This is a genomic window from Pseudomonas sp. 478 (assembly GCF_003254125.1).
Taxonomy (GTDB): domain Bacteria; phylum Pseudomonadota; class Gammaproteobacteria; order Pseudomonadales; family Pseudomonadaceae; genus Aquipseudomonas.
Map to the genome: position 1 here is coordinate 576,717 of NZ_QKZG01000003.1, position 57,671 is coordinate 634,387.

Sequence of the window (57,671 nt, forward strand, 5' to 3'; positions counted from 1 at the left end):
GGAAGGTATAGCGCACCAGCACCCAGGCCAGCAGCGTGCCGATGATGCCGTTGATGATCGCGGCATAGAGCGCGGTGCCGAAGCTGAGCTTCAACGCCGCCAGCACCCGTGGCGCCGAGATAATTGCCCAGAACTGGTCCCAGGTGAGTTGAGCGGCATGCACGAACATCGCCGCCAGTGGAATGAGCACAATCAGGCTGAGGTACACCAAGGTGTAGCCCAGCGTCAGCCCGAAGCCGGGTATGACGGGGGAGATACGACGCGACATAAAAGTCCTTGGTTGATAACGCGCTAAGCCCCGACGGTGAAATCGGGGCCTGTTGAAACGCTAAACCTGTGGGAGCGGGCTTGCTCGCGAAGGCGGTGTGCCAGGCGACATCGAAGTTGACTGTGCCGCCGTCTTCGCGAGCAAGCCCGCTCCCACATGGATTGCACATTGGCAGATCTATTTACAGGTTATTGCGCCTGATAAATCTGGTCGAACACACCACCGTCGTTGAAGAATTTCGGTTGAGCGGTTTTCCAGCCGCCGAAGTCCTTGTCGATGGTCACCAGGTCCAGTGTCGGGAACTGTTTGGCGTACTTGGCGGCAACATCCTTGTCACGTGGACGATAGAAGTTCTTTGCCGCGATTTCCTGGCCAACCGGGCTGTACAGGTGCTTGAGGTACGCTTCGGCGATCTCGGTGTTGCCCTTTTTCTCGGCGTTCTTGTCGACCACGGCGACCGGAGGTTCGGCGAGGATCGACAGCGAAGGCACGACAATGTCGAACTTGTCAGCGCCACCGTCTTCTTTCAGGGCCAGGAAGGCTTCGTTTTCCCAGGCCAGCAACACGTCGCCCTGACCATTGTTGACGAAGGTAATGGTCGAACCGCGAGCACCGGTATCTAGCACAGGAACGTGTTTGAACAGGGTTTGCACGTATTCCTTGGCTTTCGCTTCGTTACCGCCATTGGCTTTCAGGCCATAAGCCCACGCGGCGAGGAAGTTCCAGCGGGCGCCGCCGGAAGTTTTCGGGTTTGGGGTGATGACTTCCACGCCGTTCTTGGTCAAGTCGCCCCAGTCCTTGATGCCTTTAGGGTTGCCCTTGCGCACCAGGAACACGATGGTCGAGGTGTAAGGCGTGCTCGCTTGCGGCAGACGCTTCTGCCAATCCGCTGGCAGGGTCTTGCCGAGTTTGGCGATTTCGTCGATGTCACCGGCCAGGGCCAGGGTCACCACGTCGGCACGCAGACCGTCGATCACTGCCCGACCTTGCTTGCCCGAACCACCGTGGGACTGCTGGATTTTCACGCTGTCGCCGGCGTGTTCTTTCTGCCAGAACTTGACGAATTCGGCGTTGTAGTCCTGATACAGCTCGCGAGTCGGGTCGTACGATACGTTAAGCAGCTCGTAATCCTTGGCAACCGCGGAACCCGCAAAAAGGGCACTGGCCAGGGCGGCCAAAGCGAAATGACGAATCGACGACATGGTGAAAGCTCCTGGAATTCTGATTGTGTTGGCTTTTTATGGTCTGGAATCGGGGTTGCCTGTCAAAGATCGCAGCCTTCGGCAGCTCCTACACAAAGCCCCCCAGGAGCTGCCGCAGGCTGCGATCTTTTGATCTTTGATTCAGCTCGGTTTGTTGCTTGGGTTCTGCAACCGGAATTTCTCTTTGCGTTCGATCTGGACCACCTGAGCGTTGTGCACGGTGATTTCTACTGCGCCAAAACGCAGATCGCGCAAGGCGCTCTGGATCTCACGCAAAATGGTTGCTTCGTCCTGGCCGTCAACGCTACGTAGGGATGCGCTCATGGTGCTGCTCCTTCAACTAGAGGTTGCCTGGCAGTGGCGGGACTGCTTGCGGCGTGAGGCCAATAGTAGATAAGCGCAGATATTCTTAAAAAGACTATTTAAGAATTTTAATATAACCAAAATAACACCCGAAGACTGATCGTTCCCACGCTCTGCGTGGGAATGCATCCTGTGATGCTCTGCGTCAGGCTTGAGAAGGAACGCGGAGCGTCCCGGGCGGCATTACCACGCAGAGCGTGGGAACGATCAGTGCTGCAGAATCTGTGGAGTCCGGTACCAATCCAGCTGCCCGGCCGGCACCGGCCGTCCAAACCAGTACCCCTGCCCCAGATCGCAGCCGTGTTCGAGCAGGAAACCCGCCTGCTCGACCTGCTCGATCCCCTCGGCATGAACCTGCATCCCCATGCTCTGGGCCAGCGCAATGATCACCCGCACAATCGCCGCGTCATCCTCATCCCACGGCAACCCCGCCACGAAGCCCTGATCGATCTTGAGTTTCTGTACCGGCATTCGCTTGAGGCGCAGCAACGACGAATAACCTGTACCGAAGTCATCGATGGCCAGCCGAACGCCTAATTCACGCAACCGGTGCATCTGCTCCAGCGCGACTTCAGGGTCATCCATCACAGCGCTCTCAGTGACTTCCAGCTCCAGACAGGCAGGGTCCAGCCCGGTTTCGTGCAGCACCTTCGCCACCTGCCCAAACAGCTCACGGCGGGCGAACAGCCGAGAAGAAACATTCACCGCGACAAACGACACCACGACCCCGGCCTGCTGCCACTGGCACATCTGCTCACACGCCTGACGCATCACCCAGGCATCAATTTCGGCGATCAGACCAGTGCGCTCGGCAATGGGAATGAATTCTGCCGGCGACACCAACCCTCGCTGCGGATGCTCCCAGCGCACCAATGCCTCGACGCCGATCAGGCGGCTGGTCTTGAGGTTGTGAACCGGCTGGTAATAAACCCGCAACTCCTGCTGTTCCAGCGCACGGCGTAATTCGAATGCCGTCTCGACCCGTTGCTGGGCATGGGCGGTCAACTCTTCGGTATAGAGGGCGTAGCCGTTGCGGCCGGCACTCTTGGCCTTGAACAGCGCCGAGTCGGAGTTGCGCAACAGCTGCTCGGCGCTCAAGGCGTCGCCGGGGAACAGGCTGATGCCGACGCTGATATTGACGAACAACTGATGCCCGTCGATCTGGAACGGCTCTTTGAGGCCATCGATGATCCGCTGAGCCAGCGCCGCCGCGTGCACCATTTGCGGACAGCTTTCAGCCAGCACGGCGAACTCGTCACCGCCAAGGCGCGCCAGGGTGATTCCCGGACCGACCATCGCACTCAAACGCTCGGCCACGCCCTTGAGCAGCTGGTCCCCAATGCTATGCCCGAGGCTGTCGTTGATCATCTTGAAGTGATCAAGATCGATCATCAGTAACGCGCAGCCGCGCTTGTGGGTCTGCGCCGAAGCCAGGGCCTGCTCGGTGCGGTCGGTGAACAACAAGCGGTTGGGGAGGTCGGTCAGCGGATCGTAGTGAGCCAGGTGCGTCAGCTCATGTTCGGAGTTCTTGATGGCGCTTATGTCGGAAAACACTGCCACGTAATGGCTGCGCCGCCCCCTCTCGTCGTCAATGATGCGGATGGTCTGCCATTGCGGGTAAATCTCGCCGCTTTTGCGACGATTCCAGATTTCCCCGCTCCACTCGCCGGTGCTGTTGAGTGTCGCGAACATCGCCTGGTAGAAAGCCGGCGGGTGATGACCGGACTTGAACAGACTGGGCCGCTGGCCGAGCACCTCCTCGCTCTGATAGCCGGTGATTTGCATGAAGGCCCGGTTCACATGAACGATCAGGCCCTGGTTATCAGTGACCAGCACCCCTTCACGGGTGCAATCGAATACCGCCGCCGCCTGACGCAAGCGCTCACGGTCTTCAGCACGCTCACGCAACTTGGCGCCGATCCCCAGGCAACGGAACAATCGCGCCCGGGCAAAAAAAATCAAACCGGCACTGAACACCACCCAGGCATAACCGTTGATCAGTTGCCATCGCATTAGCTCGCCAGAGCTATCGAAGAAACTGTTCAATAAATGGCCACTGAACTGCAGCCAACCGACAGAAACCAGAAGATAAAGCAGCGCTGCACGCAGAGCATCGCGATAGGTAGCAGCCATTAGGTCGTCCATGTCCCTTAAAAGTGGATGGAATTATAGTTTAAAGAAACATCCGGCCACTCTTATCTGAAAGGGCGACTGGTTTTATCTGTGGGCTCAGTGATAATGCAACGGCTGTTTTTTCTTTATCGAGGGCCCAATAGCCTATGTGGTACGAAGGTTTTCTCGGCTTGTCGCCCTGGTCACTGGTGGCAGTCACCCTGCTGATGACCCACGTGACGATCATCGGCGTCACGGTCTATCTGCATCGTTATTCAGCCCATCGCTCGCTTGAGCTCAATGCTGGCCTGAAACATTTCTTCCGCTTCTGGCTGTGGCTGACCACGGCACAGAACACCCGCGAGTGGACCGCTATCCACCGCAAGCACCACGCCAAATGCGAAACCGTCGATGACCCGCACAGCCCGGTCATCAAGGGCCTGTCCACCGTTTTGCGCAAAGGCGCCGAGCTGTACCGTGCCGAGGCGGAAAACCCCGAGACCCTGCGCATCTACGGCAAGAACTGCCCCGAAGACTGGATCGAACGCAACCTGTACAGCCGTTTTCCGCTGCTGGGCGTGGCGATCATGGGCGTCATCGACCTGCTGCTGTTCGGCACCATCGGCATCACCATCTGGGCGATCCAGATGATGTGGATCCCGGTCTGGGCCGCCGGCGTGGTCAATGGCCTGGGCCATGCCGTCGGCTACCGCAACTTCGAATGCCGCGATGCGGCGACCAATCTGGTGCCGTGGGGCATCCTGATCGGCGGCGAAGAACTGCATAACAACCATCACACCTACCCTAATTCGGCAAAACTGTCGGTGAAGAAGTGGGAATTCGATCTCGGCTGGGCCTGGATCCAGGTCTTCAGCTTCTTGCGTCTGGCCAAGGTTCAGCGGGTCGCGCCCATCGCCCATCGGGTCGAAGGCAAAGGCAACCTGGACATGGACACCGCCATGGCGATCCTCAACAACCGCTTCCAGATCATGGCCCAGTACCGCAAATTGGTGATCGCACCGCTGGTCAAACAAGAGCTGGAAAAGGTCGATCACTCGGTCCGTCACCAGTTCCATCGCGCCAAGCGCCTGCTCTCGCGGGAAACCAGCCTGCTGGATGACAAACACCACATTCGCATCCAGACCATGCTCGAGCACAGTCAGGCGCTGAAGGTAATTTACGAGAAACGCTTGGCCTTGCAGCAGATCTGGGTCAAGACCAGTTCAAATGGTCACGACATGCTGGCCGCCATCAAGGATTGGGTACACGAAGCAGAAGCCAGCGGGATTCAATCCCTGCGCGACTTCGCCGATCAGTTGAAAACCTACTCCCTGCGCCCCGCCGCTGCAGTCTGACTGTGGCGAGGGAGCTAGCTCCCGCTCGACTGCGCAGCAGTCGCAAAACCTGACGACGCGTTCTTTCATTGAAAAACGCGTCGCCAGTACCGCCCGGCGGGAGCAAGCTCCCTCACCACATAAGGCGGGAACTAAGCTCCAAATCCCCTATCTCAAAGACACTTCGCCAGGCCGCTTTCGAACCTCGAGCGGCACACGCCCTTTGAGATTTTGTGTCGATGGTCAGTAAAAACCTACAAGACTCATCCCTCCCGCAGTGGCCTGAGGCCGCGCAAACCCTCCTGGCGCTGATGCATGCACAAGGCGAAGTGGCGCGCCTGAGCGAACGCGAACAACTGTTCAGCGCTCTGCTGGTGAGCGTCAATGCGGTGCTTTGGGCCTTCGACTGGGAATCCCGTCGGGTGCTCTATGTCAGCCCCGCGTATGAACGGATTTTCGGCCGCTCCGCAGGCTTGTTGCTGTCTGACTACAACCAATGGCGCGACAGCATTTACCCGGACGATCTGGACTATGCCGAACGCAGTCTGGCCGAAGTACTGGTCAAAGGCGCCGATGAAGACCGTGAATACCGAATCATTGCCGCCGACGGCCAGGTCCGCTGGCTCAGAGACAAGTGCTTCATCAACCGTCAGGCCGAGCCCGGGCAACCGGTGATCATCGTCGGCATTGCCGAAGACATTACTGACAAGAAGCAGATTGAAACCGAGCTGCAACGCCTGGCCACTACCGACGTGCTGACCCAGAGCAGCAACCGCCGACACTTCTTCGAATGCGCCCACCGTGAATTCGAACAGGCACGGCACCAACGCACGCCGCTGGCCTTTCTGCTGCTGGACATCGATGATTTCAAAGTCATCAACGATACCTACGGCCACCAGGAAGGCGACAACGTGCTGCAACGAATCGCCGAGTGCGGTCGCGCGACGTTGCGTCGAGGTGATGTGTTCGGACGAGTGGGCGGTGAGGAATTCGCAGCGGTGTTTCCCGGCTGTGCGCCAGACATGGCTATGCAAGTGGCCGAGCGCCTGCAACGGGAGATTCAGCGATTGAGTTTCAGCCATGGCGACCAGACGTTCGGCATCACCGTCAGCCAAGGCCTGACCAGCCTCACCGCCGAGGACGAAAGCATCGACAGCCTGTTTGCCCGCGCAGATGCGGCAATGTACAAAGCCAAACACCAGGGCAAGAACCGCATCGTCTCCGGCTGAGGCTGAATTCAGGCACAACGCAATTCCAATGTGGGAGCGGGCTTGCTCGCGAAGGCGGACTAACAGCCAACAATGATGTTGACTGTGCGGGCCTCTTCGCGAGCAAGTCGGATCGCCGCACCGCCGCTCCCACAGTTTTTGTGTGATGCCTATTTCTTGCGCAAACGCATCAATTCCGGCAACCCGATCTTGAGCAACCGCGCCGTCCGGCTCTTCGCCAGGTCCTCAATGCCCTCATGCTCGGTCAGTCGCGCCAGTTGCGCAGCCATGTTCATCACCAGCGCTTCACGGGAATAAACCCCGCCACCGAACTGATAGACCGCCGCAATCAGCTCTCGCAGCTCCAGCGGCAGGCGCCAGCGAGTGCGAAGCGCCGAACCATAAGCCGCGCCGAACTCAGCCAGCGCCTCGCCGACCTCCTCCCATTCATCCAGTTCGCCTCCGGCCTGCTTCCACTCCTGCAAACACCGCAACAGCGCAAGGTCGCCGAGGCGATGCAACATGCCGGCGCAATAACAGCGCTCCTGATCCAGATCCAGCAAACGCGCCAGGGTCCGGCCATACTCGGCAGTGCGCAGCGACAGCTCCCAATAGCGCTCGGCATAATCGGCCAGAAACGGATCGCTGAGTCGGGCACTGCGCTTGAGGGCCAGCCCCAGAATCAGGTTCATGCTTTGCCCGGTGCCGAGGCGGTGCAGCGCCTGTGACAGGGTTTGTACGGCGGCGCCATGGTGCTGGGCCGCGCTGTTGGCTGCAGCGATCAGCACAGCGGTGACTTGCGGATCGGTACGGATCTCGTCATGCAGCAGCGTCAGGTCGAGGCCATTGGGATTGAGGCTACGCTTGACCGCCAACTGTACGTCGGTCATCAGTGGTGCACCGTCGGTCAACTCACGTCGACGCTCCAGGTAAACCGCCAACGTCATGCCTGGCGACAGTGAAGGCGTTTCGCAAGACACCTCTTCACCGGCGTTCAACAGCAAGTCCTGCAGGCGCTGGGTCAAGCTTTCCATGTTAAGGGGTTTGGTCAGGTACGCCGCAGGCGCCAGCGGCAGAGCTTCGCGAACGCTGGCGCTGTCGTTACGGCTGCTCATCAGAATGAAGGGCAGCGGCGGGTTGCGTTTGCGCTGACGGACATTGCGCAAGACATTCAAACCATCGACGCCGGGCAGCTCCCAGTCGACGATCACCAGGTCGTAAGGATTTTCCGCCAACAGGTGCAACGCTTCCTGACCATCGGCACATAGATCCAGCCGTGCGTCGCAGCGCACATTCAACAAAACCTGCTTGAGCAGGTCGCGGGACCAGGGGTCGGCCTCGGCAATTAGCACACGCGGCGCAGCGGGTAACACCACAGCAGTCATTTACACACTCCAAAGTAGTGCTTGCACCTTAGTCAATGCTGGCCATTCGATACAGCGCATTTGCCATCGATGGGTCCCGGGGACACAAAAAAACCCGCCGAAGCGGGTTTTTTTGTCGATCAGTTCACACATTCATCAGAGCTTGGAGATCACAGCTCGGAGAAGCACTCTTCGATGATCGCCAGTCCTTTGTCCAGTTGCTCGTCCGGCGAAGTCAGCGGTACCAGGACGCGCAGAACGTTGCCGTAAGTGCCGCAGGACAGCAGGATCAGACCCTTGTCGCGAGCCTTGGCCACAACAGCGGCTACCGCTGGAGCGTTCGGCTTGTGGCTGTCGCCATCAACGAACAGCTCGACCGCGATCATCGCGCCCAGGGCACGGACTTCGCCGATCACCGGGTACTTGGCCTGAATGGCTTTCAGGCCAGTGACCAGACGCTCGCCGACAGCTTTGCAGCGGTCCAGCAGGTGCTCTTCTTCGAACACTTCCATCACGGCCAGGGCCGCGGCGCAAGCAATCGGGCTACCGGCGTAAGTGCCGCCCAGGCCGCCTGGAGCAATGGCGTCCATGTATTCGGCCTTGCCGCAAACACCGGCCAACGGGAAGCCGCCAGCGATGGATTTGGCGAAGGTGGTCAGGTCGGCAGCAACGCCCATCTGTTCCATGGCGAAGAAAGTGCCGGTACGACCAGCGCCGGTTTGTACTTCGTCAGCGATCAGCAGGATGCCGTGCTGGTCGCACAGCGCGCGCAGACGCTTCATGAACTCTTTAGGCGCGACGTAGAAACCGCCTTCGCCCTGAACCGGTTCGATGATGATTGCAGCGATGTCACGCGGCTCGGCGTCGTTCTTGAAGATGCGTTCGATGCTGGCGATCGAATCGTCGATGCTCACACCGTGCAGTTCGTTCGGGTACAGCGCGCGGAAGATGCCGCCTGGCATCAGGCCCATGCCGGCCGAGTAAGGCACGACTTTACCGGTCAGGCCCAGGGTCATCATGGTGCGGCCGTGGTAAGCGCCGGTGAACGCGATCACGCCGGCACGGCCAGTGGCGGCACGTGCGATCTTGATGGAGTTTTCCACGGCTTCGGAGCCGGTGGTCACCAGCAGGGTTTTCTTGGCGAAATCACCCGGCACCTTGGCGTTGATTTTTTCGCACACTTCTACGTACGGTTCGTAAGCCAGCACCTGGAAGCAGGTGTGGGTCAGCTTGTTCAGCTGCTCGGTCACGGCGGCGATGATTTTCGGGTGCACGTGGCCGGTGTTCAGCACGGCGATACCGCCGGCGAAGTCGATGAACTCGCGACCTTCAACGTCGGTCACGGTGGCGTTCTTCGCGGACTCGGCGAAGATCGGGTGAATCTGGCCAACACCGCGTGGTACAGCGGCTTCGCGGCGTTTCATCAGGGATGCGTTAGTCTTGCTCATAAAGTCCTCATTCACCGCTCATCGGGCGGCGTGGTTCAAGGAAAATGCGGCGGGGAGGCAACTACGGCAGCATGCGATGATCGACTGCCACAGCTTTCCCGACCACAGAGAAAATTCCGTTTGAAGCACGCAAAGGGACAGCGCTCTCGTGCCCTTTGCGTTTGAAGCAATGCCCTGCCGGGCTTATCCCTTCGAGCTTAGATGCCCAGGCAGAGGTATTTGATTTCCAGGTAATCTTCGATGCCGTACTTGGAGCCTTCACGGCCCAGGCCCGACGCCTTGATGCCGCCGAACGGCGCGACTTCGTTGGAGATCAACCCGGTATTGACGCCGACCATGCCGTATTCCAAGGCTTCAGCCACACGGAACACACGACCCAGGTCGCGAGCATAGAAGTACGAGGCCAGACCGAACTCGGTGTCGTTGGACATCGCGATCACGTCGGCTTCGTCTTTGAAGCGGAACAGTGGAGCCAATGGACCGAAGGTTTCTTCCTTGGCCACGGCTGCGTTTTTCGGCACGTTGGTCAGGATGGTCGGCTCGAAGAAGTTGCCTTCCATGACCTTGCCACCGGCCAGAACGGTTGCGCCTTTGCTGATCGCGTCAGCAATGTGCTCTTGAACCTTGGCCACGGCTTTTCCGTCGATCAGCGGGCCAGTGGTGGTGCCGTCATCCAGACCGTTACCGATCTTGAGTTTGGCCACGGCCACTTTCAGCTTCTCGGCGAACGCGTCGTAGACCGAATCCTGAATGTACAGACGGTTGGCGCAGACGCAGGTCTGGCCGTTGTTGCGGTACTTGGAAATGATCGCGCCTTCGACGGCCTTATCCAGGTCCGCGTCGTCGAACACGATGAACGGCGCGTTGCCGCCCAGTTCCAGGGACACTTTCTTGATGTCCTTTGCGCATTCAGCCATCAGCTGGCGACCGATTTCGGTCGAGCCGGTGAAGGACAGTTTGCGCACGATCGGGTTACTGGTCAGCTCGCTGCCGATGTCGCCGGCACTGCCAGTCACCACGCTGAACACACCGGCAGGAATGCCGGCACGCTGGGCCAGTTCAGCCAGCGCGAATGCGGAAAACGGAGTTTGCGAAGCAGGCTTGAGCACCATGGTGCAACCGGCGGCCAGGGCCGGGCCGGCTTTACGGGTGATCATCGCGGCCGGGAAATTCCACGGGGTGATTGCAGCGGTCACGCCGATTGGCTGCTTGATCACGATCAGGCGCTTGTCAGGCTGGTGACCCGGAATCACGTCACCGTAGATGCGCTTGGCTTCTTCGGCGAACCACTCGATAAAGGAAGCGGCGTAAACGATTTCGCCCTTGGCTTCGGCCAATGGCTTGCCTTGTTCGTGGGTCATCAGGCGAGCCAGGTCGTCCTGGTTCTCGATGATCAGTTCGAACCAGCGACGCAGCTTGTTGGCGCGGTCCTTGGCGGTCAGTGCACGCCAGGCCGGCAGCGCTTTGTCAGCGGCTTCGATTGCACGGCGGGTTTCGGCAGCGCCCATTTTCGGCACGGAGCCCAGAATTTCGCCCGTTGCCGGGTTGTTGACCTTAATCGTCTGACCATTGTCCGCATCAACCCAAGCTCCATCGATGAAGGCTTGCTGGCGGAACAACTGGGTGTCTTTAAGCTGCATGTCGGCTTTCCTTAACAGCACCGCGGCAAGCGCGGAGCGAATTATGATTGTAGAAAGGCGCCTTATAGGCTGCCGTCAGGGAAATCATTCACCGGGCTGAAGCACATAAATAGCGCACTGATTGAAACTCGTGCGGTTCAGCACCCAGACAAGAGCGTTTGAAATCTCAAACGAATCCTAGGATCAAAGGGGGTAAAGGACAATAGCCTGTTCGAAAAAAAGAACGAAAACGCCGCATTTGCCTAATTTTTCTGATCAACGTAGCAACCGCAGGTTACGCTTTGGAAAACCGCAGGCGATTCAGCAGCATGGACGCCCGCAGTGCATATGAGTATCATGGCGCCCGCATTGCACCAGTAGCTCAGCTGGATAGAGTACTGCCCTCCGAAGGCAGTGGTCGTGGGTTCGAATCCCGCCTGGTGCACCATACGTAGAAACGAGAAAGCCTCAGATCTTAGGGTCTGGGGCTTTTTTGTGTTCTGGATTCGGCAATTGCTGCGGATGCCTGAAACACCTACCTTATCCTGCGTTTTCTTCAATACGTTCAATATGGCGATCAACACCAGATGGCGTATGTACCTGTGCGACTTACAAAAACTAAGGAAGTGATATGGCCAAAATGTGGATGATCCGTGGCGAGTCTGGCCGGCTATACGACGATTTCCGTGAGCGTGGTGTCGCTGCCATTGGATGGTCGCAACTCGCGCCGCTGGCCAAACCTGGTATGACGCGCAAGGAAGTTACTCGCCTTTACCAAGACATTGAGCCCAACATCAAACCTGGCACTGCTATTTCAGGCGCCTCGCAGGTATGGCGCTTCATCAATGAAATTCAGCCCGGTGATTGGGTGGTGACCTACTCACCCGCTAACCGCACCTATTTAGTGGGAAAAATCACCGGCGATTTCAAACACAATCCTGATCTAGCTGACCTCGGAATGTCGTTGACCCGCCCGGCTCAATGGCAAGCTCAGGAAGTCGACCGTGACAGCCTGAGTACTGCCAGTAAGAACAGCCTCGGCTCCACACTCACGGTCTTTGTCGTCCCTGATTTTGCACTCCAAGAACTGAAAGCAATGGCTGCTGGGGACAAGCCGCCCGCATTACCACCAGCTGAAGAGGCATATCCTGACAGCGATCCTCTAGCAGGCATGGAAAGCTTGGCTCTCGAACGCATTAAGGACCTGATCAACGCTCTGCCCTGGGATGATGTGCAGCACTTGGTTGCAGGTATCTTGCGTGCGATGGGCTACAAAACTCAGGTCTCCCGGGCCGGCCCTGATCGCGGGAAAGACATCATTGCGTCTCCGGATGGATTCGGTTTTGAAAACCCGCGGATCATCGTTGAGGTCAAACACCGCAAAGAACAGATGGGCAGCCAACAAATCCGCAGTTTTCTCGGAGGTCGGTACAAGGATGATCGCGGGCTGTATGTCAGTACCGGTGGCTTCAGCAAGGATGCGTACTACGAAGCCGAACGAGCCAGTGTGCCGCTCACGCTTTGGACGCTGGACAACCTCGTACGCGCTTTGATTGAGCATTATGGTCAGACGGACTCTGAAACCAAGAGATTGATTCCACTGAAGCTTACTTACCTGCCACTCTAGTCGAGAGTGGACCATGACAGCGGAATGAAAGCAGATGTCATTCCCTCTGGTCCTGACGGGCGTTTGATCGGCAACCAAGGGTTTTTCGGCAACCATATTCAGGCTGCATTGATGATGGTTAGCCGGCAGAACGGGCAGTTGTAAACTAAAAGTTGACTACTGCCGCAGACGGGCATCCGATTGATTGACGAGAAAATTCTGACGACTCTCGGAATCGCTCATACAAAACTCAGCATGAATGTCGATTGCTACTTTTGTCGTCGGCTGACCATAGGGTCTGCCAGGTTGCAGGAGATCTGCCTGCACGAAACCCCTTCCGCCGTCGCTGCCAATTCAGCGACCGGGCTTGGTAACCCGGGAGTTAAGCGCAACAGCGCCCTCCGTTGTGAATTGCAGGTCTTTTTTTACGCCCGCAATTTTGAGTTATGGCGGCTGTGTGTGGGACGTCTTCGGGCGTGCCGGATTCCTTGACTCCCGGTTTACCAACCTGCGCACAGCTGCCACCCATTCGCTTGGTAACGAAAAAGTGGCAGTTCCTCGTCAAGGAGCTAGACCGTGCGCAATATAAATCCGTACGAAATTAGGCTTATCTCTCACCGCGATTCGAATCGCACCCCCACCTCACCTCCATCAATGGAGGTGGCGAATGACTGAATACTCAGAAGCAAAAACCATCGGCTTCACGCCCTACCTCTACTGTGCAGACGATCCGCTGTTTCATGTCAGCGCGGGGGTATCTACTAGAAATAGCATTGGTATAGGCATAGGCGTCCGAGCTGTTGTTCCTGGCCAAGTCGTTCGCCGAGGATGCAGCCTACGCAAAAGACACCGATCGCCACGCGCGGGTCGCGCATTATCTGACTGCGATAAGTAGGGGAGTGATTGATGATGTGGTGAAAGTGCTGACGCAACCACCGCAAACGACGGCGCAACAAACCGCAGAATAGCTGCAACTCACTCTTGAAATGCGCCTCGATTTTTCGGGGCCTCCAAAACTTCCAGATGTGAACGCGTGGCGTCAGAGCTTGGCACAAGTATCCAGATAATCTGTGACGGCCTCTTCAAATGCATTTCGAAGCTCTTGTACTGACTCGCCATGAAACCCAACGACATCTCTGATACCAGCGATATGGCCGACAAACAGGCCGTCTTCCTCGCTGTATTCAATTCGGGCGGCATAGCCTTTGTAATTCATTACGCTCATGGGGTGACTCCTGGCCCGCTGCCGTTTTACAGAGCATTCACAAAAAAATCGCCGCTGAGCGTCAGTGATCCCACTGCTCATGCCGAACCGGCAAACGGTTCAGTTCATCCTTAATCTGTCGCCAATGCGGCATAAACCTATCCATCAATGCTAGAAATCGCGCGTTGTGGGTTGGTTCTATCAGATGTGCCAGCTCATGCACCAAGATGTACTCCAAGCACTCCGGCGGTTTCTTCGCCAGCTCGGTATTCAGTCGCACATTGCCAGTCGTCGGATTGCAGCCACCCCAGCGAGTTTTCATTCGCTGCACCAAGATGCGCCGGGCGCTAACCCCCATCAGAGGCTGCCACTTACCCAAGAGCCCAGGCAGCTTCGCCCGGAGCTGCTCGCGGTACCAACATTCCAGCAACGTCTCTCGGCGCGCCTCGTCGCTACCGGGCCGTACTTGTAACACCAACGTGGAATGCTTCAGCTCAACCGCTGGCGTGGCATCCTCTTCGATGATTTTCAGTAAGTAGCGCCTGCCCCATACCTGATGGCTTTCACGGTTCAAGTACTCGCGCTCCGGCTCACGAGGCTGGGAGCACATTTGCCGCTGTTGCGCCTTGATCCAGCTCAGTTGGGAAATGGCGAATGCTCTCAGAGCATCTACCCCCATGTGCATGGGCGCGGAAATATGCACTCGACCTTCGGGTGGATACACGTAGAGATGTGCGTGCTTATTATTCTTTCTCTGGATCTCGACACGGATATCCCCGAGGTCAATGTGCTCGCTCATCAGTATTCCCGGTGGGCAACGATAATAGGAAACAGGCGTTCGACCTCTTCTTCACTATTCAACACCTTGTACATGGCCTGTTTGACCATCATTTCCCTGGCCTGGACACCACGCCAACCATCCGGACGTGATTGTTTCACCGCGTTGTCGATTTTCAGCGCTAAATCCAGAACGGCATCCCCGGCAAACTTGCCGTAGGGCATTGCCGGCTCGGACACCGTGTTTTTCGGTAGAAGGTTGTTATAGAGCGCCAGCTTGCCAGAGGTGTTCAATGTGTCCGGTGTATTCTCAGCCTTGCCGACTTGTACCCTGGCCGCCAGCTCGCCGATGCGTTTGAGATACTCCTCGTACTCAATGGCCTTGGCCTTACGAAGCTTGATGATTTCATCGAGCAAGGCCGACATTTTTGCGAAGAAGGCCGGGTCGGTCGGATTCTCTTTGATGATCTTGCTACGAACGTTGTTCTCGATAGTTTCGGCAATCGCATCACGATTACCTTTCATTGCGCCCAACCTCTCGACTATGGACTGCGCGATGCCGGTCTTAACGATCAGTTCCAGCAGACCGAGGTCGTCAAAGGGGGAAATCTTACGTGGCTCGCTAGCCTCGATATAGGTGTCGATCAAATGCCGCATGTCGGCCTCGAACGGCTTGATGTCGAGCGTCTCACCGCTGGCCTGGCGGATGATTTCGCGCAGTGCCAGGTATCGATCCCGCTTACGTTTAATCTCTTCGACTTGCGCCAAGCTGTAACCTGCCGCTTCCATCTCATCCGCCAGATTCGCATAGGCACGCAACAACACGACTACTGCTCTGTAAAGGGCGACTCGCTGCGGTTCGTGATTTTGTAGGTCTTCTGGTATCTCGACATTGCCGCAGAAGTAATGGATATACGCCAGCTCATCCTTTGGCGGAGCGACAGGCTCGCACAGCAACGCCAGAGCCTCCAGAGCATCGTCCAGGCGCTCCTTACCCTGTTTCAGTCGATCATGCAGCAGCACTTCAGGATCGGCTCCGCCAGCGCTGTGATCCAGCTCTGAGGTATAGACCGCAATGGCATTCTCGACACTCTTGAACAGATCCTTGTAATCGACGATGTAGCCAAATTCCTTGTCCTCGCCATCCAGACGATTGGTCCGGCAGATGGCCTGGAACAGACCGTGGTCATGCATTGACTTGTCGATATACAGATAACTGCAGGGTGGTGCGTCGAAACCGGTGAGCAATTTGTCCACCACAACCAACAGCTTCATGCTGGCAGGCTCCTTGATGAACAGCGCCTTGGCACGTTCTTCATAGGTTTCAGTTTTGGACATACCCGGCTTGGCCTGCACAGTCTCGAGCAGGTCGTTGTAAGTGTTGTAGATAAACTGCTTGTCGGTTTCGGTATTAGCGCCGGTCTCTTCCAGCGTTACATCCTTGGCCAGCGGGTTGTAGGAAGTAATTACGGCACACTTTCGCTTGAACATTGTGTTCTGAAATAACGAGAAGTACTTGCAGGCTTCGTAAATGCTGGAGGCCACAAGAATTGCGTTGCCACGTTCGCTGGACAGGCGCGGCTTATCGCAGAAGTCGAAAATGATGTCCGCTACCACACGCTCCATACGCGGCCTGGAACTGAGCACGTTCTGCATGGTGCCCCACTGCTGCTTCAGCTCGTCTTTCTGCCACTTGTTCAACGTCGTGGTTCTGTTCTCGAACCATTGGTCGATCTTTTCCGGTGAGCCCAACCTAGCATCGATGTCACGAGCTTCGTAGAGCAAGTCGAGCACCACGCCATCTTCTACCGCCTCACTGAACTTGTAGGTATGAATATAGCCACCGAATACTTCCAGACTGGTGGCCTTGTCCTGCTTCAGCAACGGTGTACCGGTAAAGCCGATGAACACCGCATTGGGCATAAGCGCCTTCATCACCTGGTTGAGCCGGCCGCCTTGAGTCCGGTGACACTCATCGACAAACACGAACAACTCGCCCACCGTCGGGCTAGGCTGGGCCTGTAGCTCCTTGATAAAGGCCTCGAACGCTTTGTCATCCTTGCCCTTAGTAGAAGCACCAAACTTATGCACCAGCGAACACAGCAGACGCGGCCTGGGCTGGCTGAGCTGACGCATCAGTTCCTGCCCACTGCCGGTGCGGCAGATAGTTTCTCCGGCGTCCCTGAACACCCGCTCAATTTGCTTATCCAGCTCGTCCCGGTCGGTGATGATCGCCACACGGGCGTTCGGGTTGTTCTCCAGAATCCACTTGGCCAGCAGTACCATCAGGATGCTCTTACCAGCGCCCTGGGTATGCCAGATAATGCCGCCTTGGCGCTTCTTAACATATTCCTGCGCTGCCTTAATGCCGAAGTACTGGTGCACACGCGGCAGCTTTTTTATACCGCCGTCAAAAAGCACGAAGTCGTGCATCAGCTCGATCAGTCGGGTCTTGTCGCAGATTTTCAGCAGGTACTTGTCCAGCTTGTAGCGGCTGTTTTCGGCCTCATCTTCCTTCCAGGTCAGAAAGTACTTTTCTTCGGTAAGGATGGTGCCATAGCGCAGACCTTCCGAGTCGTTGCCGGCGAAAACGAACTGCACCGTGCTGAAAAACCACTCATTGAATTCCGGCGATTGGTTGGACAAGCTCTGGCGTATACCGTCGCCAATGCTGACGCGGCTATTCTTCAGTTCCAGCACGCCGATGGCGATGCCGTTCACATAGAGCACGACATCCGGCCGACGCTCCAACTTGCCCTTGAGGGTGACTTCCTCAGCGATAGCAAAATCGTTTTTGTGCGGCTCAGCCCAGTTGATCAGGTGCACGGCCCCGGTCACCTTACCGGCCTCGATCTTCACCGGCACGCCGTAGCGCAACAACTGGTAGACGGCCTGATTGTTGCCATACAGGCTGCGGTTGGGGTGACTGGCCTCAAGGCGCAATTGGTACAGAGCCGCATTGATCTGCCCCGAGCTGTAGCCCGCGCCACTCAAATAGGCAGCGAGCAAACCTTCTTCGATATTGCTGTTGTTGGCCCGCTCTGCCCAGTCGCCGAGGTGTTCATAACCCAACTCCTCGACAAACAACTTGGCTACACGGCTCTGTGTCACGCGTTCTGCTTTACCGATATCAGTCATTTGAGCACTTCCCAGTATCCGCTTTTCGTGGGACCCACATGCCGGATCACCCCGGCTGTTCGCAGTTTGTCTAAATGATATTTGACGCCATCAGGAGTTAGGCCAAGCTGTTTTGCCAACTCGCGCCTGGTGATCGCTGGTTGTTGATGCAACACGGCCAAGATCTGCTCTCGCATTTTCTCCAGGCCGATTTCTTGGGTAGTTTCTTGGGTAGTTTCTTGGGTAGTTTCTTGGGTAGTCAGTGTTTTGGCGGGTGGCGTGTCCGCAAACAACGGGTGCGCGGCATCCCCCAAAGCCTCAACCAACTGCGCAGGATCGGCTCGGAAGGTGAGCATCAGTCCTGACAAGCTGCTGTCGAACAGTGGCGGCGGGATATCGTGTTTGCGGCACTCACTGAGAATTTTCTCGATACCCCGACCCCAGGACTCCACATAGCCAGCGCGAAAAAACGCCGAAGCCAGTAGCGGATTGAAAGGGTGGGACGGATGCTTGGCCAGCAGTTGTTCCTGTGTCCAGCGATCCGGCAATTGGCCAGGATTCCAGATTACGATTTGGTGGTCGTAGACGCTGATCTGGATCGGGATTCCACTGGCGTAGTCCTTGTGGATCACAGCGTTGAGCAGCGCCTCGCGTAGAGCCTGTAAGGGGAACAGATAACGTTCTATGCGCTGAATGCCTTCGTAGCGGATAAAAGCCTTAAGGTATTTGCTGTACAGAAGTTCTAGGGTCTTTTCTACCTGAGAGAACAGGTCGCCGTGGATTTCGTCCTGATAACGCAGATCGTCATCGGTGATGAAAAAACCGAGTTTTATAAAGGCACCGGGGACGAAACGCTCTGGCTGGCTGCCGAACAATAAAGCCGTGGCGCGCTTCAGGTATTGGCCCTCTTCCAGTTGCAGGCTGGCGAGCAAGGCGGCGTCACGGTCTTCCAACACGGCTTCATCTATCCGACCACTTTTGGCCGCCCTAATGCGGAACCCTTGCAGAGCCGTGGCCAGACAATCGTCGAGGGTGAGACCCGGCAGCGGCACGCCATCCCAGTGCAGGCCCTGCTTGCGCAGCAAAAAGCGCGACAGTGCCGCGCCCTTCAATTCCTGTTTGGTACTGCCACTACGGTAGTGGTATTCACCCTTATAGCTAACTGGGCTGGGGTACGCCGGCACTACAATTTCCAGCAGTGCCTTACCCTCTTCCTCGTGCAGATTCACATCCACCATGATGCCCAGCACATCACGCACCTTGTTGGGGATCTCCTCCAACAGGCGTGCCGCATCAGCCACGCCAACCGGCGCACCACCGTCGCTACGGCCAATTTCCAACACGCCACCTTCAGCATTGGCGAAGCCACATATCCATTTCAGATAGTCGTCCCGCCATACGGCCTTCCATTCCCGCTGCTGGTGTTCGCTCATACCAATCGAATCCTTCCTGTTAGGAGTTCCTGCATCATGCCTTGTTTGAGGTGACGGGCTTTTTGGAGTTGGGTTTCGAGGGTGACGATTCCTTCATCCATAGCGGAAAGGATTGTTGCTATAGCAGTCTGCTCTTTTAACTCAGGCACCCGCACCTCATAAATTGCCAGCTGCGACTTGCCTATTTCCAAGAAGGTACTTCCACCGCATAGAGATATAAATTTCTGTTTCTGAGCTGACAACAAATAGTAGAGAAATTCAATATCCACTCCGTCAAATGGAATAAAATTTTTGAAGCCTTGATTGGTGCAAAGCGGCAGTAAATTTATTGCGCATTCGCCTATAGTCGCACGCGAGGTCATAACAATTGAGTTCTCTGGAATCAACTCCGTCGAACTCACGCTAAGCCCAAGCGAGGTTATTTTGCGATTCGTATCCGAGAGATACTTATGGCCATTCAGCCCCGTGATATCGGTGGGAGTACACCACAAAATATCACCATCCCAGTACTCCGATTGAGAGGTACTTGGCGTACCACCACTACGAATATCCGCTAACTGAGCGAGCCTCTTTTTTTTCCATCCCCCACTAAACCCCGGCAGGCGGCGCTGGCCGGTGAGCAATTCCTGCATTGTGCCTTGCTTGATCTGGCGCTTTTTGGTCAGCAGTTGGTCCAGTGATTCGATCAGCACATCCGTATCACTCAATGCTTGGGCAATCGCTTTTTGTTCGGACAGTGGGGGAACTACAATTTTCAATGCCTTGAACGTTGGCATGTAAATAGTGTTGTGGATACTACCCGCCATTAGGGTTTTCCAAGTACGCCCCATACTGCGAAAAAGGTAAACCAAGAAGATATTATGCAAGCCAGGACCACAAATATAATTTGCGAAGTCTTGGCTTGTAGCCATGGACGTGGCCATGATCGACACTTTGCCGACGGTCGCAGTACGCGAAAAAACTACAGTCCCGGCGGGTAGGAGCCTAGCCGAAGAATTGTTCAGCCCCTCTGCTGTTATTGTTTTTTCGGTAGTGGATATCTCATTCCTTGATAGTCCCTGAGTATCGAATAGGGAAATCCAGTTGACACCACCTCCCCAGTAATTCGAATTGCGTTTGCTCGGTGTGTGACCACTCTCGAGGCGGGCAACTTTTGTGATTGGCAAATTACGCCAATCTTCCGGAATCACTCCTACTTCAGTCTGTTTGTAACCTGGCTTCAGCTCCATACAAACCCCATTTTTTGCAAATGCACCACAACTTTGGCTTCCAGCTCGCTAATGCGGCTGGCCAATTGTGGCAACGAGGTTTCATAACGCTCGGCCAATTCCTTAATGCGCTGGGTCAAAGTCTGGCTGACACGATCCATTTCCTCGCTAACAGAGGCCTGCACAGTAGCCAGCCATTTGTCATCCACAGCCAATTGCTTGATTTCCATTTCGGTCAACTGCGGATACTTGGTATAGGCTTTTTCATCCAGTTCGGCCTCCAGCTCCTTGAGTTGTTTTTTCAGCGCAGTTTCTTGGGCGGCCAGCGTTTGCCATTGCTTGAGCACAGTCAACTCCTCGGCAGCATCTTTACCGATCTCCTTGATGCGCTCTTTTACGGCGGCGGCGTTGATCTTATCGAAGTCGGCGAACACGTCTTCATCGCCGCCGTGTTCTTCCTCCAATTCAGCCAAGGCAGCGCTGGCGGCTTCCAAGTCTGCGCTAGTTTGGTCGATGACCGCCTGCTCAGCAGCAAAGTAGCGGGTGACGATCAGGTGCTTGGGTAGCAAGTCGCAAGCCCAACCTTTGTCCTTCTCTTTGCCCTTCTTGTCTTTTTCGATGATACGGTAAGTCTCAGCTTTCCAGCCGTCGGCGGCGATCAAATAGGCGTCATCCTGCATCACGTCGCCCCAGTAATCCATCAGGTGCTGGTAGACGTCATAGGCGTCGATCAGTGGCTTGTTCTGGTAGTGCTGCAGCAAACCTTCGGCTACCTCGTGGATAAGCTGCTTGGGGTGGAAGCCCGGTTGCAAGGCCTTGAGCCTGCTCGCCGTTTGATCGTGCCACTTGTCGAAGTGTTTGGTCATGCCAGTAATAAAGTCGGCAAATTGGGGGTGATTATAAATAGCGGTCTTGATGTCGGCCTTGTCCACGGCCAGATTGAAGTAACCGGGGCGGTTGGCGGTGAACAGCGCGGCCTTAAGCTTCGAGCACACCTTCCAGTAGCCAGCCAACCCCTCGATATCAGCAGCCGGAATGCCGCCCTTGAGGTGGCCTTCGATGTCCTGCTTGTCTTCAGCCTGAGTGCTGTCAATGTAACGTGGCAGGTTGAGGTTGTAGTCGTTCTTCTCGATCTCTTCGAAACCAACCATACGGGCATAGCGCGGCTCGCTGTCGTCCTGGCGGGTAAAAGCATCGACGATTTTGTGAACGTCTTGCTCGCGCAGGCGGTTCTTTGGGCCGTCCTTGATGAAGCCCGCGCTAGCGTCGAGCATGAAGATGCCCTTGCGCCCTGCTGCATGCTCCTTGTCGATGACGATGATGCAAGCCGGAATGCCGGTGCCATAGAACAGGTTGGTCGGCAGGCCGATGATGCCTTTGATATAGCCGTGGCGAATGAGATTACGACGGATCTCGGCCTCGGCATTGCCACGGAATAGCACGCCATGCGGCAGAATGCAGGCGGCTTTGCCGTCGTTTTTCAGCGAACGGATAATGTGCAGTAAGTAGGCGTAGTCACCTTGCTTGGCTGGCGGAGCACCAAAGGTTTCGAAGCGATTGTAAGGATCGTTGAGCGGATCCAGCCCCGTACTCCAACGCTTGTCTGAAAACGGTGGGTTGGCCACCACATAGTCAAACTGTTTGAGCAGGTCATAATTGCCCGCCTTAAGCGTGAAAGCTGGGCTGGTCAGGGTGTTGCCCTGGGCAATAAGTGCGGTGGGATTGTTATGCAGGATCATATTCATGCGCGCCAGACTGCTGGTCGCCGAATCCTTTTCCTGACCATAAAGGGTTACCGGCGTGCCAGCCGCATCGGCGACCTTGAGCAGCAACGAACCCGACCCGCAAGTCGGGTCATACACGCTGGTATCGCTGCTGGTCGATGCTGAGCCGATCCCGATGATGTTGGCGATCACCCGACTGACTTCGGACGGGGTATAGAACTGGCCCTTGCTCTTGCCCGAATCTTTGGCGAAATGCTGCATTAGGTATTCGTAGGCATCGCCGAGGATGTCATCGTGCTCGGCACGATTCTTCGAGAAATCAAGCGCCGGGTTTTCGAAGATGGCGATGAGGTTAGTGAGGCGCTCAACCATTTCCTTGCCGGTACCGAGCTTGTTAGCGTCGTAGAAATCCGGCAAATCTGACAACTTGTTGGCTTCAGCCAGTGGTCCGATGATTTTCTTATTGATTTGGTCGCCAATATCGCTCTTACCCTTGAGCGCAACCATATCGGCAAAACCGGCACCTTTGGGAATGGTAATGGGCGCGAAAGGTTGGCCGGCGTACTTGTCGCTGACGTACTTGATAAACAGCAGTACCAGCACGTAGTCCTTGTATTGACTGGCGTCCATGCCCCCGCGCAACTCGTCACAAGAGGCCCAAAGGGATGAGTAGAGTTCTGATTTCTTAATTGCCATGTGTTTTGGATTTTTCCGTAGCGTTTTGAACCACCCGGCATTGCCTGATGGTGTGTCAATTCTTCAGTTGTGGGAGCGGAAAACCTTGAACCTTCAAATTCTGGTTGCGAGGTCAGAAAAACCGGCCTGCGTCTCGGCTGCCTGCTCAAAAAATGCAGCGCGAAAATGATTTTCTTGTGCAACGCAACTGGTCATTTACCGCATAACTTGAGGAGAACAATGAGCTGCATCATGAACCGTTTTGCTCTGATGCGACCTCATCGATAAGCGCGTCAAACTTCGCAAACACGGTATCGCCGGCAATGTCCGGACGCGGGTCAATACCACTGGCAACAATGGCCTCACGTATTTCCGCAGCCTGTAAACGATCCAGCAGCCGTTGATATGCGGCTTGCGGCAGAAGATAAGCGGCCGGGCGATTGTGGTTGAGGATCGCAACAGGTTCAGAGCCTGCTAGCTCAATCACGGTACTTGGACTGCGCTTAAGCTCGGTGATACTGACCGACCGGCTAGCGAGTAAATGCTCCATGGCGGCTCCAAAGGTACAAAAATTAGTACCTTATAGTGCTCGACGAACTGTGCGGCGGTCAACGAAACGTAAGACCGGGATCATTCGGGCACACAAAAAAACCGCCGAAGCGGTTTTTTCATTCAGTCGTCCAATCAAACTCGTCGTATTCATCATCCTCGTCGTCCTCGACCACTTCATCATCAAGAACGTCTTCCTCAAACGCTTCCTCTTCCTGCTTCGCCAGCAGAAACTCCTTACGACTCTCAGTCACCGCGCGCCGTAATTCCTGACCCTTCACCGGGCAGTTGAGCATTTGGGCGATGCGGTCGATTTTTTTTGCCATGGCTTCCTCCAACGCATCGGCTATGGGCCGATAGTGCGCGCTTTCGGGTGTCGATGCCAAATGACTGACCGCCCTGCCGCTCAGTTTTTCTGCAAATCCTTGAGTCTGGCCGTGAGATTTTCCTTGGGAAAGCGTTTGTGCAATGTCGCCATCAGGTCAGCAGCCGCTTGAGCCTGACCAGCCTTTTGCAAGCGGATCACTTCCCTTAATTGATCGTCGATAGACTTTGCCGGCGCTATCGCCGAGCGTTTGCTGACCTTCGCTTCGTCAGCCATTTCAGCGCTGATCGATTCGCTCTGCGCGGGGGCAGCAAGATCGGCCATTGGCGCCGCAGGCGCGGGGGCGGACATCGCGCCGGCCGGGGCAGCCAGAGAACGCGCAACCGATGACGATGCTTCTTTTTTGGCGGCCGGTGCAGACGCTTTGGGTGCAGGGGCGAAGTCGTAACTCGGCAGTTGCTCCTCGGTGCGTTGCACCAGGGCAAGCATCAGGGCCACGCCGACGAGGCTGGCAAATGCGACTTGCCAACGGGGTTTCTGGCAGGCCTGGACCCAGCGTTTCCAAAGACCTGGCTTGTGCACCGGGACTTCGCGCTGTGCGGCAGCCAGGAGGAACGCGTCGAGATGGGCCGGCGGTTCGCTGGTCGCGTGTTCACGATAGTGCTTCAACACTTGGTCTTCTGGCGTAGGACGGGCGTCAGTCATGTCAGTACCTCCTCGGCCAGCAGCCGACGCAGTTTTTGCTGGGCGTAGCGCAAGCGGCTTTTGACGGTTTCCAGCGGTGTTTCGGTGAGGGTGGCGATCTGCGGCAGGTCGAGATCGCCGTGGGCGCGCAGCAGGAACACCTCGCGCTGGTCAGCGGGCAGGTTTTGCAGGGCCGCTTCGAGGCGTTGGCTGTCGCGGCTCAGGCTCAGCAGTTGTTCGGGATCGGCAGCATCATCGCTCAGGGCGTGGATCTGTTCGTCATAGCTGTCGTGCAAGGGGTTGTGGATTCCGTGTTTGCGCCAGTGATCGATCAGTCGATTGCGGGCAATCTGGTAGAGCCAGGTACGAAAATTCGCCCGGCCTTGTGGCTGACTGGTGCTGCGGATCAGGCTCAGCCAGGTGTCCTGGTAAACCTCTTCGGCCAGCTCGGACTTGCCGCTCAGGCCGAGCAGGAATCGGTAGAGCCCTTGGCGGTGACGGGCGTAGAGAATCTCGAACGCCGGCCCGTCGCCTGCGCGATAACGGGCCAGCAGCGATTCATCGCTCGATTCAGGAGCAGACATTTCAGTTGTAGCCTCCTTTAAGCGGCTCACTGTTCGATGCGGTCGTGGTTCGCAGACTTTGCGCCAACTCCACCAATTGCACGAACTCTGCCCGCAGACCAAATCGATCTTCGCCCCGCGCACCGCGCGCCAAATCTTCGGTGTCCTTCAGGCTGAAATCGCCGGTATAACGCCCGTCCTTGAGCTGCTGGGAAAACGCCGCCACGGCTGCCGCAAATCGCAGGTCTTCACTGGCTGGCGCGCCACTGTCAGTGATCGGCCGCTCGATCAAGCGACTGTTCCCACCTTCGGGCAACTGATAGCGCACGCGCAGTATGGCGATTTCCCCAGATTTCCCCAGATTTCCCGGAAGTAACTGCCCCGGAGCTGCCATAGCGCAACGGCTCCAGCCAGCCCTTCTCGCCCTTGGGCACAATTTCGTACAACGCCGTCACCGTATGTCCTGCGCCGATTTCACCGGCATCGACCTTGTCGTTGCTGAAATCCTCACGTTTCAACGCACGATTCTCATACCCCAACAGCCGATATTCACTGACCTGTGCCGGGTTGAACTCCACTTGCAGCTTCACGTTTTTCGCCACGACCCCGAGGGTCGAACCGAGCTGATCCACCAGCACCTTGCGCGCCTCGCGCAGGTTGTCGATGTAGGCATAGTTACCGTCACCGGCATCGGCCAACTGTTCCATCAGGTGTTCATTGTAGTTATCCACACCAAAACCCAATGTGGTCAGGGAAACGCCGGTCTTGCGTTTATCCACCGCCATTTGCTTGAGGCTGTCGAAGTCGCTGATGCCGACATTGAAGTCACCGTCAGTGGCCAGCAGGATGCGGTTGATGCCCTTGGGAATAAACGCCTGCTGCGCCATTTGATAAGCCAGTTCGATGCCTGACGCCCCGGCGGTGGAGCCGCCGGCGGTTAATTGATCGATGGCTGTACGAATTTTCGCTTTTTCGCGTCCGGACGTTGGCTCCAGCACTACACGCGAATCGCCGGCATAGACGACCAATGAAACCCGGTCCTGCTCGCGCAATTGATCGACCAGCAATTTCAGGGTGCTTTTGACCAGCGGTAAACCCTCGCGTCTGTCCATCGAACCGGACACGTCCACCAGAAACACCAGGTTCGCCGGGGCCAGTTGCGCAACCGCGCGATCCGAGGCCTTGATGCCGATGCGCAGCAATCGGGTATGCGGGTTCCACGGCGACGGCGCCAGCTCTGTGGTCACGCCGAAGGGCGAGCCATCGGTGGGCAATGCGTAATCGTAGGGGAAGTAATTGACCATTTCCTCCAGTCGCACCGCACCTTCCGGTGGCAGGCGCCCTTGATTGAGCAAGCGGCGGACGTTGGCGTATGCACCGGTGTCGACGTCCGCGCTGAAAGTCGAGACGGGCGCTTCGGCCACGCTGTGAATCGGGTTATCCGCCAGCGCTTGATACTGCTCCCGCTGCTCATCCCGATAGCCCTGCGGATATGCCTCGCCCGCCGGCATCGGCGCATAGCTCGTCGCTGGTGCCGCACCGAGGCTGCGCTTGGCCATCGAGGTGTCCGCCATGACAGCCTCGCTGCGCACCAGTACTTCAGCCGGCAGCGCACCTTGAGCCGGCGGCGCAGCCGAGGCGGAATCAGGCTTGGATGAAACGCCACAACCGGCAATGGCCAGCAGCAACCCGGCGGCGAAACCCTGGGCGGCCGGGCGGAGGAAATGCAGAGGGAGGGACATGGGGGCTGACCTCAGGAGGAAATTGATCCATTCATCCTCTGAGACGAGCCCCTCTTCCGGTTCGGGTTAAACCGCAGTGAAAAGAATCTTCAGCGGTGATAACGCCGCACTACGCTGCTGTTTCTCAGCACATGGTCTTTGATTTTTTCCAGTAGCTGTGCGCGGGTAAGGCCAGCAGGCAAGGCGTCCGGTGCCAGGTCCAGGGCATAAATCTGGATGATGTAGTGGTGCGCGCTATCGCCGACCGGCGGACAAGGACCGACATAACCTGTGGTCCCTTTGACGTTCATGCCCCCGACGCCTTCCAGGGCGGATTTGGCGCCAACACCGGCCGGGATCTGGTGGGTGGTCGGTTTGATGCCGTAATGCACCCAGTGATCGACACCCTGGCCTTTCGCGCCATCAGGGTCATGCATGACGATGGCGTAACTGAGGGTGCCCGCCGGGCCGGCGTTCCAGTTCAAGGCCGGTGACTGGTTGTGCCCACCACAATTGGGCGCATCGCTGGCGGCAGCCGAGGTAAACAGTCGATCGTCGGTGACACCTGGGATGTTCAGGGTAAAACGCTCCTGGGCCTGCGCCGGCAATTGCACGCAAAGGGCGACTGCAACGGCCGCCAGCCAAGGGTTCAGAGAGGTCAATCGGGTCATACCGGAGCACCTTGTGCGGGTGGGGCCGTCGTCGGCGTGCAAACTATAGCTGGACCATTCATTTGGTGGCAGCGGGAATTGGCTGAACCTCCATATAAGCGCCAAACTCTTAAGTGAAACGCTTGCCTGGAGAGTGATCATGGCACTGCACCGCGTCGCTCGTTTCGCCGATGTGCCCGAAAACCGGGGCCTTGAAGTCCAGATTGCGGACACGAAAATTGTCCTGCTGCGGGTGGGCGATCATCTTCGCGCCTTTCAGGGCGAATGCCCCCATGCCGGGGCGCCGCTGGCCGAAGGCGCTCTGTGCCACGGACGTTTGATCTGCCCCTGGCACAAGGCTGCGTATCGGATCGAGGACGGTGCGCTGTGCGAACCGCCGTCCCTGGACAGCCTCAAGCGCTATCGGCTGGAGGTGCGCGATGACGAAGTCTGGGTCGACGATCAACCGATGTCCGACGCTCACACTCCACCGGCGGACGACGAGCGAACGTTTGTGATCATCGGCGCTGGCGCCGCAGGCACGGCGTGCGCAGCAGCGTTGCGCGAAAAGGGCTTCGGTGGCCGGGTGCTGTTGATCGACCGTGAAACCGACGCCGGTTACGACCGCACGGTCCTGAGCAAATTCGTGATTGCCGGGGAGATGCCGCCGGAAGAAGTCCCGCCGCTGCGTGATGAAAACTTTTACCGCGAACAGCGCATTGAGCGAATCAACGCTGAAGTGACGAGCCTGGACGCCGCGAACAAGACGTTGCGCCTGGCTGATGGTCAATCGCTGAGCTACGACGCGGCCCTGCTCGCCACCGGCGGCACACCCAATCCGCTTACGCTGCCTGGCGCCGACCTGCCGCAAGTGTTCGTGCTGCGTTCGAAAGATCAGGCGCAGCGGATTCTGGACTCGGCAAAACCTGGCCAACGGGCGGTGATCATCGGCGACAGTTTCATCGCCATGGAATCCGCGTCCTCCCTGCGTCAATACGGCCTGGACGTCACCGTTCTGGCCCGCCACGCCGTGCCTTTCGCCAAACAGTTTGGCGACGCCGTCGGCAAGGCGATTCGTGCCCTGCACGAGGCCAATGGCGTGGTGTTTCATACGGATGGCAATGCAACGCACATCGAAGGAACCGCCAGCGTCGAAGCGGTGCGCCTGGACAACGGTCAACGTTTACCGGCGGACCTGGTGTTGGTCGGCATTGGCGTCAGCCCGGCAACCGGCGCATATACCGGCCTTCCCCTGGAAAAAGACCAGTCACTGAAGGTCGACGGCGGGATGCGCGTGACCGATGGGCTTTGGGCCGCCGGCGATATCGCGACCTTCCCGCTCAACGGCCAGCCCCAACGGATCGAACATTGGCGCCTGGCACAGCAACAGGCACGGATCGCGGCGATGAATATGCTCGGCGGCGACGAGCATTACCTCGACGTGCCCTATTTCTGGACCTGGCACTTCGGTAAAAACTACGACTACATTGGCCACGCCGCGACCTGGGACGAGGTCGAGTTCAAAGGCGCCCCTGACCACCCACCCTTTATCGGCCTGTTCGGCAAGGAGGGATTGGTGGTCGCCGCGGTGGCTTGCGATGAAGAACGTGCAGTAGCGCTGCTCGCCGAACGGATGAAACAGCCATTGCCGGTGGATGAGGCGTGGCGGTTGATTCGGGACTTGAATTAACGGGAAGTGGGAGTCCTTCGGCCTCCAGCGGGAGCAAGCTCCCTCGCCACAAGCCAGACAGCAAAACGCCCGGCGTCTGCGTTGCGCAGGGGCCGGGCGTCGGTGTGTAAGCCCTGGTGTTACTCGACGGCGACATTCCCGCCGAGTTTGCTCATGACAAACCCGACAAACTCTTCGACGGTCATCTTCTGGCCGTTGAACTCCACCTGATTATTGGCGTAGTGCAGTTTGGAGACGATGTTGTTGTCGTCCAGTTTTGCCAACTGCGTACCGACTGCCATGCTGCCAAACATGTCGGCGGTGGCGGTGGCCTGATCGGCGATGAGTTTCGCGTCGGTCTGACCTTCGATTTGCGACTGCACGCTTAGCAGGTCAACGAGCATTGGCTTGGACACTTTCACGTTAACGTCCAGCAGCGCGATCAGTTGTTGGGTCAACTGGTCCGGCGGCAGGTCCATGGATTGTGGTTTGGTCAGGTCGAGCACCAGGTTGGCGCGGCTTTCGCCATTGGCGGTGTTGAACGACAGATTCTCCAGGGCGACCTGCGGGCCGGCAGCCAGCAGTTTCTCCAGGCCGGTTTTGACCTGCGCCTCTTCGGCCGGGGTCAGGACCAGCTGTGGCGCCGGTTCACCCGCAGCGGCGGCCTCAGCGGCGGCCCTCTCGTATGGTTGCAGTTTGGTCTGGTAAATCTGCATCAACGACATGGTTGCCGGGATGTCGAGGTTCTTCAGGCTCATGGCCATCTGCGCAGACCCGACAGCCTTGCCGTTCAAGGACACCTCACCCACCTTGTAATCGGCACGCCCCGAAGCGCTGGTGCCGGACTCCTCGGTCTGGTTCTTCATTTCAAATTTCTTGAAACCCAAGACCGACTGCTTGGCGCCGAAGGTGGTCTTGCTGTCGGTCAGCTCGACGGTGTTCTCGCCGGTGTAGTAGCCGTAGGTACTTTTTGTCAGGTTGCTGGCCACAGTCAGGCCATTCAGTTCGACCTTCACTGGCGTCTGATCTTCAGCCACCGTGCTCAGTGTCAGGCTGTCCATGTAACCGTCGGCCTTGAGCTTCTGCGCTTGGGCGCTGGCGGCGACATCGAGGTTCAGCCCGGAGAATTTCAGGTTGGACTTGTCGTCAAGCGCCACGTCCAGCGGCAGCAATTGCAGGGTGCCGTTGGTGGCATTGTCGTAACCGATATTGACCACGCCCGTGATTGGCGATTTGTCCTTGGCAGCGGCGAACCACTTCTCGGTGTTAGGCGTTCTTTCCAGTTCGTAGTGACTGGTGGCCAGGACCGGCAGCCACTTCAACGACATCAGACGCGAAAACGGCAGCGGACCGTGCTCGATGCGATCGACGAACAGCAACTCCACCGGTGCTTCACCGAACATCTCGCCTTCGCCTTTGAGGCGGTAGTGCGCGGTGCTGCTGAACACATGGCGCTCCAGCGACACCAGCTCCAGCGACGCTGTGCCGTTGGAACCGACCAGCGCAGCCTGCAACTCTTTGTTGGCGTCGGCGATCGAGGTGTTCAGCACACCTTCGAGCTTGGTGCCGGTGTACCAGGCACCGCCAGCGCTGATTGCGCCGATGGCAACGACGATTCCAAGAAGCACGCCTGCTGATTTATTCATGAATTACCCGATCAATGTCCGTTGTTTGAAGGTGTGGTCGTCTTCCCTGAACCCGACGGGTTACGGTCACGACTGCGTTAAAAGTGCGATGGAGATTAGCATCAGGCGCACCGGGCGACCCAATGATTAAAGGTGAAAGAGTGTCTATGGAATGCCACTGCTTGTGGACAACTGGCAGGGGGTGAGAGTTTCAGTGCTCATTAGATCGCCTTCGCGAGCAAGCCCGCTCCCACATTAGATCGGTGGCGAACACAGAATTTGTGAACACCTGAGATTCAATGTGGGAGCGGGCTTGCTCGCGAAGGCGTCAGGTCAGGCAACATCCCATTCAAGAATACTGAACCTCGATTTCATCAAGCTGATGATCAAAACTCTTGAGCCGTGCGGTCCATGTATAGACCAGCACTTCGAAGTCGCGATTGATCACCGCCGTGCCGCTTGGGGATTCCGAGCGCGGGTCGCAGAAGTCCAGTTGATAACGTTCACGGGCCATGGCGGTGGCGACATCGGAGAGTTCACGGGCGTTATTGAGCCAGTGCCAGCCGTCCTCGGCCACTTGCTTGTCCAGCGCCAGGCATTGTTTTTTCAGGGTTTCGAGGCTTTTTTCCAGCGGGGTGCCGGTCAGTTCGCCCATGACTTCCTGGAACGTACGCCCCGGTTGCCAGTAACTGCCCCAAAAATACCGATCGAACACCGTTTCGACACGGCGCAACGCGACCTTGGTGTCCCAGATCAGCACCAGGGTCTTGCCTTGTTCGAGCTGTCTTTTTTTGATGCGCGTGCCCTGGACTGAAGCCCAGGCCACCACCACGATTGCCATCACGGCAATCAATGCCGCGGCGCTGTCGAGGAACACCAGTGCCTTGTCGATCTGGTGGGCGAGCATGATGCCGTAGAAATAGGTGGCCGACAGCAACACCAATGCCGCTATAGCGCACCAGAAGCCGGGAGCATAAGGGTTTTTCATTATTGGAATCCCCATGACCAACGCGAGCCTTGATTGATGAGTTCGACGCGCGACCTCATCAAATCAAAGCATAGCAACGGCCTCAGGGTTTGCCGGAGTTCGTGCCTTGCGTTCGTCCGCTTTCCCAGCCGCCGCCCAATGCCAGGAACAAATCGATCTGGCTCATCGCAACCTGCGTGCTGGCGGAAGCCAGTTGCGCCCGCACGTCGGTGTAGGTGCGGGTCGCCTGCAAGTCCGCCAGGAACGATGCGCGGCCAGCCTGGAAGAAGCGGTGGGTCTGGTCTGCGGCCAGTTGCGCCGATTGCTCGGCGTCGGCCAATGCATCGCGGCGCTGCAACAGCGCGGAATACTGGGCCAGACCGGTTTGGGTTTCGCGGATGGCGTTGAGCACCACGCCATCGAAATGCGCCAACGCGCCTTGGGTGGTGGCTTCGGCCTCGCGGATTCGTGCGCGGGAGCCGTTGGACGGCACGGTCCAGGTCAGCAACGGCCCGAAGCCCCAGCGATTGGTCGCCGGTTTGCCGAGGTTTTCCAGGATGCCAACGGTACCGACGGTCGCGCCGATGCTGATGTCCGGGTACAACTCGCCCGTGGCGATGCCGATACCGGCGGTCGCGGCAGCCAGCCGTCGCTCGGCCTGCCGCACATCGGGACGGCGCTTGAGCAACGTCGCGCCGTCACCGACCGGCAACAATTGCGCAATCTTTGGCAGCTGCGCGCAGCGGTCGGTGCCGGCTGGAAGTTGATCCAGCGGTTTGGCCAGCAGCATCGACAAGCGGAACAACCCGGCCTGACGCGCGGCCTCATAACGCGGCATGTCGGCGCGCAGGGATTTGAATTGGGTTTGCGAGCGGGTGACCTGGGTTTCATCACCGCGCCCGGCGTCACGCAAGCGCTGGATCAGCGTGGTGCTCTGGGCTTGCAGGTCGAGGGAATGCTGGGCGATTTCCTGCTCTTCGTTGGCGGCGCAGACTTGGGTGTAGGCCCGAACGACATCGGCCACCAGCGTGATTCGCGCGGTATCGGCTGCGGCTTGAGTCGCATCGGCATTGGCCTTGGCCGCTTCGATGCCGCGCTGCAACGTGCCAAACAGGTCGAACTGATACGAGGTGGTAATGCCAATGTCGCCGACGTTGGCCACCGGCACTTTCTCCGGCAGCAGGAATGCTTCGCCGGACTCCTGCAAACGCTGGGCGCCCATCTTCACCCCGCCGCTCCAGCCACCTGCCGCTTGAGCTTCATCGACCTGCGCACGCGCTCGGGAAAGGTTCGCCGCCGCCACGCGCAAATCCGTGTTGGAGGCCATGGCCTGCTCGACCAATTGATCGAGGCGCGGATCCTGATACAAACGCCACCAATCGCTGGGCACCGGTGCCGAGACGACATTTTTGCCGTTCACCGCCAATTCGCCCTGCAAGTCTTCACGGTGTACGGCGGCCTCGTCCGGCACGTGATAATCCGGCCCGACCACCTGACAGGCCGACAGCAACAGGCCTAACCCGGCGATAGCCAAACCCGAGGCCCTGCTCATTTCACGGGCTCCTGCGGGTGGTCATCCATGATAGAAACCGTCGCCGTGCGACCGGCAATCATGCGGAAATCCGCCGGCACATCATCGAAAGCGATACGCACCGGAATCCGCTGGGCCAGCCGCACCCAGCTGAACGCCGGGTTGACGTTGGGCAGCAGGTTGCTGCCGCTGCTGCGGTCGCGGTCTTCGATGCCGGCGACGATGCTTTCCACATGCCCGCGCAGGCGAGCGCGGTCGCCGATCACCCGAATATCGACGCTCTGGCCGACATGAATGCCGTCCAGTTTGGTCTCTTCGAAATAACCGTCGATGTGGAATGAATTGCTGTCCACCACAGACAACACCGGACGCCCGGCGGTGACGAATTCCTGGTTGCGCGGTGCACGGTCATTGACGTAGCCGTCCACCGGGCTGCGGATGGTCGAGCGGTCGAGGTTGAGCTGGGCGCTGTCCACCGCCACCTGGGCTTCCATCAACGCTACTTCGGCGCGGGCCACCCGGGACTGGCTCTCTTCCAGTTGCTCGCCCGGCACCAGATTGCCGAGGCCGCGGTTACGCTTGGCTTCGCGTTGCGCCTGCGCCAGGGTTTCCTGACGGTCGGCGACCGCCGCCTTGGCCTGACGCAGGGCCAGTTTGAAACGGTCCTGATCAATGCTGAACAGCACCTGGCCCCGTTTCACTAATTGGTTGTCACGCACGTCGACCTGCTGGATCAACCCGGACACGTCCGGCGCGATCTGCACGATGTCGGCACGAATGTGGCCGTCGCGGGTCCAGGGCGCGAACATGTAATACATCACCATGCGCCAGACCACGACTACGGCGAAGGTCACGATCAGCAGGGTCAGGACCACGCGACCGAGGGTCAAAAAAGGTTTTTTCATGTCATCAGGTATCGACTGAGTGAGTCCACGGCGCCGAGCAGCAAAGCGTAGAGAGCCACGTTAAACAATGCCCGGTGCCAGACCAGACGGTAAAAGTGCAGACGCGTCAGCAACCCGTGCACCAGCAGGAACAACACGTACGTAATGCCCATCAGCACCAGCAGTGTGGGCAGGAACACCCCGCTGATATCCAGATCACCGATCATAAAGGCGCTCCATCGATGCCATGGGGAAGCGGCTCTTCGAGCTCGCCAGTACTGACGAATTCCACCCCTGGCAGCAGTGACAGGCGCAGGCCGCTCAAGGCATGCAGCAGATGCAGACGGGCGCCCTCATCGCACTCCGTGTTGAGGGCACGGCGGGTGCGGTCCAGGGTCATCAACAACGGACTCGGCGCCGGCAAACGTTCGCCAGCCTTGAGGCAGGCCTTGAAATACTCGCCGACCTCGGCCACCACCTGATGCATCAGCACTTGCGGTGCGCCGAGGACGCGCGGTGTATAGGCGAGCAAATCCAGCAGGTTCAACGCCACGCGCACTTCCCGCAGGGCGATGCCGGTGTCCTGGCCGGTCATGGCCAGGCGCGGCAAATGCTGCATCAGACGATCGAGCATTTGCACGCCCAGGTGCCGGTGATCGGCCAGCGAGGCCGGTTCGGTCAGGCTGACGATGTCGTGCCAGCTGAAACGGGTCAGGCGCTTGGCTGCCAGTTCTGCGCCGAACGGCCGGGCGATCAGGGTCCAGACGAAGGCGAACAACAAGCCCACGGGACCGGCTAGGTTGGAGTTGGCGAAGCTGAGGAAATCCGCGTCGTAGGCGCCCTGAATACTGATAAAAGACGACGTGTTGACGAGGGTCAGCAGCATGCCCAGATAGAACTGTGGCTTGACCGTCAGGGTGCCGATGCAAATAAACGGCACGGCAAACGCCAGCACCAGCATCGGGAAGTCATGCAGGTTGGGCAGGACCAGAAACAAATAAAGACTGGCGAACAATACCGACATTGCCGTCCAGAAAAAGAACCGGTAAATCTGCGGCGCCGGGTCGTCCATCGAAGCGAAAAAGCTGCACGCCACCGCCGCCAGAATCACCGCGGCGCCGCCGTCGGTCCAGCCGAGCAGAATCCACAGCACCGACGCGACGATGATCGCGGTAACCGTGGACGCCGCCGAATAGAGCATCAGCCCACGGTCGAGAAATGGCGACAGCCGACCAAGCCGCCAGTGCCGATACACCGCGCGCCAGCTGTCCTGGCTTTCGCACTGAATGGCGTACTGCAGGCTGCGACAGTCCTGCCACACATCGATCCACTCGCCGAGGCGATACAAGGCGTTGGAGAACAGCAGCTGCTTGCGATCATCCAACGCTTCGGCGGACGGTTGCAGCGCTTCGAGTTGATCTTTCAGCGCTTGCCAGCGGGCGAGGTCGGCGTCTGTGTGGCCGAGCCATTCGGTGGTCGCGACCAGCAGCGGCGCGAACTTATCCACAAGCTCAGGCGTGCGTCGCTCAAGGGCATAAAGCGCGTCGTCGAGGGCGTCGATCACTGGCAGCAGGTGAATCATGCGACCGCGCAGTTCCTTGGTATTGCGTACGGTTTGCGGCCGCGCGCCTTCGTGGGGCAACTGGCCGATCATCAATTCCAGCGTGTTGAAGGTCGCGACCATCGACGAACGCAGCGCACTGACTTCGTCCGGCTGCACGTTGCGGCTAAGGAAACGCAGGCTGTAAGTCGAGGCATCGGCAAACCATTTGCTCACCGAATCGTTGAACACCGGGGCCAGCCGCCGAGGCCAGAACATGGCGCCGACCACCGCGGCCACGGCGATGCCGAGGAAGATTTCTTCAGTCCGCGCCTCTGCGATGTCCCATACCGCTAACGGATTATCCACCACGGGCAAGGCAATCAGCGGCAAGGTGTACCCGGCGAGCATCAGCGCGTAATTGTTGGCGGTGCGCAGGTGCATTGAGAGGAACAACAAAGTCCCGGTCCACAGCGCAATGACCACCACCAGCACATAAGGGCTCTGTACAAACATCGGCACGAAAAAAACCGCGGCGGCGGCACCGAGAAGGGTGCCGACTGCGCGGTACAGCGCCTTGGAACTGGTAGGGCCGACAAACGGACTGGAAACGATGTAGACCGTGGCCATCGCCCAATAAGGCCGGGGCATTTGCATGAGCATGGCGATGTACAACGCGATCATCGACGCCGCGAACGTTCGCACACCGTAGAACCAGTCCCGCGCCGGGGGCATGCCGGTAAAAAATCCGCTCAAGGGTTGATCACCGGCAGATGATTGGCCGATTCAAAAGCCCTCAATACCCGCAACGCTGCTTCCAGATCACTCTGCTCGATCCCTTCGAGCACTTCATGGCGCAAGCGCACCAGCTCGATTTCGACGGCTTGCACCAACTCACGACCCGTCTCGGTCAGGCTCAGGCATTTGGCGCGACGGTCATGGGCGTCTTCAGTACGGCAGACGTAGCCGGCATGACACAACTGATCCAGCAGGCGCACCAGCGACGGGCTCTCCATCCCGGCCGCCTGCGCCACCGTCACCTGCCGCACACCCTCGCCCAAACGCCCGATCATCAACAACGGAACGGCGCAGGCTTCGGAGATTCCATAGTTGACCAGCGTGGTCTGGCAGATCCTGCGCCAATGCCTGGCGGCCACCACCATGGAGCTGCTGATGTTCATCTGGAGAGCGTCGAGGTTCTTCGGCACGAGGGGAAACACACACTGTTAGTTTGCTAACTATCAATATGGCATTTGAGGGGAAAGCTGGTCAAGTTTTGAAACAATTCTCAGGCGGACGGACAGCTTTTTACGATCCATCAGGACGCCAGATTGAAATCACCTAGACGCACCAGCATCGCTTCATAAAGATCTGCCGAAACCAGATAGGCCTTGATCTTATTGTTTTCCAGCACCGCAATAGGCCCGTCTTGCGCCTCGCGTACCGCAGCACCTGCGTTTTTCGCGAGCTCAGAGATGCTCATGACTCTTTCTGCCAAAACACATTGCATGACTCGGTCTCATAGTCGGACTAAACGCATGAAAGCTACTGCAGCGCAGGTAACACCTTTCAGAAAAGCTGTGACAAGGTTTTGCGCTCAAATTTTTTACACCCCCCGCCCCTTCCGCAACAGCACATCCAACTGATCCACCACCTCCGCCCAATCGGCGTCATCCAGAATGTCGTCGCGCAGGAAATCCGCCTGGCTCTTGGTCCAGAAGAACGCATCCGCCAGGTGCAATTCGGGTTTGAGCGGTGAGTGGGTGGCGATGAATTTGTCGATGCTTTCGGCGTCGTCAGGCAGGCCGAGTTGTTTGAACAGGTTGGGGAGGCTGTGGGTTGGGGATTCCATGTCGGGCTCCTTTTTCATGGCAAATGATTGGGTGACTGCTGCGCAGTCAATCGCGGGCAAGCCACGCTCCCACAGGAACGGCGAGAACCCTGTGGGAGCGTGGCTTGCTCGCGAAGGCGTCATCACCGACGCCGCAAAAACTACTGACTCAACTCGCACACTTCAGCATGCGGCACCATTTTCAGGAATTCCGGCACGCTCATGTGCACCAGATTGTTGTGGTTACCCGCCTCCAGGTAGATGTCTTTTTGCCGGGTCAGCAGTGGGTCGATGACCATGTCCAGGCCATAGGATTCGCCCAACGCCGGCACGGCGCCGCGTTCGCAATCCTGGAACAGATGCGCCAGGGTGCTTTCCCGGGTGATCTGCCATTCACCACTGCCACGTACTTTGCTCAGGTCCAGGTGACGGCTCGCTGGCAGCACAGCCATCAGGTAATGGCCGTGGTGGTCGTCGAGGATCACCGATTTGGCCACCCGCTCGGCAGGAATACCTGCGACCCGCGCCGTTTCAAGGCTGCTGGCCGAGTGCGGATGGGTGACGACGTCAAATTCGCATTGAGCCTTGTTAAGGCTGTCCTGCACTGTTCTTGCCATACGCATGATGCACCTCGGTGTCCGCAACATCGTTTCGCGGACGATGGTTAAACCTTTCTCACCACTAAAAGTCTAGGCCCGCTGGCGCCATCGCGCGGGAAATCTGCCCGTCGGAATAACGTCAACAACTGATCAAAATTCGTACAATCCAGAGCTCAGCTAGACTGTATAAAGAACCATCAATGACTCTCCCGGAGGGTCACGTGAACATTCGTTGTTGTGCAGTTGCGCTGCTGTTGGCCTTGAGCGGATCGGTATTCGCGGCGGACACCGTCGTCCTGCTGGTGCCCAACCCCATCGGGATCTGGCTGATCACGTTCGGCATCGCGTTTCTGATCGCCGAGGCAGCCCTGCCCAATTACGGCGTGATCGGTCTGGGCGGCATTGTGATGTTCGTGATCGGCGCGGTGATTCTGACCAACACCGAGGTGCCGGTTCCGTTGATGATCGGCCTGGGACTGATCAGTGCCCTGTTGCTGATTTTCCTGCTGATCCGCGCCCTGAAAACCCGACCGCGCCACAACGTCAGTGGCGATGCCGAACTCATTGGCAGCGTGACCTCGGTGATGTCGTTACAAGCCGACAACGCCTATAACGGCTGGGTGCACCTGCAAGGCGAACAGTGGCAAGTACTCAGCGCCACGCCACTGCGCCCCGGGCAACAGGTCCGGGTGGTGGCACGCAAGGGATTATTGCTGCAAGTGGCCGCGGCTGACGCGGCGCCGGGTGGAGAATAACCATGGGCCTGCAACTGGGTTTTGCCGCGCTGCTGTTACTGGTGATTGCGCTGGCGGGGTCGACCTTCCGCATCCTGCGCGAATACGAGCGCGGGGTGGTGTTCCAGCTCGGGCGCTTCTGGCAGGTCAAAGGCCCTGGCCTGATCCTGCTGATTCCGGTGGTGCAGCAAATGGTTCGCGTCGATTTGCGTACCGTGGTCCTCGACGTGCCGCCACAAGACGTGATCACCCGCGACAACGTCTCGGTCAAGGTCAACGCGGTGCTGTATTTCCGTGTCCTCGATCCGCAGAAAGCGATTATCCAGGTCGAAGACTTTCTCATGGCCACCAGCCAATTGGCCCAGACCACGTTGCGGGCGGTGCTCGGCAAACATGAACTCGATGAACTGCTGGCCGAACGTGAGCGGTTGAACATCGACATCCAGCAAGTGCTTGACGCCCAGACCGATGCGTGGGGCATCAAGGTCGCCAACGTCGAGATCAAGCACGTGGACCTCAACGAATCGATGATCCGCGCCATCGCCAAACAGGCCGAAGCCGAACGGGAACGCCGGGCCAAGGTGATCCACGCCGAAGGCGAATTGCAGGCTTCGGAAAAGCTCATGCAGGCTGCCGAAATGCTCGGGCGCCAGCCTGGGGCCATGCAGCTGCGGTATATGCAGACATTGAGTTCGATTGCCGGGGACAAGAGTTCGACGATTGTCTTTCCGCTGCCGATCGAGTTGCTCAAGGGGATGGCGGATTTGTCGTCCAAATCCTGACCTTTCCTACAGGCACCAACGTCCGGTAACCGCGTCGGAGATTTCCTTCAAGTTGTAGCGGTGTTGGTGAACTTGTTCCGGTCCGAAGCCGGGTCTAGTCTGGCTTTGTCACTGAATAAACGGTGACACGGACGTGCAAGTCCGGGTAAAACCACCATCAATTCCTAGCCTATAGGCATTCATCGGGCGCTTTGTGCTCGCTGTCTTCGCTTTATGGCGGCTGTGTGCGGGAGATCTTCGGGTCTGCCGAGGTTTTGATGGTGGGTTTCCTACTCGGTCTTGCACCCTGCACATAGCTGCCACCTTATTCGCGTGCAAGCGAACTGGTTCAGCTTCCCATTTTGAGGAAACTACTATGTTCAAGCCTACGCCTAATCCACCAGATAACTCTGGTGCCCCGTCCGAAGATCCAATCGAAGCCGAAAAACTCAAAGAAGCCGCCGACCGCGCCTTCGCCCACTACTTCCCCCCGACCACCGAAAAGCCGCCCAGGCACCGCAAAGGCCACCTCTTCACCGTCGCCCCCGAGGTCAACACCGAAACCCTGCTGGCCAACGCCGCCGAAGACCTGCTGTCCATCAGCGCCATCGCGGCCAATCTGGCAGACGAAGTGGACGGGACACGGCGCTCGGTAGCCCTGGCGCTCAGCCGCATGGCCGATGGCGTGCAGTTGCTCGTAGAGCGAGTGCAGGATCATTGGGATGAGTCGGAGATCATGCAGGCTCGGGTCAAGGTTTAGCCGGGTAGATTTGTGGTGAATTGACCACCGTCATCGCGAGCAGGCTCGCTCCCACAGGGGAATGCATTCCCCTGTGGGAGATCATGCAGGCTCGGGTCAAGGTTTAGCCGGTAGATTTGTGGTGAATTGACCACCGCTTTCGCGAGCAAGCCCGCTCCCACAGGGGACCGCATTCCAACTGTGGGAGCGGGCTTGCTCGCGAAGGCGTCGGCACGGTCAATGAATGAATCAGCGGTTATCACGGCGATCTTTTTCCAATGCTTCATAAGGCCCGCGCGCCCACCGCTCCACACATTCGTGCAAAAGCGCCGAGGCCTCGCGACGCTTGTCATCGCTGTCCCCGACAAACACCTCTGAAGGCCGTTTGGCATGCTGCCCCACCGCCGCAAACACTTTTTCACGCTGTCGGGCATCTAACCCGAAAAACTCAGCTAATCGCCCCGCCATGGCATCTGGCAATTCGCTGTAATTCACCGCCAACCCACCAAACTCCCGACATTGCGCCAACCCCGACGCCAGCAACCGCCCCAACCGCCGTGCGATGAAGTCCTCTCGGCCTTCAAACGGCAATTCGTCATCCAGCACACTCGCGCCGATCATCCACGGCACCATGTGCATGCCCGGACGGCGTAGATGTGAAACGGCAATTTCCAGCGGATCGCGATAAAGAAACAGCCACGGTGTTTCGGCAAAACACTCACGCAGCAACGGCAGTTCACCAATGTTCCAGGCATCGAGTTTGACCACCAAACGTTGCTCGACGCCGAGCCGACGCTGTCCGTAGGCCGACAGCAACCCTTCGATGGCAGCGCGACGCTCGACGGCGGGCAAGTCGCTGCGCAATAGCGCATCCAGTGGCGGCGGTTCGCTGATCACGATGTGGTTATCGAGTTGTGCGAGCATCTGGCTGATGAGGGTCGAGCCGCAGCGAGACGCGTGAAAGATGAACGCGCCAGGGGCCAGACCGGGACTGCAGGTTTGCCAGTCAACGAGGGTCGACAATGGCGTTTCCCGGCGAAACGCTTGATTGAACGGCAATCGCAGCGCGTCTTCCACGGCATCACGAAAAAACGGCTGATGCAGCGGGGTGTCACCGAACCAGCACCAGTCGACGCGCCATTGCCCAGCCTCTTGCCAGACCCGGATCGGCAACCAGCCTTCGAGGTTCATGCCGTCCATTGTTGGTTCCATTGTCGGCGGCCGTCGCGCATGGCTGCGCGCAGTTCTTCGCGGGAGAGCGGCAGGCCTCGCGCCGCCGCCATTTCCAGGGCTCGGGTGATAAAAGCTTCGCCGTCCTGCAACCCCTGCAAGGTTTTGCACAGCGGCGGATCGCTCTCCACCAGTGCCTTGAACTGTGCAAGGCATCCGTGAAAAACATCGGTATTCGGCGTGGTCAATTCGCCGTCGATAATCGCCTGCTCCAGCCAGGCGCCGGGCCGACAATCGAGCACCAGATGAATGCGCGCCCGAGGACCACGATTGTCCACGCGATGAGGCCGCGACAGGTCGAGAAACCAGCATTCACCGGCAGCCATCGGCATGCGCTGGCCGTCCAGCAGAAAGTCCACTTGAGGCACGCTGACCAGCGGGATGTGCAGACGCAGATCGGCGTCCGGTTCGCCCAGGTCGTAGTCGCGATGTTCGTGAATCTGCCCTCCCGGACCGAGCCGCAACAAGCGCGCACTGACGATTTCCAGCGGCAGATCGCGCAAACCTTGCTGCCATCGGACATCCCGCAACCAAGGCGCGCGCAGCAGCGGTTTGCCGCGACCCGGCGACAGTTCAGTCAACGCATCCGCCGCCGAAATCAGCGCAACACCGCTCCAGTCGCCAGCGTAATAAGCGTTGTTGAAATGCCCCTGCCAGCTGTCCTCGTCAACGGCGGCCAACGCCTGCAACAGCAGCGGCAAATCCACGGCCACCGGCAAGCGGGAGAACGCCGGCCGGCTCATCGTTTCGGCAACACCGCGCACTCGCCGAGCCAGGTCAGCAAGTGATCGAGGCAGGCCTCCACCGATTGCACGCCGGTATCGAGCACCAAGGAAGCGGACGGCGGCGGTTCATACGGCGCAGATACGCCGGTAAAACCTGGCAAATCACCCCGTCGTGCACGGGCGTAATGACCTTTCGGATCGCGCTGTTCGCAGACGGCCAAGGAAGCGCTGCACCAGACTTCGCGGTAATCCTCGCCCAGTCGCCGGGCGAACACCTCACGCAACTCCATCAGCGGCGCGATCATCGCCAGGATGACGATCTGCCCGTTCTCCACCAGCAGCGCCGCGACTTCGCTGGCGCGACGGATGTTCTCCAGACGATCACCGTCGGCGAAACCGAGATCACGATTGAGCCCGACCCGCAGCCCGTCGCCATCAAGCACGAGGCTCTGCACGCCGTGCTCGAACAGCTCGGCGTGCAGCGCCTGGGCCAGGGTCGATTTACCCGCCGCCGGCAAACCGGTCAGCAAAATCGCCGTGCCGCGATGGCCGTTGCGCGCCTCCCGTTGTGTGCGGCTGATGCTCGCCGTCGGCGCCAGCAGGTTATTGGACCGGGGCATGGGCCACCGGCGTCGTGATGTTCCCGGCCGCCCACGCCGATTCGCGGTTGGCCAACGCGGTGGCAATGGATTGCACTTCGGTGGATTGCACCTGATCCGGCAGTGGATCGAGCCCCGCACTGGCAAAGATCTGACCGTAAGCGTTACGCAGATCGGCGTACGACAGGTCGCGACGCAAATCGGCCTGCAAGGTGTTCAATTCGCCTTGAATCAAATCCAGTTCACCCAGCCCGGCCGCCTGATAACGGTTGCGCAGCTGGCCAACGATCTGTCCGTCGATGTCCGACAGTTGCTGATTGGTCTTGAACTGTCGCAACGCCTCGCGGTAGTTGGCGTTGGCCACATAAAGCTGCGCCAGCACCGCGATCGACATGGCCTGGCGGCGCGCCGCGGCGACTTCTTCGCCGGCCTTGGCGACGTTGATCGCCGCCGGTGCGGAGATCACGTTGAACAGGTTCCACGTCACTTTCACGCCGTAGTCGGCCCAGCCCTGCTCCACCAGAAACGAGTTGCTGTCGTAATGCCCGCCGGCCGAGAACTCCAGCCCCGGCAGCAGCCGCAACATGGCTTTGCGGGTTTCAGCCGCGCTGATGCGGCTTTGGTAATCCTGTTCGCGCAGCTCGGGACGACTGGTCAGGGCTTCCTGTTCCAGGCTGGCGAGGTCAACTTTCAGTTCCGGAATGTCATAGTCGTCCTGGGTCGCCAGGGTCAGCTCAGTGCCCAACGGCAGGTTGATCAACGTCGCCAGTTCGGTTTTCGCCAGCGACAACGCACGACGCTGTTCTTCCAGTTGGCGCGTGGCTTCGATCAGCGAGCGTTGATAACCCAGCGCCTGAACCGGATCGCCGATTCGCTGCTGGCTCATGCTTTGGCTGTTGCCGCGCGCGGTGTCGACCCGGGCCATGAGGCTGTCGATCTGCTTGAGCAAACGCTCGGCGGCCATGGCTCGCCAGTAGGCCGAGCGCACGTCCTGAACAATGGTGTTGATCACCTTGCGCCGGCGCTCCTGAACGATCAGTCGCTGGTCGCCCTGTTGCTTGGCGCTGATGTAGCTGACGCCAAAATCGAGCACGTTCCAGACCATGGTCAGGTCGGCGACGTCACGGTCGCGGTCCTGGGAGGTCGATGGCTCCAAAGACTGGGTTCCGGTCCGTACGCTCTGGCTGCTGGAGGCGTTGACGTTGTTGCGGCCGACGTACCCGGCGTCCAGCGCCATGCGCGGCAGCATGTCGAAACTGGCGAGGTCGAGTTGGCGCTTGGCCAGGGCCTCTTCCATGATCTTGAGCCGGCCTTCGAGGTTGTACTTCACCGCGCGGGCCATGGCTTGATGCAGGGTCAGCGGACCGCTGAGGGGCTCCTGATCCTTGTACATGTTTTGCAGATCGCTCCTGGCGCGCTGTTGGCTGACGCTGCGTTCGATCGGTTCACTGGTGACTGCACATCCGCTGACTGCAAGCGCCAGCAGGCTGGCGCCAAACAACTTAGAACTTCTATTCATCCTTGACTGCCCCTGGACACAGCATTGTTTTAGGTGTTTTTTCAGGCCTGCATTTCGCTGATGCCGACTTGTCGCAAAGCCGCGGCCAGGCTGTCGACCTGCCGTTGCTCGGTGTCTTTGAGCTGTTGCAATTGCTGGACGAGACTCGGCGCGCCAAACACGCCGCGCAGCCCCTGTGAAACATCTCCGGCCTTGATCGAATGACTGCCGAATGAGTTCAGCGAGTCTCGCTCGTTGCCGGCGTCCTGATTGAACAAGCTCGACAACGTACTGGTACCGAACACCCCGCCATCGCCACCGCCGAAGCCGAGGAAGCCGTTGCCCGAGCCATCGCCGCCGCTGTCACTGCTGCTGAACACCTGGGCGATGAAGCTGGGCGCCAGCGCACCGTGGTTCATGAAGATGTCGCCCAGCGGCCGGATGCCGTTGCCGATCACGCGGCTTTCGAACAACGGGGTAAAGGTCAGCGGTGAGCCGAGATCGCCGGTCGGGGGCGTGAAAATGATCGGTTGCAGCGGTACGTTGGGCTGATCGGAAACGGTGACCGGTGGCGGGAACCGGGCCAGCGGGTCAGGCGTCACGACCACGGCAGGCGTCTGCACCGGCACGGTGTCGATCACGTAATTGTTGGAGACCGCCACGCTGCTACCGGCATTGCCCGAAAGGTCGCTGACGTTGCTGGTGTCCAGCGCAATGAAATTGCTCGGGTCGGTGATGCTCACGGTCGGCGTGAAGGTCGCCGTCCAGGTCTTGCCGCCGTCGCTGCTGGCCAGGTTGGTCAGCTCGCCGTTGGTGACGCTGAGGTCCGACAGGTCGAAATCGCTGACCACTTCGCTGAAGGTGATCGTCACCAGCGTGGTTTGACCCACGCCCAGGTTCGGGTTGGCGACCACGATGGTTGCCGTCGGCCGGGTGGCATCGAGCGCGTAGTTGTTGGAGATCGCGATCCCGGCACCGACGTTGCCCGCGGCGTCCGCCACATTGCTGCTGTCGAGCAGAATCAGGTTGGTGGTGTCGTTGATGTTGGCGGTCGGGGTCAGTGTGGCGGTCCAGGTCTTGCCGCCATCGCTGCTGAGCAGGTTGGACAAGGTGCCATTGGCGACGCTGAGGTCCGACAGGTCGAAACCTGAAACCGTCTCGGTGAAGGTGATGGTGACCGTGGTCGTCTCGCCGATGCCCAAGCGGTTATCCGCCACCACGATGGTCGCCGTCGGCCGCGCTGTGTCGATGGCGTAGTTGTTGGAATCGGTCACGCCCACGCCACTGTTGCCCGACACGTTGGTCACACCGCTGTTGTCGAGATGGATCAGGTTGGTGGTGTCCGTCACGTTGACGGTTGGCGTGAGCGTTGCGGTCCAGGTGATGCCGCCGTCACTGCTGCTGACGTTGCTCAAGGTGCCGTTGGCAATGCTCAGGTCCGCGTTGGTGAAACCGCTGACCGCTTCGCTGAAGGTGATGGTCACCCCTGAGGTTTCACCGGCCTTGAGGGCGTTGTCGGCCACCACGATGGTTGCGGTCGGCACTTGGGTTTCCACCACATAGTTGGCGGAGTTGGTCGTGCCCGTCCCGGCGTTGCCTGCCAGGTCCGAGACGCCGGTATTGTTCAGGGTAATGAGATTGGAGGCGTCGGTAATCCCGATAGTCGGGGTGAAGGTCCCGGTCCAGGTGATGCCGCCGTCGCTGCTGCTGACATTGCTCAGCGTACCGTTGGCGACGCTCAAATCGCTGTTGTCGAAACCGCTCACCGCCTCGCTGAAGGTGATGGTCACCAGCGCGGTTTCGCCCGGTTTCAGGGTTGTATCGCTCAACACAATGGTCGCGGTCGGGCGTTGGCTGTCGATGGCGTAGTTGTTGGAGTCCGTGGTGCCGCTGCCAGTGTTGCCCGCCCCATCGATCACTCCGGTGTTGTCGAGGGTAATCAGGTTGGTCGAATCGGTGACGCTCGCGGTCGGCGTCAGGGTGGCGGTCCAGGTGATGTTATCGCTGGTGCTCAGATTGCTCAGAGTACCGTTGCTCACCGTCAGGTCGGCTGTAGTAAAACCGGTTACCGCCTCGGAGAAGGTGATGGTCACCATCGATGTTTGACCCACACCCAGCGCCGCGTCCGTCACCACGATGGTCGCGGTTGGGCGCTGTGTGTCGATGGCGTAGTTGTTGGAGTCGGTGGTGCCGCTGCCGGTGTTGCCCGAGACGTTTTGCACGCCCGTGTTGTCCAGGGTGATCAGGTTGCTGGTGTCGGTAATGCTGGCCGTCGGCGTGAACGTTGCTGTCCAGGTAATGCCGCCATCGCTGCTACTCACCGCCGTCAACGTGCCGTTGGCGATGGTCAGGTCGGCGTTGCTGAAACCGCTGACCGCTTCGCTGAAGGTAATGGTGACCAGCGACGTTTCACCGACGCTCAGCGCATTGTCGGCGACGACGATGGTGGCGGTCGGCCGCACGGTATCGATGGTGAAGTTGGCCGAATTGGTGATGCCGCTGCCTGCGTTGCCGGCAATGTCGGCCACGCCGCTGTTGTTCAGGGTGATCAGGTTGGAAGTGTCCCTGACGCCGACCGTCGGGGTGAAGGTCGCCGTCCAGGTGATGCCGCCGTCGCTGCTGCTCACCGCGCTCAAGGTGCCATTGGGGATGCTCAGGTCACTGTTGTCGAAACCGCTGACCGCCTCGCTGAAGGTGATGGTTACCAACGACGTTTCGCCGGCACTCAGGGTGGGGTCAGCGACGACAATGGTGGCGTTCGGACGCAGACTGTCGATTGCGTAGTTGTTGGAATCGGTAGTGCCCGCGCCAGTGTTGCCGGCCGCGTCCGCCATGCCGGTGTTGTTCAGCGTGATGATATTGGTCGCATCGTTGATGCTCGCCGTCGGCGTGAAGGTCGCGGTGTAGGTGATGTTATCGCTGGTGCTCAGGCCGGTCAGGGCGCCGTTGGCGACCGTGAGGTCGGCGGTGGTGAAACCGGTCACCGCTTCGGAGAAGGTGATGGTTACCACCGTGGTTTGACCCAGCGCCAAGGCGGTATCCGTCACGACGATGGTCGCGGTTGGGCGCACGGTGTCGATCGCGTAGTTGTTGGAATCGGTGGTGCCGCTGCCGGCGTTGCCCGAGGCATTTTGCACACCGCTGTTGTCCAGGGTGATCAGGTTGGTTGCGTCGGTAATGCTGGCCGTCGGCGTGAAGGTCGCTGTCCAGGTGATGCCGCCATCGCTGCTACTCACCGCCGTCAACGTGCCATTGGCAATCGTCAGGTCGGCGTTGCTGAAACCGCTGACCGCTTCGGAGAACGTAATGGTCACCAGCGAGGTTTCGCCGATTTCCAGCGCGTTATCGGCGAGCACGATGGTGGCCGTCGGCAGCACGGTGTCGACGGTGTAGTTGCCGGAGTTGGTCGTGCCGCTGCCCGTGTTGCCAGCCAGATCGGCCACGCCGGTATTGTTCAGGGTGATGACGTTGCTCGGGTCACTCACGCCGACGGTTGGCGTAAAGGTCGCGGTCCAGGTAATGCCGCCGTCGCTGCTGCTCACCGCCGTCAATGTGCCGTTGGCGATGGACAGGTCGGCATTGGTGAAACCGCTCACCGCTTCGCTGAAAGTAATGGTGACCAGCGAAGTTTCCCCAGCACTCAGGGTCGGGTCGGCCAACACAATCGTGGCGGTCGGACGCACGGTGTCGATCGCGTAGTTGTTGGAATCGGTGGTGCCGCTACCGGCGTTACCCGCCAGGTCGGCGACGCCGGTGTTGTCCAGGGTGATCAGGTTGGTCGTGTCGTTGGTGCTGACGCTCGGCGTGAAGGTCGCCGTCCAGGTAATGCCGCCGTCGCTGCTGCTCACCGCCGTCAAGGTGCCGTTGGCAATGGTCAGGTCGGCGTTGGTGAAACCGCTGACCGCTTCACTGAAAGTGATCGTCACCAGCGAGGTTTCGCCGATTCTCAGCGCCGTGTCCGCGACCACGATGGTTGCCGTCGGGCGCACGGTGTCGATGGCGTAGTTGTTGGAATCGGTGGTGCCGCTGCCCACGTTGCCGGTGGCGGCAGCCTGCACGCCGCTATTGTCCAGGGTGATCAGGTTGGTCGCATCGGTGGTGCTGGCCGTCGGGGTGAAGGTGGCGGTCCAGGTGATGCCGCCGTCACTGCTGCTGACCGCGCTCAACGTGCCGTTGGCGATGGTCAGGTCGGCGTTGGTGAAACCGCTCACGGCCTGGCTGAAGGTGATGGTCACCAGTGACGTTTCACCGATTTTCAGGGCGTTGTCCGCTACCACGATGGTCGCGGTCGGCGGGGCGGTGTCGATGGTGTAGTTGCCCGAAGAACTGGTCCCGCTGCCGGTGTTGCCCGCGATGTCGGCCACGCCGGTATTGGCCAGAGTAATTACGTTGGTGGTGTCGTTAATGCCTGCGGTCGGCGTGAAGGTCGCCGTCCAGGTAATGCCGCCGTCGCTGCTGCTGACCGCCGTCAGGGTGCCGTTGGCGATCGTCAGGTCGGCATTGGTGAAACCGCTCACCGCCTCGCTGAAGGTGATGGTCACCAGCGAGGTTTCGCCCTGTGTCAGCGTCGAATCGGCCAACACAATCGTGGCGGTCGGGCGCACGGTGTCGATCGCGTAGTTGTTGGAATCGGTAGTGCCGCTGCCGGCGTTGCCCGACAAGTCGCTGACCCCAGTGTTGTCCAGGGTGATCAGGTTGGTCGTGTCGTTGATGCTGGCGGAAGGTGTGAACGTCGCGGTCCAGGTGATGCCGCCATCGGCGCTGCTCACCGCCGACAAGGTGCCGTTGGCAATGGTCAGGTCCGCGTTGGTGAAACCGCTGACCGCTTCGCTGAAGGTGATCGTCACCAGCGAGGTTTCGCCGATTCTCAGCGCCGTGTCGGCGACCACGATGGTTGCCGTTGGCCGCACAGTGTCGATGGCGTAGTTGTTGGAATCGGTGGTGCCGCTGCCGGCGTTGCCCGACAAGTCGCTGACCCCGGTGTTGTCCAGGGTGATCAGGTTGGTCGTGTCGGTGATGCTGGCAGTCGGGGTAAACGTCGCCGTCCAGGTGATACCGCCGTCGCTGCTGCTCACCGCGGTCAAGGTGCCGTTGGCGATGGTCAGGTCGGCGTTGGTGAAACCGGTCACCGCCTCGGCGAAGGTGATGGTCACCAGTGAGGTTTCGCCGATTTTCAGCGCATTGTCCGCCACCACAATGGTTGCGGTTGGACGAAGCGTATCGATCGCATAGTTGTTCGAATCGGTGGTGCCGCTGCCGGTGTTGCCGGCCAGATCCGCTATGCCGGTGTTGTTCAGGGTGATCAGGTTGGTCGTGTCGTTGACGCTCGCGTTCGGGGTGAACGTGGCGGTCCAGGTGATGCCGCCGTCGCTGCTGCTCACCGCCGTCAAGGTGCCGTTGGCGATGGTCAGGTCGGCGTTGGTGAAACCGCTGACCGCTTCACTGAAGGTGATCGTCACCAGCGAGGTTTCGCCGATTTTCAGCGCATTGTCTGTCACCACGAGGGTCGCCGTTGGCCGCACGGTGTCGATGGCGTAGTTGCCCGAATCGGTGGTGCCGCTCCCGGCGTTGCCCGCCAGGTCGCTGACCCCGGTGTTGTCCAGGGTGATCAGGTTGGTCGCGTCCGTGATGCTGGCGGTCGGTGTGAAGGTCCCCGTCCAGGTGACGCCGCCGTCGCCGCTGCTCACCGAGGTCAAGGTGCCGTTGGCAATCGTCAGATCCGCGTTGGTCAGTCCGGTGACTGCTTCGTTGAAGGTGATGGTCACCAGCGACGTTTCCCCGGCCTTGAGGGCCGCGTCGGTGAACACGATACTGGCGGTCGGGCGTACGGTGTCGACCGTGTAGTTGTTGGAGTTGGTGGTGCCGACGCCGGCGGTGCCCAGAATGTTGATCACCCCGGTGTTGTCCAGGGTGATGACGTTGGTCGTATCGGAAATACTGGCGGACGGCGTAAACGTTGCCGTCCAGGTGATGCCGCCATCGCCGCTGCTCACCGAGGTCAACGTGCCGTTGGCGATGGTCAGGTCCGCATTGGTGAGACCGGTCACGGCTTCGGAGAAGGTGATGGTCACCAGGGACGTTTCGCCGATGCTCAGTGTGGTATCAGCGACCACAATGGTCGCGGTCGGTGGTGGTGAATACGCGGTGTTGAGTATGCCACCGTCGTTGTAGATGGTCGCGACGGAGGTTGGTGAGGTGCCGGTGCTGCCACCGCCCTGCGCGGTACCACCTGCACCACTGGCCGCGGCATTACCGGCCAGGGCCGCGAAGTTGGCGGCCGTGATCAGCAGCGTGCCTTTGTTCCAGATCGCACCGACGCCCCGGCCACCAATGCCGCCATTGCTGGCATTGCTGCCTTGGCCACCACCACCGCCGCCACCGCCGCCGGCACCAATGTTGTTGCTGATGGTGGAGGTGCCGACGATGGTGATGGTGCCGCTGCTGGCGTTGTAGATCCCGCCTACCGCGTTGCCGCCGGCGCCACCGACCTTGTCCCAACCGGCCCCGCCGCCCCCGCCGCCAATGGAAATCGTGCCATTGGTGGCCGTCGCACCGTTACCGCCGTTGCTGTAATAGGAAACGCCTACGCCGCCAGCCCCGCCAGTGGTGGTACCACCGCGACCGCCCATGTGGGTCGCGTCATAACCGCCGCCGTAACCACCGACACCACCGCCGCCCGCCTGGCCGCCCAGCGTGCCGGTGCCCGGCCCCGACGAACCGCCATGCCCGCCGCCCTGGCCACCCAAACCGCCGCCACCGCCACCGCCACCGCCGTAAAAAGCGCCCGTCACACCGCCGCCGCCACCACCACCGGAAGCGCCGTTAGAGGTCACGCTGACGTTGTTCAGGGTCAGAATCCCTGCGTTGAAAATGCCCCCAGCCATCGAACCCGTGGCACCGTAGCCACCGTTGCCGCCCGTGCCCGACACCAGGCCGCGGGTGATCACCAGGCCATCGAGCGTCACGATGCTGCCAGACGACACTTCAATCACTCGGGTCCGGTACTGACCGTCGAGAATCACGTCAGCCGCGCCGTCGTTGTTCAAGTCGCCATCAACGGTGATGTTCTTGTTGATCAGCAGTTCGGACGTCAGCTGAACCGTCATGCCGGTGCTGAAGGTGACGAGATCGCCGTTCTGCGCCGAGGCGATCGCCGCGCGCAACGAACCGACACCGGTGTTGGCGTTGTTGGTGGCCGTCCAAGTGGCCAGGCCCCACTGATACTCGCTCATGGCCGTGGTCGAGAGGACGTTGGCGCTTTCGATGTTGCCGGTGGCAATTTCCAGATTCCAGTCGCCACCGATGCCGGTGCGATTACTGGAAGCAGCCACATCGCGGCCGGTCAATTGAGCCAGCGAGTCGACAAAACTCAAGCCGCGTTCACCTTCGGCGGTGTAGCAGCCGTAGATCAAAATGTCGCCGCCGACGTTCATGTCCTTGCCGATTTCCGCCAGCACGGCACTGCGGGCCGCGACGTTGTCGGCGGACAGGTAACTGTCGCCCAACCACAGATCGCCCGCGTTGCCATGGGCAATGATCTGCACCGAACTGATGCCCTGATGTGTGTCCAGATAGGCGGCAATTTGCTGCAAGCCGTCCTTGCTCGCGTCCAGCTGGACCACTTGGGTGCCAGGCGCCACGCCCTTGAGCAGGCTGTCGGCATCCTTGACCCGCGAATCGACGAACACCACGCTCTGGCCCGGCACTGCAACGGGGGCTGGTGCTGGTGTGGCATCGGCCTGGCCGTGGGTGTCCTTGCTGGCGACCGGTTGGTCGGCCGTTGGCGTCTTGGCGGCATCAGCCGTGGTGTGGCTGTCCGCCTGAGCGGCATCGGCCACCGTGGCCGCCACCGCGCCGTCGAACAGCATTCGCGGTTCCAGGGACATGATCATGGGCGAGGCCAGCGTCCGTGCGCCTTCGGTAACTCGTGACTTGCCGTTGCTCCACCACATGCTGCTCACCCGGACTCGAACTTGCTTGACGCGTCAATGAGAACGCCGCGATCAACTGATCGCGGCGTCGGCCTTCATACGAATGACATTGGCGGCGCTGGCTGAGCCATCGAGCCAAAAGGACAATTCTGCGTATTGCTTGAACAAATCCGGCGGCAGGATCGTGCGCCGCGATTGCAGCTCGACCTTGGGTTTGACTTTGTGCAGACCGGAGACGCCGAGTGCTTGATCGAACTCTGGCGCATCGTAGGCGAGGTTGTTGAAGTCATGCTCGAACCACGGCTCGCCAATGAAGTCGTAGACCAGACGCATGACCCGATCGGGGGCCTGGGTCAGCAAGTCGTAATCGACAATCAGCAATGAGTCGGCGTGTTCGCCGTAATAGGCTTCCTTGAGCGCTGCCCAGGCAAACCCCACCAGACGATTGCGCTGCGCCAGGGTTTCGCAACGGCTGTAGACCGTGTTGCGCTCGACCGCGTCGCCGAACAGCTTGGTGTTTTCAAAGGGATTGGCGCGATACAAACGCTCGATGCTGTCCATGACCCAGGCAACATTGCGCACGCAGGCAATGACCTTGGCTTGCGGGAACAGATCGCTGATGGCCGGCAGGCGCGAGCTCCATAACCGATTGGTGTCGAACACCACCGGTTTGTCGGCCTTGTCGGCGTAGAAGGAGTCGAACAGTCCGCGAAGCAAACGGCGGCGCAGATCGGTATCGATCACCGCACCAAACTCGCTGCCGGCGCTGCACTGTTCCAGAACACCGGAAAACAGGGCGCCAACGGGGCTGGTCATGCCGGCATGAAAGCGCGGGTTCTGCAAAAGGATCGCAGAAAGCAGGGTCGAGCCTGAGCGCGGCAAGCCGGAAATAAAATGGAACTGTGACAATCCCTTCACCCTGATCAGAAATCCTTTATCTACGACGGAGCGTAGACCATGAACAGCCTTATGGGTAATGGTGTTTTGATATCAAATCGAAATTAATCGTCTGAAAAACGCGATTTTGGTTACAGGCTCAATGCAACACGAACAAGCGCGCGTTGGCACCACCCGCCTGTGTTTCGCCAACGTTCTGCCAGCCTGCGGGCAACGGCGCGAATTCGTCCGGCACACCGACGGTACCGATCAACCACACTCGACCAGTGCCTTTGGGCAAATCGCCGAGGCTGTCGAGGTAAATGTCCTGGGTCACCAGCGTGCCGAAACCATAGGCATTCGGCCGACTCGAAACACCCTTGGCCGACGGTGGCGTGTACAGCAGCGGTTTGGCGTCGGTGCGGTTGTAATAGACGTAACTGAGGTACCAGAGCAAGTCGCTGGTGACGATCCGGTCACCGGCAACGAAGTGCTGATTCACGTAGTCGACCATGACGCTGATCTGATCGTTGGTATCGACCGTGGCGTTGTTGTTCAGGCCCACCAGTTCGACACCGACAAACAACACCAACACCGTCAACGCCAACACCCGGAAGACCGCGTACAGGCGATCGATGGCCAATGCGGCAATCATCGGCAGGCCGAGGGCATACGCGGTGAGGTAACGCTCGATGAACACCGGCGAGATGAACGACACCGAAAACACCAGCAACAACGGCAAAACGGTGTAGATCACCACCAACGCACTGCCACGAATGACACTGCGATCCCGCGCCAGCGCCACCCACACCAGGGCCAGCGACGCCAAGGGCAACGTGATGAACATCGGTGCAGTCAGGGACTCGCCATCGTCCTGGATCAGGAACGACCAGATCATCGAAGGCAACGAGGCGAACGTCACCGGTGTCTCCCACCCCACATCGCCATTGGCTTTGAGTTGATCCATGTGTTGAATCAGATCGATCAGGTTGGGCACCCACGGCAAGTACACCAACACAATCGCCACGTTCGCCCACCACCAGCCGGGCTGCTGGATATGCCGCAAACGATAGCCAGGCTGTACGCGGATCAGCCCCAGATACAGCCAGTGACACAGCACGCACAGGGCGGTGAAGTAATGGGTGTAGAACGCCGCACTCATCAGCAGTGCGTAAATCACCAGATAGCGTTTACGTCCGGGGTGTTTGATCCAGTAGACCAGAGCAATCGTGGCACCGATCAGCCACAGCCCCAGCAACGAATACATGCGCACTTCCTGGCTGTAACGCACGGCGGTAGGCAGCAGCGCCAACAGGACGCCGGCCAACAACGCGGCGCGGCGAGTGGCGAGCAAGTCCACCAGCCAGACGCCCAGCGCCACGGTGGCAATCCCCGGTAGCGCGCTCAGGCTTCGAATCGAAAAAATGCCATCGCCGAACAGCTCGATCCAGCCATGCAGCAGCATGAAATACAGCGGCGGATGCACATCATGGGCGGCATGCACCCAGATCCCGGCCAGCGAATACTGGCTCAGCAGCAGACTGGAACCTTCATCGCCCCAAATCGCCGCCGCGGTCAGGTCATAAAAACGCACCAGTGCGGCCAATGCCAGGATCGGCAGCAGCCAATGCTCGCGCACCCATCGCAGCAAGCGTTGAACACTCGCCCAGGCGCCGGGTGCCGCGTGGGAGCCTTGGGTGCCGTCAAGCGGCGTTTCTCTGCGCGCCTCCATTGCCCCCCCTCGAGACTGCCGGTGAAAAAACTTGAAGCTTGCAATCACTGTAGGACAGCGACAGCACCGTCGTCGATGCTGGCTTTGCGACCAACGACATTCGGCAGCCATGTGGATCTACTACGCTCTGGCTTGGCGTGACCCAGCCACGGAGATGAAAGGAATCGGCTGTTCGCAACGATCTGCCCGGGGGCCCGGGCCACCCGCGTGGCGCGCCAGACAACTAACCCTGAGGGATGAGGAACTATGGAAGTATTCATGGGCACTGTTCAGTCTTTCGCCTTTAACTTTGCCCCCAACGGCTGGGCCCTGTGCAACGGCCAGACACTGGGGATCTCGCAATACCAGGCGCTTTTCTCACTGCTGGGAACCTACTATGGAGGCAATGGCACCACCAATTTCATGCTACCCAACCTGCAAGGCCGTCTGCCGATGGCACAGGGCAACGGCCTGGGCCTGACCCCGCGCGTCATCGGTGAATTCTCCGGGACCGAGAACGTCACCGCCACCATCACCAACCTGCCCAATCACACCCACGCCTTGTCCGGGCTCACGGCCGCCACCACCCTGCAACTGGCCAGCCCGGCGAGCAACCCGGTCACCAACCCGACCGCGACCAACTCGTACATCGGAGCCTCGGGCGGCGGCCCGGGTTCGGCGAGCATCTACTCCGACGCGCAAGGCGCTTCAGCCGTGCCACTCAAAGGCGTGGCCACCACGGTCACGGGAGAAATCTCGTCCGCCGGTAACGGCCTGCCCATGGAAACGATGAACCCCTTCCTGGTGCTCAACTTCAGCATCGCCTTGAACGGGTTGTTCCCTTCGCGCAACTGAGGAGCCGCCGGGGGATTCAAATCCCCCGGCCACTTTCAATTCTGGAGTAACACCATGCTGCATCAGGTTCAAAGCCAACACTTTCAGGCGCTGCTGGGCAAGACAGGAACGCTGCGGCTACCGGATGGAAGTGAATTGCCGATCCATATCGACAGCCTTGAAGAAACACCCCGCTCGCGGATGCCCAACAACGAGCGCATGCCGTTCAGCGTCGAGTTCAATAGCTTGAAACCCACAGAGTTTGTCGATGGGTTGTGTTCGCTGGAATTGCCGGAACTGGGTCAGGTGGAAAACATCTTTGTCTCCCGGGTGCCGGCCATGGGTCGTGACCCGGGCTTGGGGTATTTCTACATCGCGTTCAACTGAACACATGAAGATCACAATGTGGGAGCGGGCTTGCTCCGGGCGGCGTTCCGACGAATGCGGTGGATCATTCAAAGTTGATGTTGAATGTGATGACGCCTTCGCGAGCAAGCCCGCTCCCACAGGGTCGGTGGTGGGCTCAGCCCTGCGGATACCACACCAACCGCTCCGCCGCCGGGTTGTGCTCTTCGACCTGAAACCCCAGCGCCAGGTAATGCTGGCGCGCGTGGGGATTGTTGGCCCAAACCACCGTCGCTACCGGGCAACGAACCTGTTGCGCGGCTTTCTGCACACCTTGCAGCACCTTGCGGCCATAGCCCTGGCCGCGAGCCTTTGGAATGAACGCCAGGTACAGCACACGAATTTCATTCGGGCCAAAATCGGTGGTCAGCGCACCGATGGCCGTGTCGAGCTTCTCGATCACGTAATGCATGGCGTTGGGGAAGTGGTCCCCCAGACCTTGCTCCTGCACTCGAAACTGCTGGGCCACCACCTGCTCAACCACCTCTTGCTCACCATCAATCCATTGCAGATCCGGCCGCGCCGACTGATAAAGACTCTGCAAAAAAGCCCCATCGCTGGCCCGTGAAGGCCGAACCACCAAGCCATCGGCCGCCACTGAATCGGTATTTGCCATCGCAGCGCTCCTTAAAAACCGCTTTCCCTTACGCCCAGCGCCGCCAGACGCCGCCAGGCGACACCCAGCAACGACTCGCCTCGCCCCTGCAGCACCACAATGCCGCGCAAGGGTTGCACCGGCGTCGGTACCTCTTCGAGGACGCTCAACCGCGCCCCATATTGAGCCTGTACCGGCTCCGCTCTTTGATGCTGATCCCGGCGCACGGCAATCGGCCCATGGTGATCGGAGGTCAACGCTTCCTGATCGACAAATTCCGCGCCGTTGGTGTCGATTTCGCTCAGTTGCACGGCGATCGCCGGGTGCATCGGATCGTCGGCGATGAAGCGTCCGCTGGCGCCCGTGGCGACGCGCCAGAGCTCGACTTCGGCCAGATAACCACGCAACCGCGCGCCGTCTTCGACCACCCGCGCCAGCGGATCTTTGCTCGACAACCAGCGACCGACTGCCAACTGCGGCAACAGATCGCGCACCTTGCCGGCGTGGGGCGCTCGCAGCAGCAGGCGCTCACGCTGGGCGGCCAGGCCTCGGTATTCGGCGACCGCCTCGGCCAGGCGCTGTTCGACGATACCGGCGTCGGCGGCGGTTTCACTGCGGCTGGCCTGGCGGCGCATCTGCAACTGCTGGATCTGGATTTCACGACGAACGATGGCCTGGCGCGAATCCAGGTCCGGGGATTCCAGTTCGATTAGCACTTGGCCCTGGGTAACCGCTTCACCATCGTGAACATTCACCGTTTTGACCCGCGCCGCGACGGGCGCGTGCAAGGCACTGGCGCGACCAGCCTCCAGCATCGTCGGCAACTCCACGGCGCTGCGCCACGGCACCACCAGCATCAGCAACAGCCCAAGCAAGGCCAGGCCGCTGAGCAGCACCCGAGGCGCATGCGCCTGTTCGCGGCGCGTCCACCATTGCCGCCACTCACTCATGATCGGCAGGAAGATGAACCACACCAGTTCCACCAGCATCAGGAAAATCCCCAACACCTTGAAGAACAGGTGGTAGACCGCCAGCGCAATTCCGAAAAACAACGCGGCGCGCCACAGCCACGAGCCGTAACCCCAGATCAGCAAGCGCCGTTGCATCTTCGGCGACCAAGGCTCCGGCGCCGGCGCGCCGTAACCGAATAAAAACTCGCGCAAGCGCCAGCGACAAAGGGCAAACGCACGCCCTTGAAGGTTGTCGACTTGCCAATAGTCGCTGAGCAAAAAA

Annotated in this window: 45 protein-coding genes, 1 tRNA gene and 3 pseudogenes (2 of these 49 cut by a window edge); 11 read left to right on the top strand and 38 right to left on the bottom strand. The window is 59.2% G+C overall.

All coding sequences use genetic code 11. The features are described from left to right. From cysT to dibA, 4 genes are all read right to left on the bottom strand, one after another. Positions 1-268, bottom strand: partial view of a sulfate ABC transporter permease subunit CysT gene (gene cysT, locus DFS28_RS09485; RefSeq protein ID WP_111449512.1) — the beginning only. Its footprint begins 551 nt before the window's first position; only the first 268 of its 819 coding nucleotides appear in the window; the start codon lies at positions 266-268; the stop codon falls past the left edge of the window. 188 nt (positions 269-456) lie between these two features. After that, positions 457-1,470 (bottom strand): sulfate ABC transporter substrate-binding protein, encoded by a 1,014-nt coding sequence (locus DFS28_RS09495; RefSeq protein WP_111449513.1) that lies wholly within the window; start codon positions 1,468-1,470, stop codon positions 457-459. A gap of 141 nt (positions 1,471-1,611) precedes the next feature. Then, positions 1,612-1,794 (bottom strand): sulfur starvation response protein OscA, encoded by a 183-nt coding sequence (gene oscA, locus DFS28_RS09500; RefSeq protein ID WP_007945260.1) that lies wholly within the window; start codon positions 1,792-1,794, stop codon positions 1,612-1,614. A gap of 246 nt (positions 1,795-2,040) precedes the next feature. Continuing rightward, positions 2,041-3,966 (bottom strand): phosphodiesterase DibA, encoded by a 1,926-nt coding sequence (gene dibA, locus DFS28_RS09505; RefSeq protein ID WP_111449514.1) that lies wholly within the window; start codon positions 3,964-3,966, stop codon positions 2,041-2,043. A gap of 146 nt (positions 3,967-4,112) precedes the next feature. Between dibA and desA the strand changes: the two genes are divergently transcribed. Both desA and DFS28_RS09515 read left to right on the top strand, forming a co-directional pair. Beyond that, on the top strand, positions 4,113-5,300 hold the full coding sequence (gene desA / locus DFS28_RS09510) for a delta-9 fatty acid desaturase DesA (protein WP_111449515.1): 1,188 nt from the start codon (positions 4,113-4,115) through the stop codon (positions 5,298-5,300). Between the two features lie 218 nt (positions 5,301-5,518). Continuing rightward, positions 5,519-6,508, top strand: coding sequence for a sensor domain-containing diguanylate cyclase (locus DFS28_RS09515; RefSeq protein WP_111449516.1), 990 nt, complete (start codon positions 5,519-5,521; stop codon positions 6,506-6,508). Between the two features lie 149 nt (positions 6,509-6,657). Here DFS28_RS09515 and DFS28_RS09520 read toward each other — a convergent pair whose 3' ends face one another. The 3 genes from DFS28_RS09520 to gabD form a co-directional block, all read right to left on the bottom strand. After that, entirely contained in the window at positions 6,658-7,872 is a 1,215-nt protein-coding gene (locus DFS28_RS09520) for a response regulator (RefSeq protein ID WP_111449517.1), read from the bottom strand. Positions 7,873-8,021: 149 nt separating this feature from the next. After that, complete coding sequence (gene gabT / locus DFS28_RS09525) at positions 8,022-9,299, bottom strand: 4-aminobutyrate--2-oxoglutarate transaminase (RefSeq protein ID WP_033058568.1); 1,278 nt, start codon at positions 9,297-9,299, stop codon at positions 8,022-8,024. 197 nt (positions 9,300-9,496) lie between these two features. Further along, the gene (gabD, locus tag DFS28_RS09530; RefSeq protein WP_111449518.1) at positions 9,497-10,939 is read right to left on the bottom strand and encodes an NADP-dependent succinate-semialdehyde dehydrogenase; all 1,443 of its coding nucleotides are present in this window, start codon (positions 10,937-10,939) and stop codon (positions 9,497-9,499) included. Between the two features lie 350 nt (positions 10,940-11,289). Between gabD and DFS28_RS09535 the strand changes: the two genes are divergently transcribed. The 3 genes and pseudogenes from DFS28_RS09535 to DFS28_RS09545 all read left to right on the top strand — a co-directional run bounded on the left by DFS28_RS09535 (position 11,290) and on the right by DFS28_RS09545 (position 13,492). Then, positions 11,290-11,366 (top strand) — tRNA-Arg (locus DFS28_RS09535). A gap of 183 nt (positions 11,367-11,549) precedes the next feature. Then, the gene (locus DFS28_RS09540) at positions 11,550-12,545 is read left to right on the top strand and encodes a restriction endonuclease (protein WP_111449519.1); all 996 of its coding nucleotides are present in this window, start codon (positions 11,550-11,552) and stop codon (positions 12,543-12,545) included. 646 nt (positions 12,546-13,191) lie between these two features. Beyond that, a pseudogene (locus tag DFS28_RS09545) lies at positions 13,192-13,492 on the top strand (DUF3077 domain-containing protein). Between the two features lie 74 nt (positions 13,493-13,566). Here the strand turns inward: DFS28_RS09545 and DFS28_RS09550 are convergent. The 12 genes and pseudogenes from DFS28_RS09550 to DFS28_RS09605 all read right to left on the bottom strand — a co-directional run. Continuing rightward, positions 13,567-13,749, bottom strand: a pseudogene (locus tag DFS28_RS09550) (type II toxin-antitoxin system HicB family antitoxin); the annotation flags it as partial. Positions 13,750-13,810: 61 nt separating this feature from the next. Continuing rightward, on the bottom strand, positions 13,811-14,527 hold the full coding sequence (locus DFS28_RS09555; protein WP_111449520.1) for a M48 family metallopeptidase: 717 nt from the start codon (positions 14,525-14,527) through the stop codon (positions 13,811-13,813). Continuing rightward, positions 14,527-17,643, bottom strand: coding sequence for a type I restriction endonuclease subunit R (locus DFS28_RS09560; protein WP_111449521.1), 3,117 nt, complete (start codon positions 17,641-17,643; stop codon positions 14,527-14,529). The genes DFS28_RS09555 and DFS28_RS09560 overlap by 1 nt, the downstream gene beginning before the upstream one ends. Next, positions 17,640-19,055: an ATP-binding protein gene (locus tag DFS28_RS09565; protein WP_111449522.1), complete on the bottom strand. Its 1,416-nt coding sequence runs from the start codon at positions 19,053-19,055 to the stop codon at positions 17,640-17,642. Before DFS28_RS09565 ends, DFS28_RS09560 begins: the two co-directional genes overlap by 4 nt. After that, a complete protein-coding gene (locus DFS28_RS30415) occupies positions 19,052-20,284 on the bottom strand; it encodes a restriction endonuclease subunit S (RefSeq protein ID WP_132834322.1) in 1,233 nt (410 codons plus the stop codon). Before DFS28_RS30415 ends, DFS28_RS09565 begins: the two co-directional genes overlap by 4 nt. After that, positions 20,275-22,683: a type I restriction-modification system subunit M gene (locus tag DFS28_RS09575; RefSeq protein WP_111449523.1), complete on the bottom strand. Its 2,409-nt coding sequence runs from the start codon at positions 22,681-22,683 to the stop codon at positions 20,275-20,277. Before DFS28_RS09575 ends, DFS28_RS30415 begins: the two co-directional genes overlap by 10 nt. A gap of 229 nt (positions 22,684-22,912) precedes the next feature. Then, positions 22,913-23,212 carry a type II toxin-antitoxin system prevent-host-death family antitoxin gene (locus DFS28_RS09580; RefSeq protein ID WP_111449524.1) on the bottom strand — a complete coding sequence of 100 codons (300 nt, stop codon included), beginning with the start codon at positions 23,210-23,212 and terminating at the stop codon, positions 22,913-22,915. A gap of 118 nt (positions 23,213-23,330) precedes the next feature. Continuing rightward, positions 23,331-23,597 (bottom strand): hypothetical protein, encoded by a 267-nt coding sequence (locus DFS28_RS09585; protein WP_256596850.1) that lies wholly within the window; start codon positions 23,595-23,597, stop codon positions 23,331-23,333. Positions 23,598-23,617: 20 nt separating this feature from the next. Continuing rightward, entirely contained in the window at positions 23,618-24,241 is a 624-nt protein-coding gene (locus DFS28_RS09590) for a hypothetical protein (protein ID WP_111449526.1), read from the bottom strand. Continuing rightward, on the bottom strand, positions 24,238-24,804 hold the full coding sequence (locus DFS28_RS09595; RefSeq protein ID WP_074872463.1) for an RNA polymerase sigma factor: 567 nt from the start codon (positions 24,802-24,804) through the stop codon (positions 24,238-24,240). The genes DFS28_RS09590 and DFS28_RS09595 overlap by 4 nt, the downstream gene beginning before the upstream one ends. A 1-nt stretch (position 24,805) precedes the next feature. Then, positions 24,806-26,525 (bottom strand): annotated as a pseudogene (locus DFS28_RS09600) (von Willebrand factor type A domain-containing protein). A gap of 89 nt (positions 26,526-26,614) precedes the next feature. Continuing rightward, entirely contained in the window at positions 26,615-27,175 is a 561-nt protein-coding gene (locus DFS28_RS09605) for a YbhB/YbcL family Raf kinase inhibitor-like protein (RefSeq protein ID WP_111449527.1), read from the bottom strand. A 139-nt stretch (positions 27,176-27,314) separates the two neighbouring features. Between DFS28_RS09605 and DFS28_RS09610 the strand changes: the two genes are divergently transcribed. Then, complete coding sequence (locus DFS28_RS09610) at positions 27,315-28,844, top strand: FAD-dependent oxidoreductase (protein WP_111449528.1); 1,530 nt, start codon at positions 27,315-27,317, stop codon at positions 28,842-28,844. A 119-nt stretch (positions 28,845-28,963) separates the two neighbouring features. On the opposite strand, the gene DFS28_RS09615 is transcribed toward DFS28_RS09610, so the two are convergent. The 10 genes from DFS28_RS09615 to DFS28_RS09660 form a co-directional block, all read right to left on the bottom strand. Further along, a complete protein-coding gene (locus tag DFS28_RS09615) occupies positions 28,964-30,469 on the bottom strand; it encodes a YdgA family protein (protein ID WP_111449529.1) in 1,506 nt (501 codons plus the stop codon). A 328-nt stretch (positions 30,470-30,797) separates the two neighbouring features. Further along, positions 30,798-31,436, bottom strand: coding sequence for an NADH:ubiquinone oxidoreductase subunit N (locus DFS28_RS09620; protein ID WP_111449530.1), 639 nt, complete (start codon positions 31,434-31,436; stop codon positions 30,798-30,800). 82 nt (positions 31,437-31,518) lie between these two features. Continuing rightward, the gene (locus DFS28_RS09625) at positions 31,519-32,967 is read right to left on the bottom strand and encodes an efflux transporter outer membrane subunit (RefSeq protein WP_111449531.1); all 1,449 of its coding nucleotides are present in this window, start codon (positions 32,965-32,967) and stop codon (positions 31,519-31,521) included. Beyond that, the gene (locus tag DFS28_RS09630) at positions 32,964-33,851 is read right to left on the bottom strand and encodes an HlyD family secretion protein (protein WP_111449532.1); all 888 of its coding nucleotides are present in this window, start codon (positions 33,849-33,851) and stop codon (positions 32,964-32,966) included. The genes DFS28_RS09625 and DFS28_RS09630 overlap by 4 nt, the downstream gene beginning before the upstream one ends. Further along, positions 33,848-34,057: a DUF1656 domain-containing protein gene (locus DFS28_RS09635; RefSeq protein ID WP_008148151.1), complete on the bottom strand. Its 210-nt coding sequence runs from the start codon at positions 34,055-34,057 to the stop codon at positions 33,848-33,850. The genes DFS28_RS09630 and DFS28_RS09635 overlap by 4 nt, the downstream gene beginning before the upstream one ends. Then, positions 34,054-36,126 (bottom strand): FUSC family protein, encoded by a 2,073-nt coding sequence (locus tag DFS28_RS09640; protein ID WP_111449533.1) that lies wholly within the window; start codon positions 36,124-36,126, stop codon positions 34,054-34,056. The genes DFS28_RS09635 and DFS28_RS09640 overlap by 4 nt, the downstream gene beginning before the upstream one ends. Beyond that, the gene (locus tag DFS28_RS09645; protein ID WP_111449534.1) at positions 36,123-36,551 is read right to left on the bottom strand and encodes a MarR family winged helix-turn-helix transcriptional regulator; all 429 of its coding nucleotides are present in this window, start codon (positions 36,549-36,551) and stop codon (positions 36,123-36,125) included. The genes DFS28_RS09640 and DFS28_RS09645 overlap by 4 nt, the downstream gene beginning before the upstream one ends. Positions 36,552-36,688: 137 nt before the next feature. Continuing rightward, complete coding sequence (locus tag DFS28_RS09650) at positions 36,689-36,853, bottom strand: type II toxin-antitoxin system Phd/YefM family antitoxin (protein WP_225607491.1); 165 nt, start codon at positions 36,851-36,853, stop codon at positions 36,689-36,691. Positions 36,854-36,976: 123 nt separating this feature from the next. Continuing rightward, on the bottom strand, positions 36,977-37,222 hold the full coding sequence (locus tag DFS28_RS09655; RefSeq protein ID WP_008148139.1) for a DUF2789 domain-containing protein: 246 nt from the start codon (positions 37,220-37,222) through the stop codon (positions 36,977-36,979). A 140-nt stretch (positions 37,223-37,362) separates the two neighbouring features. After that, a complete protein-coding gene (locus DFS28_RS09660) occupies positions 37,363-37,824 on the bottom strand; it encodes an aminoacyl-tRNA deacylase (RefSeq protein ID WP_033058638.1) in 462 nt (153 codons plus the stop codon). Between the two features lie 197 nt (positions 37,825-38,021). On the opposite strand from DFS28_RS09660, the gene DFS28_RS09665 reads away from it, so the two are divergent. From DFS28_RS09665 to DFS28_RS09675, 3 genes are all read left to right on the top strand, one after another. Further along, the gene (locus tag DFS28_RS09665; protein WP_111449568.1) at positions 38,022-38,555 is read left to right on the top strand and encodes an NfeD family protein; all 534 of its coding nucleotides are present in this window, start codon (positions 38,022-38,024) and stop codon (positions 38,553-38,555) included. Between the two features lie 2 nt (positions 38,556-38,557). Then, positions 38,558-39,316 (top strand): slipin family protein, encoded by a 759-nt coding sequence (locus DFS28_RS09670; protein ID WP_008148132.1) that lies wholly within the window; start codon positions 38,558-38,560, stop codon positions 39,314-39,316. A gap of 355 nt (positions 39,317-39,671) precedes the next feature. Continuing rightward, entirely contained in the window at positions 39,672-40,055 is a 384-nt protein-coding gene (locus DFS28_RS09675; RefSeq protein ID WP_111449536.1) for a DUF6124 family protein, read from the top strand. A gap of 228 nt (positions 40,056-40,283) precedes the next feature. Here the strand turns inward: DFS28_RS09675 and DFS28_RS09680 are convergent, their stop codons facing one another. From DFS28_RS09680 to DFS28_RS09710, 7 genes are all read right to left on the bottom strand, one after another. Continuing rightward, on the bottom strand, positions 40,284-41,234 hold the full coding sequence (locus DFS28_RS09680; protein ID WP_111449537.1) for a sulfotransferase family protein: 951 nt from the start codon (positions 41,232-41,234) through the stop codon (positions 40,284-40,286). Beyond that, a complete protein-coding gene (locus tag DFS28_RS09685; protein ID WP_111449538.1) occupies positions 41,222-42,007 on the bottom strand; it encodes an aspartyl/asparaginyl beta-hydroxylase domain-containing protein in 786 nt (261 codons plus the stop codon). Before DFS28_RS09685 ends, DFS28_RS09680 begins: the two co-directional genes overlap by 13 nt. Then, positions 42,004-42,609 (bottom strand): adenylyl-sulfate kinase, encoded by a 606-nt coding sequence (gene cysC / locus DFS28_RS09690; protein WP_111449539.1) that lies wholly within the window; start codon positions 42,607-42,609, stop codon positions 42,004-42,006. Before cysC ends, DFS28_RS09685 begins: the two co-directional genes overlap by 4 nt. After that, positions 42,593-44,107 carry a TolC family protein gene (locus DFS28_RS09695; protein ID WP_111449540.1) on the bottom strand — a complete coding sequence of 505 codons (1,515 nt, stop codon included), beginning with the start codon at positions 44,105-44,107 and terminating at the stop codon, positions 42,593-42,595. Before DFS28_RS09695 ends, cysC begins: the two co-directional genes overlap by 17 nt. 41 nt (positions 44,108-44,148) lie before the next feature. Continuing rightward, the gene (locus DFS28_RS09700) at positions 44,149-51,978 is read right to left on the bottom strand and encodes an Ig-like domain-containing protein (RefSeq protein ID WP_111449541.1); all 7,830 of its coding nucleotides are present in this window, start codon (positions 51,976-51,978) and stop codon (positions 44,149-44,151) included. A gap of 111 nt (positions 51,979-52,089) precedes the next feature. Then, complete coding sequence (locus tag DFS28_RS09705; RefSeq protein ID WP_033053006.1) at positions 52,090-52,935, bottom strand: sulfotransferase; 846 nt, start codon at positions 52,933-52,935, stop codon at positions 52,090-52,092. A 118-nt stretch (positions 52,936-53,053) separates the two neighbouring features. Beyond that, positions 53,054-54,625 (bottom strand): glycosyltransferase family 39 protein, encoded by a 1,572-nt coding sequence (locus DFS28_RS09710; protein WP_111449542.1) that lies wholly within the window; start codon positions 54,623-54,625, stop codon positions 53,054-53,056. Positions 54,626-54,871: 246 nt separating this feature from the next. Between DFS28_RS09710 and DFS28_RS09715 the strand changes: the two genes are divergently transcribed. Next, entirely contained in the window at positions 54,872-55,459 is a 588-nt protein-coding gene (locus DFS28_RS09715; protein ID WP_111449543.1) for a phage tail protein, read from the top strand. Between the two features lie 54 nt (positions 55,460-55,513). Further along, positions 55,514-55,825, top strand: coding sequence for a hypothetical protein (locus tag DFS28_RS09720; protein ID WP_111449544.1), 312 nt, complete (start codon positions 55,514-55,516; stop codon positions 55,823-55,825). A gap of 136 nt (positions 55,826-55,961) precedes the next feature. Here DFS28_RS09720 and DFS28_RS09725 read toward each other — a convergent pair whose 3' ends face one another. Together DFS28_RS09725 and DFS28_RS09730 are read right to left on the bottom strand one after the other, a co-directional pair. Continuing rightward, the gene (locus DFS28_RS09725) at positions 55,962-56,459 is read right to left on the bottom strand and encodes a GNAT family N-acetyltransferase (protein WP_111449545.1); all 498 of its coding nucleotides are present in this window, start codon (positions 56,457-56,459) and stop codon (positions 55,962-55,964) included. Positions 56,460-56,470: 11 nt separating this feature from the next. Further along, on the bottom strand, positions 56,471-57,671 hold the 3' portion of the coding sequence (locus DFS28_RS09730) for an efflux RND transporter periplasmic adaptor subunit (protein WP_111449546.1). It continues 896 nt past the right edge of the window; the window shows 1,201 of its 2,097 coding nt (coding positions 897-2,097); its start codon lies off the right edge, out of view; it ends in the stop codon at positions 56,471-56,473.

What these genes read in the sequence shown, in the direction of transcription:
- DFS28_RS09495 (WP_111449513.1), bottom strand. Translation starts at nt 1,470, where the DNA reads ATGTCGTCGATTCGTCATTTCGCTTTGGCCGCCCTGGCCAGTGCCCTT.
- oscA (WP_007945260.1), bottom strand. Translation starts at nt 1,794, where the DNA reads ATGAGCGCATCCCTACGTAGCGTTGACGGCCAGGACGAAGCAACCATT.
- dibA (WP_111449514.1), bottom strand. Translation starts at nt 3,966, where the DNA reads ATGGCTGCTACCTATCGCGATGCTCTGCGTGCAGCGCTGCTTTATCTT.
- desA (WP_111449515.1), top strand. Translation starts at nt 4,113, where the DNA reads ATGTGGTACGAAGGTTTTCTCGGCTTGTCGCCCTGGTCACTGGTGGCA.
- DFS28_RS09515 (WP_111449516.1), top strand. Translation starts at nt 5,519, where the DNA reads ATGGTCAGTAAAAACCTACAAGACTCATCCCTCCCGCAGTGGCCTGAG.
- DFS28_RS09520 (WP_111449517.1), bottom strand. Translation starts at nt 7,872, where the DNA reads ATGACTGCTGTGGTGTTACCCGCTGCGCCGCGTGTGCTAATTGCCGAG.
- gabT (WP_033058568.1), bottom strand. Translation starts at nt 9,299, where the DNA reads ATGAGCAAGACTAACGCATCCCTGATGAAACGCCGCGAAGCCGCTGTA.
- gabD (WP_111449518.1), bottom strand. Translation starts at nt 10,939, where the DNA reads ATGCAGCTTAAAGACACCCAGTTGTTCCGCCAGCAAGCCTTCATCGAT.
- DFS28_RS09540 (WP_111449519.1), top strand. Translation starts at nt 11,550, where the DNA reads ATGGCCAAAATGTGGATGATCCGTGGCGAGTCTGGCCGGCTATACGAC.
- DFS28_RS09555 (WP_111449520.1), bottom strand. Translation starts at nt 14,527, where the DNA reads ATGAGCGAGCACATTGACCTCGGGGATATCCGTGTCGAGATCCAGAGA.
- DFS28_RS09560 (WP_111449521.1), bottom strand. Translation starts at nt 17,643, where the DNA reads ATGACTGATATCGGTAAAGCAGAACGCGTGACACAGAGCCGTGTAGCC.
- DFS28_RS09565 (WP_111449522.1), bottom strand. Translation starts at nt 19,055, where the DNA reads ATGAGCGAACACCAGCAGCGGGAATGGAAGGCCGTATGGCGGGACGAC.
- DFS28_RS30415 (WP_132834322.1), bottom strand. Translation starts at nt 20,284, where the DNA reads ATGGAGCTGAAGCCAGGTTACAAACAGACTGAAGTAGGAGTGATTCCG.
- DFS28_RS09575 (WP_111449523.1), bottom strand. Translation starts at nt 22,683, where the DNA reads ATGGCAATTAAGAAATCAGAACTCTACTCATCCCTTTGGGCCTCTTGT.
- DFS28_RS09580 (WP_111449524.1), bottom strand. Translation starts at nt 23,212, where the DNA reads ATGGAGCATTTACTCGCTAGCCGGTCGGTCAGTATCACCGAGCTTAAG.
- DFS28_RS09590 (WP_111449526.1), bottom strand. Translation starts at nt 24,241, where the DNA reads ATGACTGACGCCCGTCCTACGCCAGAAGACCAAGTGTTGAAGCACTAT.
- DFS28_RS09595 (WP_074872463.1), bottom strand. Translation starts at nt 24,804, where the DNA reads ATGTCTGCTCCTGAATCGAGCGATGAATCGCTGCTGGCCCGTTATCGC.
- DFS28_RS09605 (WP_111449527.1), bottom strand. Translation starts at nt 27,175, where the DNA reads ATGACCCGATTGACCTCTCTGAACCCTTGGCTGGCGGCCGTTGCAGTC.
- DFS28_RS09610 (WP_111449528.1), top strand. Translation starts at nt 27,315, where the DNA reads ATGGCACTGCACCGCGTCGCTCGTTTCGCCGATGTGCCCGAAAACCGG.
- DFS28_RS09615 (WP_111449529.1), bottom strand. Translation starts at nt 30,469, where the DNA reads ATGAATAAATCAGCAGGCGTGCTTCTTGGAATCGTCGTTGCCATCGGC.
- DFS28_RS09620 (WP_111449530.1), bottom strand. Translation starts at nt 31,436, where the DNA reads ATGAAAAACCCTTATGCTCCCGGCTTCTGGTGCGCTATAGCGGCATTG.
- DFS28_RS09625 (WP_111449531.1), bottom strand. Translation starts at nt 32,967, where the DNA reads ATGAGCAGGGCCTCGGGTTTGGCTATCGCCGGGTTAGGCCTGTTGCTG.
- DFS28_RS09630 (WP_111449532.1), bottom strand. Translation starts at nt 33,851, where the DNA reads ATGAAAAAACCTTTTTTGACCCTCGGTCGCGTGGTCCTGACCCTGCTG.
- DFS28_RS09635 (WP_008148151.1), bottom strand. Translation starts at nt 34,057, where the DNA reads ATGATCGGTGATCTGGATATCAGCGGGGTGTTCCTGCCCACACTGCTG.
- DFS28_RS09645 (WP_111449534.1), bottom strand. Translation starts at nt 36,551, where the DNA reads ATGAACATCAGCAGCTCCATGGTGGTGGCCGCCAGGCATTGGCGCAGG.
- DFS28_RS09650 (WP_225607491.1), bottom strand. Translation starts at nt 36,853, where the DNA reads ATGAGCATCTCTGAGCTCGCGAAAAACGCAGGTGCTGCGGTACGCGAG.
- DFS28_RS09655 (WP_008148139.1), bottom strand. Translation starts at nt 37,222, where the DNA reads ATGGAATCCCCAACCCACAGCCTCCCCAACCTGTTCAAACAACTCGGC.
- DFS28_RS09660 (WP_033058638.1), bottom strand. Translation starts at nt 37,824, where the DNA reads ATGCGTATGGCAAGAACAGTGCAGGACAGCCTTAACAAGGCTCAATGC.
- DFS28_RS09670 (WP_008148132.1), top strand. Translation starts at nt 38,558, where the DNA reads ATGGGCCTGCAACTGGGTTTTGCCGCGCTGCTGTTACTGGTGATTGCG.
- DFS28_RS09675 (WP_111449536.1), top strand. Translation starts at nt 39,672, where the DNA reads ATGTTCAAGCCTACGCCTAATCCACCAGATAACTCTGGTGCCCCGTCC.
- DFS28_RS09680 (WP_111449537.1), bottom strand. Translation starts at nt 41,234, where the DNA reads ATGGACGGCATGAACCTCGAAGGCTGGTTGCCGATCCGGGTCTGGCAA.
- DFS28_RS09685 (WP_111449538.1), bottom strand. Translation starts at nt 42,007, where the DNA reads ATGAGCCGGCCGGCGTTCTCCCGCTTGCCGGTGGCCGTGGATTTGCCG.
- cysC (WP_111449539.1), bottom strand. Translation starts at nt 42,609, where the DNA reads ATGCCCCGGTCCAATAACCTGCTGGCGCCGACGGCGAGCATCAGCCGC.
- DFS28_RS09695 (WP_111449540.1), bottom strand. Translation starts at nt 44,107, where the DNA reads ATGAATAGAAGTTCTAAGTTGTTTGGCGCCAGCCTGCTGGCGCTTGCA.
- DFS28_RS09700 (WP_111449541.1), bottom strand. Translation starts at nt 51,978, where the DNA reads ATGATCATGTCCCTGGAACCGCGAATGCTGTTCGACGGCGCGGTGGCG.
- DFS28_RS09710 (WP_111449542.1), bottom strand. Translation starts at nt 54,625, where the DNA reads ATGGAGGCGCGCAGAGAAACGCCGCTTGACGGCACCCAAGGCTCCCAC.
- DFS28_RS09715 (WP_111449543.1), top strand. Translation starts at nt 54,872, where the DNA reads ATGGAAGTATTCATGGGCACTGTTCAGTCTTTCGCCTTTAACTTTGCC.
- DFS28_RS09720 (WP_111449544.1), top strand. Translation starts at nt 55,514, where the DNA reads ATGCTGCATCAGGTTCAAAGCCAACACTTTCAGGCGCTGCTGGGCAAG.
- DFS28_RS09725 (WP_111449545.1), bottom strand. Translation starts at nt 56,459, where the DNA reads ATGGCAAATACCGATTCAGTGGCGGCCGATGGCTTGGTGGTTCGGCCT.